Below are 57671 nucleotides of genomic sequence, written 5' to 3'. Positions count from 1 at the left end.
TGCGAGCTCAGGACCAGCCCCCAGTAGTAGGTGAGCACGAATGCCCAATGGCGTTGCGTCCACAAGGCATAGGCGGCCGCGAGCTCGGCAAGATCACACAACTGCAGGGGAATCGAGGTGTCGATGTCGGGCACGATCAGCTTGTAGGCCAACGCCACTGTGAAGGCCGCGACGAGCAGCCCGGCCAGTACGCGGCGCAGAATCCGGGCCTGGTCCTCGTTCTGCCGGCGGCCGAGCACGACCAGAAGCACTGCGCCCAGGGCGAACACCGCCAGCACGACCAGATGCGACGGGCCGTAGGCCGTGAATTCACGTTGTGCGGTCAACAGTTCGATCACCTCCCCCGTTTCGCCACACCCGGGACCCGTCATCCATGATCGCATGTTCCGGCATTCCGGCTGGGCAGGCAAACTTCGTCAACCTGCCTCAGGACCTGTTCGGATCGCCCTATACTCCTGCCGGACCTTGCGGTTGACGGGAGTAGAAGATGGTCAAGCGCGCGGCGGCAACGGCTTTGGAGCAACGCTGGAAGGGCGCAGCTTTTCGCGGGCTGCTGCTGCAATTCGCCCTGCGAATCCTGTTGGCCGCGTCCGTCTTCTTCGCGTTGTTCCTGCAACCACCCGAAACCTACCGCTGGCCCTACGCCCTGCTCTGGATCGGCTACCTGGTGGCAATCGCCATTTGGGGCGTCTGGGCGCTGCGGCCGTTCAACCGGGCCGGGACCGAGGGCCGGCGTTGGATTGCACTGCTCATGTTGTGCGCGGATGTCGCTGTGGTGTCGGCACTTTCGGTGGAATCCGGCCTCAGCTCACCCGATACCTGGACCTCCGACGTGCTCCATTACGGGCTGTTTCTGATCCCGCTGATCGCGGCGGCGCAGCTCGATCCGTTCGTCAGTGCGGTGATCGCCGTCCCCACCGTCGCGGCATACGTCGCCGTGCTCTGGGTGAACCAGGAGGCCAACGGAGATGAGCCGTGGGGGTCGATTCTCACGACCACCGGCTTGTTGTTCGGGTTGGCCGCCGGGTCGGTCACGCTGTCGTGGATTCAACAGTCGAAAGAGCGGACGATCGCCCGGTTGGCCCAGGAGCGTAGCCACCTGCTCGAAGAGATCGTCACCCTGGAAAAGCGCGAGAGACAAACCCTGTCCGAACGGCTGCACGATGGAGCGCTGCAGTATGTCCTGGCATCACGCCGGGAGATGGAAGAGGTGCGCGAAGGATCCGCCGAATCGATGGACCGCGTGGACATGGCGCTCGGTGAGTGCTCGCGACTGCTTCGCGATGTGGTCCGTGAACTGCACCCCGAAGTGCTTGCCCGAGCCGGTCTCCGCGCCGCCATCACCTCGCTGGCCGACGGCATCGCGGCACGCACCACCCTGGCCGTGCATCTGGACTTCGACAACTGGCCCGATGATCTGCGTACCGACGCCGATCATCTGCTCTACAGTGCGGCGCGCGAGTTTTCGACGAACGCGATCAAACATGCCAAGGCCGACAACCTGAGATTCAGCCTGCACCGGTCCCCCGGGCGCGCCACGCTGTGCGTCGCCGACGACGGTGTGGGCATCCAACCGGAACGCCTCGCGCTGAGCGTGGAAACCGGTCACATCGGATTCGCGTCGATCCGCGCCAAGGTGTTGGCGCTCGGTGGGGTGCTCGACGTGCACGACGCCTGCGGCACCGAGATCGCGATTTCGCTTCCCTCGCCGGCAGCGGTGTGAAAACCGCTCAGACCAAGCCGATTTCGGATGACGGTGAGGTGGGCACCGGCGTCGACGGCGCGGCCCCGGCCGGCTGCTGCCCGTACCCCGGTGTCTCGGGGCTGTACCCCGGCTGCGGGCCGTGCAGGGATGTGCTGGGGTCATAGCCAGGGGTCGGCCCGTATCCCGGCGTCGGGCCATAGCCCGGTGACGTCCGTCCATAGTCCGGAAGCGTCGGACCGTACCCGTAATCGGGCAGCGCCGGCCCGTACCCCGGCACCGACTGATTCGAGCCGGCCAGCAACTTGGCCGCGGCGAACGCCGCCGCCTGGGTGGTGTACACCGGGACGTAGCCCTCGGTGTGTCCGCTCCATTCGTTGCCCTGGCCCTCGTGACAGATCGGGTCCATCGGGTTGCACAGGTCGATCGCCTTGGCACCGTACAGCGCGCTCTGGGTTGCTATCGATTGCTTGGTGCGGGTGCCCACGTCGCCGAAGGTCGTGATCGCCGCGACGTTGTCGGCATACTCCGCCGGCAGCCCATCGCCCCATTTGATTCCGCCCAGCGGGTTGCCCGCCACGATGTTGATCACGCTCGCCCCCTGCGAATAGCCGCCGAGCACGATCTGGGTGTCCGGGCAGGAGGACAACGTGGACTTGATGTGGGAAACCGCGTCCTTGGCCCCGTCACCGCCGTGCAGCTGCAGCTTGGACGCCTTGTAGTTCACCCCGTAGGTGTTGATGGTCAGGCCCACGGCCTGCTTGCGCAGTGAGTCGACGAAGGCATCACCGACGCGGCCCATACCGGGCGGCTCATCGGTACCGCGAGCGAAGACGACCTCGGCGTCGGCGCAGTCGGCGGCAGAGGCCACCGGCAGTGCGGTGAGAGCGACGAGCGGAACGCCCGCGACGAGAAGTGCAGCAGCGCCAAGCCCGACCCAGCGACCACCTGACCGCGCACTGCCCCTACCGGGGCTGAGTATGCGGCGAGAAAACATGACTCAATCTAACGTGTGGCCCGAACGGGCGTTGCCCCATCTCGGGTGACGTGCGCCGACGCGACATCGACAAAAGAAAACAGGCCAGGGATCAGATCCCTGACCTGCTTCTTCTCGGTGGAGCTGCCGGGAATTGAACCCGGGTCCTACGGCATGTCCTCGAGGCTTCTCCGTGCGCAGTTCGCTGTGCCTCTACTCGGATCTCTCAGTCACGCGAACAAGCCGAGATGACGATCCCAGTCGCTGTTTGATGTCCCCACGGATTCCGCGACCGAACCCGTGGGTGGGTCCCTCTAGCTGATGCCAGGGTCCGGGCCGAGGGCGCTCCCGGTCTGACAGACACGCAGTCGCTTAGGCAGCGAGTGCGTAGTCGCGCTGATTGGAATCGGCGCTTAATTGGTTGCAACGACGCTTACGGTGGTCTCTTGCCTGCACCGGCACGCTTCCCTTGATTCGATGCGCGAAGTCGAAACCGATCAGCCCCTCGCATCCCCGCCGACTTTCGGCAGGACGGTCGATAGTACCGGATTCTTCAACGGCGCCCAACGCTCGAATGTTCCCCGGCGCGGCGCGGCGCATCGGCCCACCGCACGCAGATGTCGCTCAGCGTGGTCGGCCGTCCGAACAGGTGTCCCTGCGCCAGCTGACAGCCGGCGGCCAGGATGGTGCCGGCTTGGACGGTCGACTCGATGCCCTCGGCAATGACGCTGAGTCCCAGATCCGTACACAGGCCGATGACCGATCGGTACAGCGTCAAATCCCGCTCGGGCTCGGCATCGACGGCCAGGCTGCGGTCCAATTTGACGATCTGCACCGGCAAGGCATGCAGATACGTCAGTGAGTTGTATCCGGCGCCGAAGTCATCCAGGGCAACTTTCACGCCGATGGCGTTGAGCCGTTCGATCTGCGCCGCGGCGCCGGGCAGGTCGAGAATCGGTGAAGTTTCGGTGATTTCGACGACGAGGCGGCGCCCCGGCAGCCGATGGCGCGCCAGGACCCGGCGTACCTGCTCGTCAAAACCGGTGTTACCCAACCGTGCCGCCCCGATGTTGACATGAAGGTCGACATCCAGGCCCGCGGCGACCACCTCCCGACACGCCAGGTCCAGCACCATGGCGTCGAACGTCGCACCTAGTCCGGCGCCCTCGGCCATGGCGACGAACGTCTCCGGCGAAATCTGCAAGCCGTTGGGAGCAGTCCAGCGCGCCAGCGCCTCGACGGCAGTCAGCGTCCCGTCGGTGAGGTCGACCACCGGTTGATAGGCAAGCCGAAAACCGTCAGGGACCGCGTCTGCGGCCGCTCGCAACACGGTCGGGAAGTCGACCTGCGTATCCGACTCCGGCTGGTAGACGACGGCGGTGTTCTTGCCGAGTCGTTTACCCGCGTACATCGAGATGTCGGCCTGCCGCAACACGTCGTCCGAGGTTTGGGCGGGACCGCCGGTCCCCGAGGGCACCAAACCCATGCTCGCCTTGACCCGCACCGACGTCCCGTGCACCGGGAAAGGATCACGCAACGCCACCCGCAGCCGGTCTGCCACCACCTCGGGGTTCCCGCTCTCCCCCTCGATCAGGACCGCGAACTCGTCGCCTCCGATCCGGGCCAGCGTGTCGGCATCCGAGATGCAGCGCTTGAGACGTTCCCCGACGGTGCACAACAACTCGTCACCGGCCGCGTGCCCGAACCGGTCGTTGACCTCCTTGAAGTCGTCGAGGTCGACGAAGATCAGGACGAACTGCCCGCGGCGCATCGCCTCATCGAGTCGTTCCCGGAACAGCAGACGGTTGGGCAGACCCGTCAAGGCATCGTGCAACACCTGGTGGCCCAGGCGCCGTTGCGCACGATAGAGCTGCTGCGTCAACAGATGCTGGGAACGCATCGCCAGCACCTGGCGGACGGTCACGAGGAGCACCATCGCCACCGTCGCCCACACCGCGAACGCATCCAACGGCTGACCGATCATGACGTGGTAGGCGAACAGCACCGCGATGCCGAGGAACCCGAGGTAGGGCAGGACCAGCCTGGTCCAGTCGATTCCGGGGTCCGCGTCCGCATCCTCGTCGACCCCTGGCGGCCACTCCAGCATCGCGAACGCGATGATCAACGGGCCGACGATCAATCCGATCCCGCCCCACAGGTCACCGCCCTCGGCGCCCACGGACCGGAAATAAGCGACGATCCGGTCTGAGGCCGCCATCGTGATGAGGCCGCCGGCCAGCAGCAGATAGTTCATCCGGTAGGGCCGGTCGGGCTCATAGACCATCGCCACCACGACGGCCGCGGCCACCAGCAGCACTTCGGCGACAGCAAAGATGACATCGAGCGTGGGAACGCCCGACCGCGGCAGCGACGCGGTCGAATGGGTGCCGAAATCGCCCATTGCCGCCAGGATCAAAAACGACACCCCGGCGACGGTCCCGTCGAGCACGTTGGTGCCGACTGTGCGCCGTAACGGATCTTCCCGGGGCGTTGGCAGGCCACCGCTGGAATACACCAGCAGCGCCAACGAGCCGGTGGCCAGCACGGGAAGCAACAGGTAACTGACCTTCATCGTGAAGGGTGCCGGCCCCTCACCATGGGTCCACCACAGAACCTGGCCGGCCAGCCAGGTCAGCAGCGCGGCGACGTAGAGCAGTCGCCACCAGCGGGCCGCGCCCGACATCCGTGCCGCGACGACCACACCGCAGACCGCCGCCCCGAGCCCGGTGCTCAGCTGCAGTACCGCTTCACCGCGGTACGCCATCTCCGGTCCCCACAGCACCAAGGCATTGATCCCGGCCGCGACCAGGACTCCGGCCGCGAGTACCAGACGCCACGTTGGCAGGTGTGGTGCCACCCGCCACCTCCCTGTGCGCCCATACGACCAAACCGTCTCCCGGGTATAGCCCCGAACGACGGTAGCTAACCCGCCGCGGCTATTTCAGCAGAACCGCGGGGTCGGCCTCACATGCCCTTGGCGCGGCGGCCCAGTTCTCGCGTGATCTCCCGGTCGGCGTCCCGCTTGGCCATGTCCTGGCGTTTGTCGTGGGCCTGTTTACCCCGGGCCAGCGCCAGCTCCACCTTGACCTTGCCGTCGGAGAAGTACATCGACAGCGGCACCAGGGTCAGGTTGCCGTCGCGGATCTTGCCGATGAGATTGTCGATCTCGCGGCGGTGCAACAGCAGCTTGCGGTTGCGTCGCGGGGCGTGGTTTGTCCACGTGCCGTGGTGATACTCGGCGATGTGCACGTTGCGCAGCCAGATCTCACCGTCGTCGACGGTGGCGAACGCGTCGGCCAGTGAGGCCTGGCCTTCCCGCAGGCTCTTGACCTCGGTGCCCATCAGTGCGACGCCGGCCTCATAGGTGTCGAGAATGGTGTAGTTGTGCCGCGCCTTGCGGTTGCTGGCCACGATCTGCTTGTTGCCGGCGGGGCTGGACTTCTTGGTCGCCACTAGCTCACAACTACCTTCGTATGTAGAGCCGCAGTGTCACGTACGCGGTGATACCGGACATTGCCAAGCCGAGGAACAACATCCACGGCGCACTGAAGTAGAGCACGTCCGCATAGTCCACCCGGGCGATCAGGTTCGATTGATAGAACTGGTCGAGCGCTTTGTCCAGGAACACCGCGCGCACCACGATCAGTCCGACGATCGCGATCACCACACCGATCAGCGCGGCGATCATCGCCTCGACGAGGAACGGCAGCTGGGTGTACCAGCGGGTCGCACCAACCAGACGCATGATGCCGATTTCTGTGCGCCGCGTGTACGCGGCCACTTGAACCATGTTGGCGATCAACAGCACCGCGCCGATCGCCTGCACCAACGCCACCGCGAACGCGACGCTGGACAGGCCGTCGAGCACGGCGAACAACCGGTCGATCAGATCCTTCTGATTGAGCACGTTGAGTACGCCCGGTTGCCCGATCATCGCCTTGTCGAACGCCTCGTGCTGCTCCGGGTCGTTGAGCTTGACGATGAACGACGCCGGGAACGCGTCCTTACCCGCCACATCCTTGTACTGCGGGAATTTCTTGATCGCGTCGTCGTAGGCCTGCTCGCGGTTCAGGAAGCGCAGCGACCGGACGTCATCACGGTCGTCGATCTTGCGGTACAGCGCCTTGCAGGCATCGCCGTCACACGTCGGATCGTTGGCCGAGATGTCGTCGGTGAGGAACACCTGGCTCTCGACGCGGTCCAGATAGATGTCGCGGGACTGATCGGCCAACCGGACCACCAGCAGACCGCCACCGAACAACCCGATCGAGATCGCGGTGGTCAGGATCATCGCCACCGTCATCGTGACATTGCGGCGAAGCCCGGTCAGAACTTCATTGACAAGAAAGCCGAAGCGCACTTAGCGATCCATTCCGTAGACGCCGCGCTGCTCATCACGGATCAGCCGGCCGAGTTCGAGTTCGACGACCCGCTGACGCATCGAGTCGACGATGTGATGGTCGTGGGTGGCCATCAGCACCGTGGTCCCGGTGCGGTTAATCCGTTCCAGCAGATCCATGATGTCCTTGCTGGTTTCGGGATCCAGGTTTCCGGTGGGCTCGTCGGCGATCAGGACCAGCGGCCGGTTCACGAACGCCCGGGCGATGGCGACGCGCTGCTGCTCGCCGCCGGAAAGTTCGCTCGGCAGCCGGTTGGCCTTGCCGGACAGCCCGACCATCTCCAGCACATCCGGAACCACGCGGTTGATCACCTCGCCGCGTTTGCCGATCACCTCAAGAGCGAACGCCACGTTCTCGAACACCGTCTTCTGCTGCAGCAGCCGGAAGTCCTGGAAGACGCAGCCGATGACCTGACGCAGGCTGGGGACATGGCGGCCGGCGAGCTTGTTCACGTGGAACTTGGACACCCGGATGTCGCCGGCCGTCGGCGTTTCGGCGGCCAGCAGCAGCCGCATGAACGTGGACTTGCCCGAACCCGAGGGGCCGATCAGGAAGACGAACTCACCCTTGTCGATTTTCAACGAGACGTCGTCGAGCGCGGGGCGCGCCGAAGACTTGTAGTGCTTCGTCACGTGGTCGAGGGTGATCATCACGGCACGCCAGTGTAGCGGGGCGAAAGCATTCGGCAGGTCACGCTATCGCGGCAATGTCGGTGCCACCGGTTCCTGGCCCGGTAGCGGCTGCTGCGCCGGCGGGGCCGGCGCAGGCCCCGGCCCCCCCGGCAACGTGATGGGTGGCAGCAGTCCCGGGCCGTCCGGATCGAACACCGTCGTCCGTGGCGCTTCCGGCGGCGTCGTCGTCGTGGGACTTGTCGGTGACGTGGTCTCGGTCGTCTCCGACGTCTCGGTCGGCGTCGTGGTCGTCGGGGTGGTGGTCTCGGTCGTCTCCGGCGTCTCGGTCGGCGTCGTGGTGCGCGGCGGCTGCACCTTGGTCCGCGGCACCCAGGTGTACTCCGGGTCCGGCACGAACCCGGGCGGGACCACCTGGTTTCCCGGCGCTTGTGGAGCGGTCTGTGCCGGGCGGTACTCCTGCTGCACCCAGGACAGGGCGATGAACACCACGATCAGCACCACCGTCGAGGTGCGAACCCGCCCCAGCCGGCTGCGCCACAGTTTGGTGACCGCGTCGGTCACCCGCTGAACGTCGATTTTCACTTCTTGGGCTCCTGCGCCGGGGCCGGTGGCGTGGCGGCCGCCTGCGTTTCCGCGACCGCAACGGGATGGATGACGTCACCGGCCGCGGCGATCGAGGCATCCGAGGACGTCACCACCCCGGCACGGCGCAGCGCCCGCACCACCCGCACCCGCAGCCGTCGGCCCACATCGAACTGTTTGCCGGGCAGGGTGCGCGCCACCATCCGCAGGTTCACGGTGTCCAGCGCGATGCTCTCCACTCCCATCAACTGCGGCTTGTCGAGCAGCAGCTTGGACAGTTCACGGTCTTCGGCGGCCTTCTCGGCGACGTCGTTGAGCACATCGTTGACCAGGTTGAGGTCGGCGCTCACCGGCACCGGGATGTCGACCACCGCGCGCGCCCAGTCCTTGGACAGGTTCAAGGCCTTGACGATCTGCCCGTTGGGCACGGTGTACATCTCACCTTCGGAGGATCGCAGCTTGGTGACCCGCAGCGTGACGTCCTCGACCGTGCCCTCGGCTTCGTTGCTCGCGCCGATCGTCAGCCGGACCAGGTCGCCGAAGCCGTACTGCTTCTCGGTGATGATGAAGAAACCGGCGAGCAGGTCCTGCACGATGCGTTGTGCGCCGAAACCGAGGGCCGCACCGAGCACTGCGGCCGGGGCGACCAGGGAGGCGATCGGCACCGCCAACGCATCGGTGATCTCGACGAGCACGATGATGAACAGAACCGCCACCGAAACCCAGGAGATCACCGAGGCGACGGCCTGTCGGTGCTTGGCGCTCTCGGAGCGCACCAGCTGGTCGCTCTCCTGGTATTCGGCGTCGATGCGACGCACCACCCGCTGGGCCGCCCAGTTGATCAACCGCGCCGCGAGCAGACCGCCGATGATGAGCAGCGCGATCCGCAGCCCGGTCGTCAGGATCCAGACGCCGATCTCGCCTTGCCAGAAACTGTGCCAGCGATCGGCGAGAGAGAAGGCCAGCACCGTATTAGTCGTCGTCATCTCTTCTGTTGCGCCATCTGATCCCCGCTTCCAGGAATCCGTCGATGTCTCCGTCCAGCACCGTGGCCGGGTTTCCGACCTCGAATTCCGTGCGCAGATCCTTCACCATCTGATACGGGTGCAGAACATAGGACCGCATCTGGTTGCCCCACGAGCTACCACCGTCTCCCTTGAGCGCGTCCATCTCGGCACGCTCTTCCAACCGTTTGCGTTCCAGCAACCGGGCCTGCAGCACGCGCATCGCCGCGACCTTGTTCTGCAGCTGAGACTTCTCGTTCTGACACGTCACCACGATGCCGGTCGGAATGTGGGTGAGCCGGACCGCGGAGTCAGTGGTGTTCACCGACTGCCCGCCGGGACCGCTGGAGCGGTACACGTCGACGCGCAGGTCCCCTTCGGGAATCTCGATGTGATCGGTGGTTTCGACGACGGGAAGGACCTCGACGTCGGCGAATGACGTCTGACGGCGGCTCTGGTTGTCGAACGGGCTGATGCGCACCAACCGGTGCGTGCCCTGCTCCACCGAGAGCGTGCCGTAGGCGAACGGGGCGTGCACGGCGAACGTCGCGCTCTTGATGCCGGCTTCCTCGGCGTAGGAGGTGTCGAACACCTCGACCGGATAGTCGTGCTTCTCGGCCCACCGGATGTACATCCGCATCAGCATCTCGGCCCAGTCCGCGGCGTCGACGCCACCGGCGCCGGACCGGATGGTCACGACGGCCTCACGCTCGTCGTACTCACCCGAGAGCAGCGTCCGGACCTCCAGGGCCTCGATGTCCTCGCGCAGCTTGGCCAGTTCGGCGTCGGCCTCGGCGAAAACTTCGGACCCCTCGGCCCCGTCTTCTTCGGAGGCGAGCTCGAACAGCACCGGCAGGTCCTCCACCCGCTGACGGAGCTCCTGCACGCGGCGCAGTTCGTTCTGCGCATGCGAGAGCTCACTGGTGACTTTCTGCGCCCGCGACTGGTCGTCCCAGAGCTTCGGATCGGAGGCCTGCTGCTCGAGCATGTCGATCCGCTGGCGCAGCCCATCGATGTCGAGCACCCGCTCCACGGTCGTCAGGGTGGTGTCGAGTGCGGCTACGGCGGCTTGGCGGTCTGGATCCACGGATGTCCAGGGTACCTGCCTGCATTTCCGCAACAGTTCTTCCCGACTCTCGGCAGCGCCGCCGAAGTGTGTTTAGCATCGGGTGGTACCCGGCCGAACCGTGCACGGCAGCCCTTTGTGCACGGCGAGACGGGTCTGTAACGGCTTTTCAGGCTCGTAAGAAGGCACCGTATGCGCCCATATCACGTAGCGATCGTCGGTTCTGGCCCCTCTGGATTCTTTGCTGCCGCATCGCTACTGAAGTTCGCCGATCCGCCCGACTCCACGCGTGATGTACGCGTCGACATGCTCGAGATGTTGCCGACCCCCTGGGGGTTGGTGCGCTCCGGTGTCGCGCCCGACCATCCGAAGATCAAGTCGATCAGCGCCCAGTTCGACAAGACCGCGGCCGATCCGCGGTTCCGGTTCTTCGGCAACATCAAAATCGGTGAACACGTCAGTCCGGCCGAACTGGCGCAGCGCTACGACTCCGTGATCTACGCCATCGGTGCGCAATCCGACCGATCGCTGCGCATCCCCGGGGAAGAGTTGCCGGGCAGCGTGGCGGCGGTGGATTTCGTCGGCTGGTACAACGCCCATCCCCATTTCGACGGCATGGCGCCGAACCTGTCCGGGGGGCGCGCGGTGGTGGTGGGCAACGGCAACGTGGCCCTCGACGTGGCGCGCATCCTGGTCAGTGATCCCGAGGCGCTGGCCAACACCGACATCGCCGACCACGCACTGACCTCACTGGACACCCGCGGGGTGGAAGAGGTGGTGGTGATCGGCCGCCGGGGTCCGCTGCAGGCCACATTCACCACGCTGGAGCTGCGTGAGCTCGCTGATCTGGAAGCGATGGCCGATGTCGACGTCATCCTCGACCCGGCTGATTTCGCCGATATCACCGACGACGATCTGGAAGCTGCCGGCAAGACCGTCAAACAGAACATCAAGGTGTTACGCAAATACATCGATCAACCCCCGCGAGAAGCCAAGCGGCGCATCGTGTTCCGCTTCTGCACCTCCCCGATCGAGCTACACGGCGAAGATCGGGTGGAGTCGATTGTGCTGGGGCGCAACGAACTTGTCCGCGATGCCGATGGTCGCGTGGTGGCCAAGGACACCGGTCAGCGCGAGGAGTTGCCTGCCCAGTTGGTGGTGCGGGCGGTCGGATACCGCGGGGTGGCCACCCCCGGGCTGCCGTTCGACGAACGCTCGGGCACCATTCCGCACACCGACGGCCGCATCGACGGCAGCCGCAACGAATACGTGGTGGGCTGGATCAAACGGGGCCCCTCGGGCGTCATCGGCAGCAACAAGAAGGATTCGCAGGACACCGTCGACACGCTGCTCGAGGATCTACAGACCGGTGGGGTCGACGATCGGGGCCCTGACTACGGCGAGGAACTGGCCGAATGGCTGCTGGCGCAGCAACCCAAGCTCGTCACCGGCGAGCACTGGAAGTTGATCGACGCCCATGAGCGCGCGGCCGGCGAGCCGACCGGCCGGCCCCGGGTGAAGTTGGCGAGTGTGGCGGAGTTGCTCCGCGTGGGGCACGCCTGAGCGGTCAGACCGTGGGCGATTCCGGCATCGGCGGCGGTTCCGGCGGGGCGAACGCCCACTTGTCCGGGTTACCCGGCGAATAGACCACCGGGATGAGCGCTCCCATGGTCGGCCAGCTCTCGACGTCGACGGCCATCCGCTGATAGACGACGTGCTCGCTGACCGTCGGGCCGGTGATGACGCCGGTGATGGTGACGAACTGCTCCCCCGTCGCATCCGGACGCGGACTCACCCCCGTCACCAGCAAAGTGCCGTGCGCCAGTTCGCCGCGAATCCCCCGGCGCCGCATGATCCGTGGCGCCAGCAGCAGCACGATTGCTCCCACGAGCAGGAGGAGTATGCCGAATTCCCACACCAGGCCATGGTAGGACTTTCGGCATGAGCACCATCGCAGATGACCTCACCCTGGCCCTCGAATTGGCCGATCAGGCCGACGCGTTGACCATGGACCGCTTCGGCGCCCTCGATCTGCACATCGAGACCAAACCTGACCTGACCCCGGTCACCGATGCTGACCGGGGGGCTGAGGAAGCACTGCGCGCCTCGCTGGCCGCGGCCCGCCCGGATGACACGGTGTTCGGCGAAGAGTTCGGCGGCACAACGACTTTGACCGGACGTCAATGGGTCATCGATCCGATCGACGGGACCAAGAACTTCGTCCGCGGCGTCCCGGTGTGGTGCACGTTGATCGCCTTGCTCGCCGACGGCGTGCCGGTGATCGGGGTCGTCAGTGCGCCGGCGCTGGCGCGACGCTGGTGGGCCGGCCAAGGTCAGGGCGCATTCGGCTCGTTCGCCGGGGCAACCCGCAAACTCTCGGTGTCCGGCGTCGGCGATCTGGCCTCGGCCAGCCTGTCCTACTCGGACCTCACCACCGGATGGGAGGATCGCAGGGCGAGCTTCGTCGCACTGACCGACGAGGTGTGGCGCGTGCGCGCCTACGGCGACTTCTGGTCGTACTGCATGGTCGCCGAGGGTGCGGTCGACATCGCCTGCGAGCCCGAGGTGAAGCTCTGGGACATCGCTCCACTGGACATCCTGATCCGCGAGGCCGGCGGCACGTTCACCGGCGTCGACGGCTCGCCCGGCCCGCACGGCGGCAGCGCGCTGGCCACCAATGGATTGCTGCACGAAGCGGTGCTGACCAGGCTTTCTGCCGGCTGAGCCGGCACCCCCCGCGGGGTGTGAGGTTGGTAACAGATGCCATACCTTACTCCGGAGTAAGATACGGTCAGATGCGTCGCCACGACCAGTCGCCACGACCAACAGAGGCAGCCAATGACCAACACCCTGCCGTCCAAGAACGGCACCACTCCCCGTCCCTCACACCCCGGCCGGCAAAGCGCGGTCGGCCTGCACAAGCACAAGCGGACCGCGACCGACATCGGGTTGGCGCTGATCACTCCCATCGTCGGCCAGGAGTTCCTGGACCGCTACGGCCTGCGTGACCCGCTCAACCGCGGCCTGAAATACGGTGTGAAGCAGGTGTTTTCGACCGCAGGGGCGGCCACCCGGCAGTTCCAGCGGATCCAGGGCCTCGGCAAGGCGCCCACCCGGCTCAAGGCCAGCGGGTCGGACTACTTCGATCTGACCCCCGACGACGACCAGCAGATGATCGTCGAGACGGTCAAGGAGTTCGCCGAGGAGATCCTGCGTCCGGCCGCCCACGACGCCGACGAGGCCGCCGCCTATCCCGCCGATCTCATCGACAAGGCCGCCGAGTTGGGCATCACCGCGGTCAACGTGCCCGAGGACTTCGACGGTATCGCCGAGCACCGCAGCACGGTGACCAATGCGCTGGTCGCCGAGGCACTGGCCTACGGCGACATGGGCCTGGCCCTGCCGATCCTGGCCCCCGGCGGCGTCGCGTCGGCCCTGACCCACTGGGGCAGCGCCGATCAGCAGGCCACCTACCTCAAGGAATTCGCCGGTGAGAACGTGCCACAGGCGTGCGTGGCCATCGCCGAACCGCACGCCCTGTTCGACCCGACCGCACTCAAGACCACCGCGGTCCGCACCCCCAGCGGCTACCGCCTGTCCGGCGTCAAGTCGTTGGTGCCGGCCGCCGCTGAGGCCGAATTGTTCATCGTGGCAGCGCAATTGAACGGCAAGCCGGCGTTGTTCATCGTCGAGGCCTCCTCACCGGGGCTCACGGTCAAGGCCGATCCGAGCATGGGCATCCGCGCGGCCGCCCTCGGCCAGGTCGAGCTCGACAACGTGGCAGTGCCGCTAAGCAACCGCCTCGGTGGCGAAGAGATCACAGCCGAGGCCTCCGCTGAGAATTACAGCGAGGCAATCGCGCTGTCCCGGCTGGGCTGGGCCGCGCTGGCCGTCGGCACCTCGCACGCGGTGCTCGACTACGTCATCCCCTACATCAAGGAGCGCACCGCCTTCGGCGAGCCGATCGCGCACCGCCAGTCGGTGGCGTTCATGACCGCCAACATCGCCATCGAACTCGACGGCCTGCGGCTGATCACCTGGCGTGGCGCCGCGCGCGCCGAGCAGGGTCTGCCGTTCGCCCGCGAGGCGGCACTGGCCCGCAAGCTCGGCACCGACAAGGGCATGCAGATCGGCCTGGACGGCGTGCAGCTGCTGGGCGGCCACGGTTACACCAAGGAACACCCGGTCGAGCGCTGGTACCGCGACCTGCGGGCCATCGGCGTCGCCGAGGGCGTCGTGGTTATCTAGCCAGCAGCCATTCCCGATATCTGAACCGAAAGACCAATCATGGCAATCAATCTGGAAATGCCCCGCAAGCTCCAGGCGGTCATCGAGAAGGGCCACCAGGGCGCCGCCGAGATGCTCCGGCCCATCTCCCGCAAGTACGACCTCGCCGAGCACGCCTACCCCGTCGAACTGGACACCCTGGCCACGCTCTTCGAAGGCATCTCGAGCGCCAAGACCATCTCGTTCGCGGGCGCCGAGGCGTTCCGCGACGACGCCAACACCAAGGGCGAAAAGGTCACCGTCAACGGCGCCAACATGTCCGCGCTCCTCAACGCACTGGAGATCAGCTGGGGCGATGTCGCCCTGCTGCTCTCGGTGCCGCGTCAGGGCCTGGGCAACGCCGCCATCTCGTCGGTGGCCACGCCCGAACAGCTCGAGCGCCTGGGCAAGGACGTGTGGGCCGCGATGGCCATCACCGAGCCCGGCTTCGGCTCGGACTCCGCGGCCGTCACCACCACCGCGGTGCTCGACGGCGACGAGTACGTGATCAACGGCGAGAAGATCTTCGTCACCGCCGGTTCCCGCGCCACTCACATCGTGGTGTGGGCGACGTTGGACAAGTCGTTGGGCCGCGCGGCGATCAAGTCGTTCATCGTGCCCCGCGAGCATCCCGGCGTCACCGTCGAGCGCCTGGAGCACAAGCTCGGCATCAAGGCATCCGACACCGCGGTGATCCGCTTCGAGAACGCCCGCATCCCCAAGGACAACCTCCTGGGTGACCCGGAGATCCACGTGGAAAAGGGTTTTGCCGGGGTCATGGAGACCTTCGACAACACCCGGCCGATCGTGGCGGCCATGGCCGTCGGTATCGCCCGCGCCGCCCTGGAGGATCTGCGCGCCATCCTCACCGACGCCGGTATCGAGATCTCCTACGACAAGCCCGCGCATGCCCAGAGCGCCGCCGCGGCGGAGTTCCTGCGCATGGAGGCTGACTGGGAGGCCGGATATCTGTTGACGGTGCGGTCGGCATGGCAGGCCGACAACAGCATTCCGAACTCCAAGGAAGCCTCGATGGGTAAGGCCAAGGCCGCCCGGGTGGCCAGCGACATCACGCTCAAGGCCGTCGAAATGGCCGGTACCACCGGATATTCCGAGCAGACCCTGCTGGAGAAGTGGGCCCGCGACTCGAAGATCCTCGACATCTTCGAGGGCACGCAGCAGATCCAGCAGTTGGTGGTGGCCCGCCGCCTGCTTGGCCTGTCCTCGGCCGAGCTGAAGTAGTCCCCTCTTCTGCGCGAGCAGACGCAAAGACCCCCGAAATCGGCACATTTCGGGGGTCTTTGCGTCTGCTCGGCCAATAAGGTGAGCGTCATGGACACGTTTCAGGCGCTCATCGCGCGGCAAGACGGGGACCGGATCGCCGCGGCGGTCGAAACACTGCAGGCATCAGATCTGCCGGCCGGTGAGGTCACCATCCGGGTGCACTATTCCAGCGTCAACTTCAAGGATGCGCTGGCCCTGACCGCCAAAGGCGGTGTGGTGCGCGACTATCCGATCGTCCCGGGCATCGACCTCACCGGTGAAGTGGTCAGCTCGGATTCCCCGGACTTCACCCCGGGCGATCTCGTGCTGGCCCACGGCTATCAGATCGGCACCGGACATCACGGCGGCTACGCCGAGTACGCCCGATTGCCCGCCGATCAGGTGGTGGCGCTCGGACCGCTGACCCCGCGCGAGGGCGCGGCGATCGGCACGGCCGGCTTCACCGCGGCGTTGAGCGTACTGACTCTTGTCAGCCGCGGAATCCGCCCGCCGCACGGTCCCATCGTGGTCACCGGCGCGACCGGCGGAGTAGGAACGGTGAGCGTCGATCTCCTCGCCGGCGCCGGCTATCACGTGGTGGCCTCCACCGGAAAGGCTGATCGGGCCGACCAGCTACGCGCGCTGGGCGCCGCCGAGGTGATCGGCCGCCTGCCGGCCGACGCCGATGCCAAACCGCGGCCCCTGGGCAGATCCAAGTGGGCAGCCGCGGTGGACTGTGTCGGCGGGGCGACCCTGGCCGATGTGCTCAGCACTCTGGAGTACGGCGGCGTGGTCGCCGCCAGCGGGCTCACCGGCGGTGCGGCGCTGAACACCACCGTGATGCCGTTCATCCTGCGCGGAGTGTCGCTGGTCGGCATCGACTCGGTGCAGATGCCGATCGGACCGCGGCGAGAAGTCTGGCGCCAGCTGGGTGAGCAGCTCAAACCGCGTCACCTCGCCGATGTCACGACCGAGGTCGACGTCAGAGATGTCGTCGGTGTGATCGACGAAGTGCGGGCGGGCCGGCATGCCGGGCGCGCGGTGGTGAAGGTCGCCGGCGGGTTCTAGGCTCGTCGCCCAACAGGCACAAAATTGCCCCAGATCCGAAGATCTGGGGCAATTTTGTGTGTTCGCGGAGGCTGGTTAGCCGAGCACCCGCTGCAGGTCGGGAACCATGGCCTGCAGTTCGCGAGCCCAGTAGGCCCAGTTGTGCGTGCCGTTGTCCGGGAAGTTGAACACCGCGTTGTTACCGCCGGCCGCGATGTAGTTGTCGCGGAACGTCTCGTTGGTGCGGATGGTCAGCCCCTCCAGGAAGGTGGCCGGCAGATCGCCGCCGCCGAGCTCGTTCGGCTTGCCGTTACCGCAGTAGATCCACAGGCGGGTGTTGTTGCCCACCAGCGTCGGGATCTGCACCATCGGGTCGTTGCGCTTCCAGGCACTGTTCGGATCCTCCGTCGGACCCCACATGTCGTTGGCCTTGTAGCCACCGGCGTCGCCCATGGAGATGTTGATCAAGAACGGCCACCAGCCCTCGGAGGGGTTCAGGAAGCCCGACATCGAGCCGGCGTAGATGAACCGGTCCGGGTGGTAGGTCGCCAGGATCAGCGCGGCCGAGCCGGCCATCGACAGACCGATCGCGGCGTTGCCGTTGGCTGCGACGTCGCGGTTGGCGGCCAGCCACTGCGGCAGCTCGCTGGTCAGGAACGTCTCCCACTTGTAGGTGACGCAACCGGCCTTGCCACATGCCGGGGAGTACCAGTCGCTGTAGAAGCTGGACTGGCCACCGACGGGCATGACCACCGACAGGCCGCTGTCGAGGAACATCTCGAACGCGTTGGTGTTGATGTCCCAGCCGTTGAAGTCGTCCTGAGCACGCAGGCCGTCGAGCAGGTAGACCGCGTGCGAACCCGGGCCACCGCTCTGGAACTGAATCTTGATGTCGCGGCCCATCGACGGCGACGGGACCATCAGGTACTCGACAGGCAGACCTGGCCGGGAGAAGGCTCCCGCGGTCGCCGATCCGCCGACGACGCCGATCAAGCCAGGCAGCAGAAGTGCCGCCATGGCCGCCACCGTCATCCGGCGGGCCCAATGGCCACGAATCTTGTCAATGAAGGTCATACTGCGAATCCATCCGTCTTCCGGTCAATTACGCGCTGCGCGCGATCAGCGATGAGTGTCGCCAAGCGACACCGCAGCTATGATCCGCTGCGCTGTCGCGCCCGCTCTCCGTCGCCGGACGCCTGTAGAAGGCGCAAGCGGAGCGGACCGAAGAATTCAGTTGTTGCGCCTTGAGTAAATCACGGTGCTGCGACAGGGGAAAACTCGCCGCGCGTCGGCGAGCTGCGGATCTGCCGCTTTCGAAAAGTGAATTCGTCTTTATTTCCAACCCGCGAGCACCGCGCCTACCTCGGAAAACACTCGAATAGGCCCGCCGGCGCCGACGGCCACCGAGGACCGTCGATACCTATCCGTTCACAACCGGTGTCCGGACGGTTATCCGATCGTCGTCAACCAGTTCTCAAAATGCCGGGCACCGTCGACGGTGCGCTTCACCGCCACAGACCATACAAAAAAGTATGGTAACTTTCCGGCCATGCCTTTGCCGCCCATCGCCGACTGCGTGATCACCCCGGAATTCGTCGCACGCCTCGCCGACCGTGCCGCCGAGGCCGAAGAGTTACGCCGCCTTCCGGACGCGACCGTCACCGATCTCGTCGACTCCGGATTCACCGAACTGCTGGTGCCGGCCCGATTCGGCGGACGCCAGGCGGCATTCCCGGCGATCCTGGATCCGGTGCGGCAGATGGCGCACGGTTGCACGTCGAGCGCCTGGACCATCGGCTTTCTGGCGTTACACAACTGGATGCTGGCGCTGTTCGGCGAACAGGCCCAGCAGGAGGCCTTCGCCGATCGCCCCTTCCTGGCCCCGGCTCCCCTGGCCCCGACCGGACGGGGTCTGCCCGTCGAGGGCGGCATCCGGCTGACCGGCCGGTGGTCGTGGGCCACCGGCGTCATGCACGGGAATTGGATCATCGTGGCGGCCCTGTGCGGTCCCGACGATGCGCTGTACCCGGCGCTGGCGTTGCTGCCGATCGGTGACGTGTCTGTCGCCGACGTGTGGCACACCGACGGCATGCGCGCCACCGGATCGAACGACGCCATCGCCTCCGACGTCTTCGTCCCCGAACACCGACTGGTCAAGGTCCTCGACATCTACTCCGGAACCGCTCCGGGCGCCGGATTGCACGGTTCCGGATTGGAGAGCACCGCGTACCGCTGGCCGATGGTGCCCGCACTGGCGTTACTCGCGGCGATGCCGGCGCTGGGCAGCGCCGAGCGGGTGATCGAGATCTACGCCGAGCGCCTCGGTGAACGCGTCCTGCCCTACGAAGGCGTCATGCAGAAGGACAAACCGATCGCCCAGGCACACCTGGCCGAGGCACAGGTGCGGATGCGCGCCGTGCGCGCCCTGCTGGCCGATACCGTCGGTGAGATCGAAGGCATCGTGGCGGCCGGTGATTCGGTGGAGAAACCGGTACGGGCGCAGGCCCGGCTGGCCGCGGCGCACATCGTCAGCGAATCACGATCGGTGATCTCGGCGTTGATGGGCGCCGGCGGCGCCAGCATCCACTTTCTGTCCAACCCGTTGCAGCGCTTCAAGCGCGACGTCGACGTGCTCTCGGGGCATGTGGTGTTCGACTACGACACCAGCCGCGAGCTCGCCGGCGCGCTCGCGTTGGGCATGAAGATTCCTCGCACGTCGATGATCTGAGGCAGTCGATCAGACCGCTGCTCAGGTCTGGGCCGGACTACTGGCCAGTGCTTCGGTGACCGCTTCGCAAAACGCCGGGAGATCGTCCGGGGAGCGACTGGTGATCAGATTGCCGTCGACACAGACCTGCTGGTCGACCACGGTGGCACCGGCGTTGCGCAGGTCGGTACGGATACTCGGATAGCTCGTCAGCGTGCGGTCGCCGACGACGCCGGCCTCCACCAGCGTCCACGGACCGTGGCAGATCGCCGCGACGGGCTTGCCGGACCGCACGAAGTCGCCGACGAAGGCCACGGCCTTCTCGTCCAGTCTCAATTTGTCCGGGTTCACGGTGCCACCGGGCAGGATCAACGCATCGAATTCGTCGACCCGGACGTCGCCGACCTTGCGGTCCACCCCGAAGGTGCCCGCCGGTTCGAGATCGTGATCGCGCGCCTGGATCTCGCCGTCCGCCAGGGACAACAGTTCAACGCGACCGCCCGCGTTCTCCACCGCGGTGCGTGGCTGTTCGAGTTCGACGCGCTCCACCCCGTCTGCGGCGAGAATCGCGACCCGACGGCCTTCCAATTCCTTGAGCATCTTGAAGATCCTTTCGTTCACGCCCGTCCAACAGCGGCCAGATGGCCTGCGCCCCGGAGGGATTCGACGTGCCGGCGCGGGGAATTCGTGACCGGTGGCTACCCCGGGATGCCGAACCCGAAACGCCGAGATCGATCGCCGCAGACCCTTGCCAACCGACCTGAACAAAAAGTAAAGTCACTTTCAGTTTTATTGCGACCTTCCGGGGAGTTGAGCATGGAATCCTTCGTTCACCTGCGTAAAGGCAAGACCCCCAAGCGGGTGCACGCCGACCTCGACGGACTCAAAGACGATGAACTCGGCCGGGGCGGCTTCGTCGGCCGCACCGCCAACATGTACCGGCGCAACGACCCCACCGCCTACCGCAGCGTCGGTCCCCTGCGCCCCACCGACGTGCTCTCCAGCGAGCTCAAGCCCAGCGACGCCACCGACGCCCAGGGCGGTCCGCTGTTGATGTTCTCCAATGCCGACTGCCAGGTCCTGTTCTCGCGGCGGACCGAGGAGATGCCGTTCTTCGTCCGCTATGTCGACGGCGACCTGTTGATCTTCGTCCACAAGGGTGCGGGTCTGCTGGAGACCGAGTTCGGTCCGTTGCGCTACCGCGAGGGCGACTGGGTGTACATCCCGAAGGCCTGCACGTTCCGTCAGGTGCCCGATGAGGAATCGACCTGGCTGATGATCCAGGCCACCGACGATTTCCGGGTACCCCCGGCCGGCACCCTGGGTCGGCACTTCCCGTTCGATCCGGCGCAGGTCACCATCCCCGAGCCGGCGCCCATCGAAACCGGCGACGGCCCGCAAAAAGATGGAGAGTACGAGGTCCGCCTGATTCATGACAGCGGCCCCACTTCCCTGTTCTACCAACACAATCCTCTTGACGTGGAAGGCTGGCGGGGCGACAACTTCCCGTTCACCTTCAACATCGAGGACTACACCGTCATCACCTCCGAGAGCGTGCACCTGCCGCCGACAGTGCATCTGTTCATGCAGGCCACCGGGGTGTACGTGATGAACTTCCTGCCCAAGCCCGCCGAGAGCGTGCCGGGCACCGAGCGCACGCCGTGGTATCACCGCAACGTCGACTATGACGAGATCGCGTTCTTCCACGGCGGTTCGCTGTACGGAATCCCGATGCCGCCCGGGCTGGTTTCCCATGCGCCGCAGGGTGTCCACCACGGTGCACCGGAGAAGGCGCGGGAACGCGCGCGCCGCAAGTTCGACGACTACGACCGGGTGGACTGGTCGGTGATCGCGATCGACACCCGTCGTCGTCTCATCCCGTCCGCCGAAATCCTCGCCAACGATCTGGGGCAGCACTAGAGATGTCAACCGTAGAAGCACCTGTGAAGCACGAGTACAACCGCATCCCGTATCTGGTTGCCTACCAGAACAACTCGTCGGTGCGCGACGTGTACGGCGGAGTGGCCGAACTGGTCGTGCTGGAGAGCTATCTGCTCAAGCCGAAGGCCAAGCCGAGCGACACGGTGCTGGTGTTCATGCACCCGATCGGCGGCGGCGCGTACCTGCCGATGATCAATGCGCTGGCCCGGGCCGGCCACCACGTCATCTACTGCAACAGCCGGTTCCGCGGCACCGACTCGGCCCTGCTGATGGAGAAGGTGGTCGAGGACCTCGGCGAGTGCATCAAGGACGCCAAGAACCGACTGGGTTACGACAAGGTGGTGCTGGCCGGTTGGAGCGGCGGCGGCTCGCTGTCGGTGTTCTACCAGCAGCAGGCGCAGAACCCGACCGTCACGGCCAGCCCGTCCGGCGACGGACCCGATCTGACCAAGCTCGGTCTCATCCCCGCCGACGGCATCATGCTGCTGGCCGCACACATCAGCCGGCACGGCACCATGACCGAATGGATGGACGCCTCCATCCTCGACGAGAACGACCCGACCAAGCGGGACCCGGAGCTGGACCTCTACAACCCGGACAATCCGAACCAGCCGCCGTACACGCCCGAGTTCCTGGAGCGCTATCACGCCGCGCAGATCGCGCGGAACCGGCGAATCACCAAGTGGGTCAAGGAAAAACTGGCCGAACTCAAGGCTGCCGGGCGCCCCGATGATGAGTTCGCCTTCGTGGTGCACGGCACCATGGCCGATCCGCGCTGGCTTGATCCCACCGTCGACCCCAACGACCGCGAGCCGGGCACCTGCTACCTGGGTGACCCCCAGGTGGTCAACATGAGCCCGGTCGGGCTGGCCCGGTTCTGCACCCTGCGCAGCTGGCTGTCGCAGTGGAGTTACGACGATGCCAACGGTGACGCCGTCAAGGCCGGCCCGGATATCGCGGTGCCCGCATTGGTGATCGGCAACCTGGCCGACGACGCCTGCACTCCCAGCCATACCCGTCGGCTGTTCGAGGCGATCGGCCACGAAGACAAGGAGATGCACGAGATCCCGGGCGCCAACCACTACTACTCGGGGCCGGACCAGCGTGGCACGCTGCGCGAGGCGGTCGGTATCTGCACGGACTGGCTGCACCGGCACGGGTTTTCGGCGGAAGGCAGGAGCGCAGCGACCGGGGATCGTGCACAGTGACGACCGGACCTCTGGACGGTATCAGGGTGATCGAGCTCGGCACCCTGATCTCCGGCCCGTTCGCCGGCCGGCTGCTGGGTGACATGGGTGCCGAGGTCATCAAGATCGAGCTCCCCACCACTCCGGACCCGTTGCGCACCTGGGGGCAGGCCGAGCTCGACGGACACCACTTCTTCTGGACCGTGCACGCCCGCAACAAGAAGGCCGTCACCCTGGACCTACGCGCCGCCAAGGGGCGAGAGCTGTTCCTCGAGCTGGTCGCGCAGTCCGACATCATCGTCGAGAACTTCCGCCCCGGCACCCTCGAAAAATGGGATCTGGGTTACGACGTTCTGCGCGAGCGCAATAAGGGCATCATCCTGGTGCGGGTCTCGGGTTACGGACAGACCGGGCCCGACGCCGGTAAGGCCGGGTACGCCTCGGTGGCCGAGGCCTCCAGCGGGCTGCGTCACATGAACGGATTTCCCGGCGGACCCCCACCGCGGCTGGCCCTTTCGTTGGGTGACAGCCTGGCGGGCATGTTCGCCGCCCAGGGCGCCCTGGCCGCGCTGTACCGGCGGACCGTCACCGGCGAGGGCCAGATCGTGGACACCGCACTGACCGAAAGTTGCCTGGCCATCCAGGAATCCACGATCCCTGACTACGACGTCGGTGGCGTGGTGCGCGGACCGTCGGGCACCCGGCTGGAGGGCATTGCGCCGTCGAACATCTACCAGAGCGCCAACGGCAGCTGGGTGGTGATCGCGGCCAACCAGGACACGGTGTTCCGTCGGCTCTGCCAGGCGATGGAGCGGCCTGAACTGGCCACCGACGATCGCTTCGTCAATCACGTTGCCCGGGGCCGTAATCAAGACGAGCTGGACAAGATCATCGGAGACTGGGCAGCCCAGCGTCAGCCGGCCGAGATCATCGGGACGCTGTCGCAGGCCGGGGTGATCAGCGGTCCGATCAACACCGTGGCCGAGGTGGTGACCGATCCGCAACTGCAAGCCCGCGGCATGATCGCCGACCACTGGGACGAACGCGTGCAGCGCAACGTCAAAGGCCCGGGCATCGTGCCGGTGCTGTCGGAGTCCCCCGGCACCATCCGCAACGCCGGTTCCGCTCGGCCCGGCCAGCACAACGACGAGGTGTACGCCGGGTTACTCGGCCGCAGTGCCGAAGAACTGGAATTGCTTCGCACCGAGGGGGTCCTGTGAACCTGCCGGACAAGGTCGACATCCGCGAAGTGTGCCTGCGCGACGGCCTGCAGATCGAAGACCCGATCCCGTTGTCGGCAAAGGTGGCGATCCTCGAAGCCATCGTCGCCACCGGGGCGCGCGAGGTCGAGGCGACGGCATTCGTCTCCCCCTCGAAAGTGCCGGCGCTTTCCGACGCAGCGGAACTCGCCGAGGAACTGCACCGATTTCCCGACGTGGAGTTCTCCGCACTCGTAGCCAGCCCCAACGGTGCCAAACGCGCCATCGCTGCCGGCCTGCGCTCGATCGAATACGTGGTGTCGGCCTCGGACGCCCACTCCCAGGCCAACGTCGGCCGCAGCTCCGCCGAGGCCACCGCGCAGATCGGCGAGATCACGGCCATCGCCGCCGACAGCAACACCTCGGTCGAGGTCATCGTCGCCACCGCCTGGGACTGTCCTTTCGACGGCCCGACCGATCCGCAGCGCGTGCTCGACATCGTCTCGGCCGCCGCGGGTTTCGGCGCCAACCGGATCGCCATCGCCGACACCATCGGCACCACCACCCCGCGCCGGGTGAGCTCGCTGATCGCTCAGGTCCGGCCGCTGATCGGGGACCTGCCACTCGGTGCGCACTTTCACAACACCCGCGGCGCGGGCCTGGCCAGTGCGTACGCAGCCGTGCAGGCCGGAGTCACCCGCCTGGACGCGTCGGTCGGCGGGTTGGGCGGCTGCCCGTTCGCCCCGGGGGCCAGCGGCAACATCGCCACCGAGGACCTCGTCTACATGCTGCGCGACAGCGACATCGCCGTCGACGTCGAACTGCCCGCCGCCATCGCGGCCGCCCGCGTCGCACAGGAAGCGGTCGGCCATGAGCTGCCCAGCGCGTTATTGCGGGCCGGCGACCGGATCTTGAGCTGAGGCGTCGATGACCGCCGCCGAGTTGAGCAGCAAGGGCCGCCAGACCCGGTCCGCCCTCGAGCTGGCGGCCCGAAAACTGTTCGCCGAACGCGGCTTTCACGGCACCACTCTGGCTGACATCACCTCCGCAGCAGGCAAGAGTCCGGCAGTGTTCTATCGCTATTTCAGCGACAAGGAGGACCTGCTGGCCGCACTGGCCGAATCCTTCCTGCACGATGTCGTCGAGCCGTCCGGTCTGAACCTGCACCTGCCCGACTCACCGGAGGACACCGAGTTCTTCACCACCGTCGTCACCGGTTACTGGAACATCTTCAAACAGAACATCGGCATCATGATCGCGGTTGCCCAACTGGCCGCGACCCAGCAGCGTTTTGCCGACGTGCAGAACAAGTTCCGCCGGTTCGGCATCGACATCGTCATCGCTTCGGTGCGCCGCGCCCAGGAGCAGGGACATGCTCAGGGGTTGCACCCCGAACAGGTGGCAGCGGCCATCGCCCTGCTGTTCGAGAACTTCACCTCGGTGTTCGTCGGCAACTCCGGACTGGGCATCGAGATCGACGACGCCGACGCCATCGCCACCCTGTCCACCATCTGGAAGAAAACCTTGTACGGCTTCTGACCCGAGAAAGAGGAATCATCGTGGATTTCGCCTTACCCGAACGTCTCACCGATGTCCTCGCCGAGATGGACGAGTTCATCGAGGCCGAGATCAAACCGCTTGAGCGCGAGCATATCCAGTACTTCGACCAACGCCGGGAATATGCCCGCACCGACTGGGACAACGGTGGCGTGCCCGCCCGGGCCTGGGAGGACCTCCTCGATGAGATGCGTCGGCGTGCCGACGCCGCCGGTTGGTTGCGCTATGGGCTTCCCGCCCGCTTCGGCGGCCGCGACGGCAGTAACCTCGACATGGCGGTGATCCGAGAACATCTCGCGCACAAGGGTCTCGGTCTGCACAACGACCTGCAGGACGAGTCCTCGATCGTCGGAAACTTTCCGCAGGTGATCATGATGGACCGGTTCGGCACCGAAGCCCAGAAAAGCGAATGGGTCGAGGCGATGCTGACCGGGAAGCGGTCGATGGCGTTCGGGTTGACCGAACCCGACCACGGCTCGGACGCCACCTGGCTGGAAACCACCGCCGTGCCCGACGGGGATGGATGGATCATCAACGGCACCAAACGGTGGAACACCGGGGTGCACCGGGCCACCCACGATCTCATCTTCGCCAGAACGTCGGGCAGGACTGGGCAAGCTCAAGGGATCACCGCGTTCCTGGTGCCCACCGACTCACCGGGCTTCACAGTCCCGTTCTACTGGTGGACGTTCAACATGCCGACCGATCACGGCGAGGTGGAACTGAAGGACGTGCGGGTGCCGGCCGACGCGGTGCTCGGCGAGGTCGACCGCGGCTTGGAAGTCGGCCAGACCTTCCTGCACGAGAATCGGATCCGCCAGGCCGCCAGCAGTCTCGGTGCCGCGCAGTTCTGTATCGACCGCGCCGTGGAATACGCCAACCGCCGCATGGTGTTCGGTAAGCCGCTGGCGGTCAACCAGGCGGTCCAGTGGCCATTGGTGGAGCTGCAGACCGAGGCGCAGATGGTACGACTGCTCGTTCGTTACGCCGCAACCCAACTCGATCAGAACCACCACATGGAAGTGTCCGACAAGGTGTCGATGGCCAACTACCGGGCCAACCGGCTGGTGTGTGAGGCCGCCGACCGGGCGATGCAGGTGCACGGCGGGGTCGGCTACAGCCGACACGAACCGTTCGAGCACATCTATCGTCACCACCGGCGTTATCGCATCACCGAGGGCGCCGAGGAGATCCAGATGCGCCGAGTGGCGCAGCGGCTGTTCGGATTCGGCAAGGCCAAGCGGTGACCGATACCGGCGCGCTGACCGCCGGCCTGGTCGATGTCCTGGGCCCGGTGTTGGGGACCGGCGTCGCGGTGGAGAACCTGCGTGAGTTGACCGGCGGAGCCAGCCGCACCACCTGGTCGTTCGACGCCGTCACCGAGCCGGCCCGACGACCGCTGATCCTGCGCACCGGGTCGCCCGATGAGGTGCACGCCGGGATGGAACTGGAGGCCGGCGCGCAGCGAGCCGCTGCCCAGGCCGGGGCGCCGGTCCCCCATGTCCTGGTGGCCGACGATTCCGGTGCGGCCGTGGGTGAACCATTCCTCATCTGCGACTTCATCGGCGGTGAGACGATCGTGCGGCGCATTCAGCGCCGGCTCGACGACGCCCGGCGTGAACGCCTGCTGGCGCAGTGCGCGCAGGCGTTGGCTGCCATTCACCGGGCCGAGCCGCCCACCCTTCCGGGCCTGGCCGAGCAGGACCAGATCGCACAGTGGCGCCGGCAGCTCGACGAGATGGGCGACACCACCGCCACTTTCGAGTGGGTGTTTCGTTGGCTGGCCGCCAATCGGCCACCGGCCTCGCCGCCGCGGTTGGTGCACGGGGACTTTCGGATGGGCAACCTGATCGTCGACGATTCCGGTCTGGCCGCGGTGCTGGACTGGGAGTTGGTGCACATCGGTGAGGTCTACGAAGATCTGGCCTGGTTCTGCATCCGGGCGTGGCGATTCGGGGCGCCGGCCGACCGTGGCGCGGGCAGCCTGGGCAGCATCGAGAGCTTCCTGGACGCCTATGAGCAGGCCGGCGGAATCAGCCTCGACCGCTCCGCGATCCGCTGGTGGCTCGTGGTGGCCACGCTGCGCTGGGGCATCATCTGCCGCTATCAGGCCGAGCGGCACCTGAGCGGACAGACCCGGTCGGTGGAGTTGGCCACGATCGGTCGTCGGGTCTGCGAAACCGAGTGGGACCTGTTGGGTCTGCTGGACGGGAGCACCTGGTGAGCAACCTGCATGGACGACCGAGCGCGGCCGAACTCGTCGCCGCGGTCGCAGAGTTCCTCGATACGGAGGTGCGGGACAGTGAGACGGTCGCCGCGCCGGTCAGATTCCAGGCCCGCGTCGCCGCCAATGCGCTGCGCATGGTCGAACGCGAACTCCTGGCCGTCGATGCACCCGAGGCAGCCGCGGCGGCGTTGGGCGCTCTCGGGTTCACCGACGAGGCCGCGTTGGCCGCGGCCATCCGTACCGGTGACCTCGATGACCGAGGCGAGCAGGTGGCCGCGTGCCTGCGCGTTCTGGTCGGGCAACGACTTGCCGCCGCGCATCCCGGATACGAACAGCCATGACCTTGACTTTGACCATGACCATCACCATGACGGTGCCGACCCCTGTCCGAGGAGGCCGATGATGTCCCCTACCGACGACACGCTGATCGCCGACGTCGCCGACCAGCTGTTCGACGCGATCGAGCGGGGCGACAAACCCGGCGTGGCCCGATTGTGGGCCGACGACGTCACGGTATGGCACTCCGGCGATACCCGGGACAACGATCGGACCCGCGCCTTGAAGGTGATCGACTGGTTCATCGATGCGACCACCGAGCGCCGCTATCAGGTGCTGGACCGGCAATTCTTCGACGGCGGATTCGTGCAACAGCACGTGCTGTATGCCGCCGGGCGCGGTGGGGCGTCGATCGTGCTGCGGGTATGCATCGTGATCAAAGTGGGTACCGACGGACTGATCCGGCGAATCGACGAGTACTTCGATCCGAAGGACACTGCACCGCTGCTCACCTGAAGCAGTTCGACACAGGGAGGTTTCATGCCCACGCTCGGCGACATCGTGGCCGCGAGCGCCGGAAGCTGGACGCTGGTCCCCGGCCGCTCCCGGGTGACATTCCGGAACAAGACGCTGTGGGGCCTGGCCACCGTCACGGGACGCTTCACCGAATTCACCGGTGAAGGTTCCGCCGGGGCCGACGTGACCGGCCGGGTGGTGATCGCGGCCGCATCCCTGCGCACCGGGATCGGCAAACGCGACGACCACCTGCGGTCCGCCGACTTCTTCGACGTCCAAGCCCATCCCGACATCACCGTTGAGGTGACAGGTTTGCGCCCCGCCGGCGGCGCAGTGCCGCGATTGGCTGCGGTGGTGACGGTGCGGGACGTCTCGAAAACCATCGAAGTACCAGTGGATGTACAGGTGCTCGACGACGGTGCGCTGCAACTCGACGGCCAGGTCTCGGTCGAACGCGCCGAGTTCGGCGTGTCGGGTGACCTGCTCGGCATGATGGGGCCGACCACCACGGTGTCGGCCCAGTTGGTGTTCACCCGGGACTGATGCGCGGCAACAGAATTCAGTCAAGTCCCGCGGCTTGAGGCGTCGTCGGCAGTAGCATCGGCACCATGGCCGGCACCGCGCCGCTGCGCATCCTGGTGTACAGCGACAACCCGCGCACCCGCGAACAGGTACGACTCGCCCTTGGCAAACGTGTGCGGCCGGACCTGCCCGAGCTCGACTATCTCGAGATCGCCACCGCTCCGGCGGTGGTCTCCCAGATGGACGCCGGGGGCATCGACCTGGCGATTCTCGACGGCGAGGCCACCCCGGCCGGCGGCATGGGCGTGGCCAAGCAACTCAAGGACGAGGTCAGCGACTGTCCACCCATCCTGGTGCTGACCGGCCGGCCCGACGACGCCTGGCTGGCCAGCTGGTCACAAGCCGAGGCTGCGGTACCGCACCCTATCGATCCGATCCGCCTGGGCGACGCGGTGGTGTCGATACTGCGCGCGTCGGTGCGGTGAGTTTCAGCGAATTACCCTGTAGCCGTTGACTGTTCACGGCACGGCTGTGGCCGCAGCGACACGCTGCCCCGATATGAAACGATACTAACCAAAATGAGTGGCGTAGGCCGCAAAGCTCGCTAGGCTGTGTGTTAGCTCACATCGACAGGCAGGCGAGGGAGCGATAAGTGGCATGAATTTGTACACGCCCATCCTGGTTCTCGGAGCGATTGCGGCCGCCTTCGCGGTGGTGTCCGTGGGAATCGCGCTCGTCATCGGCCCGCGTCGCTACAACCGGTCCAAGCTCGAGGCCTACGAGTGCGGTATCGAACCGATGCAGCCGGGAGCCGCCGGGGTGACCGGCCAGCGCATGCCGATCCGGTATTACCTGACCGCGATGTTGTTCATCGTCTTCGACATCGAAATCGTCTTTCTCTACCCGTGGGCCGTGGCGTTCGACAGTCTCGGGTTGTTCGCGCTGGTGGAGATGTTGCTGTTCATGCTCACGGTGTTCGTGGCGTACGCCTATGTCTGGCGACGAGGGGGCCTGAATTGGGACTAGAAGAACGGCTGCCCGGTGGAATCCTGTTGTCGACGGTGGAGGCCGTCGCGGGTTACGTCCGCAAAGGGTCGTTGTGGCCGGCAACGTTCGGACTGGCGTGTTGCGCAATCGAGATGATGTCGACGGCCGGGCCGCGCTTCGATATCGCCCGGTTCGGTATGGAGCGGTTCTCGGCTACCCCGCGACAGGCGGACCTGATGATCGTCGCCGGCCGGGTGAGCCAGAAGATGGCGCCGGTGCTGCGGCAGATCTACGACCAGATGGCGGAACCGAAATGGGTGCTGGCCATGGGGGTTTGCGCCTCGTCGGGGGGCATGTTCAACAACTACGCGGTGGTACAGGGCGTCGACCATGTGGTCCCCGTGGACATCTATCTGCCCGGTTGCCCGCCGCGCCCAGAAATGCTGCTGCACGCAATCCTGAAGCTGCACGACAAGATTCAGCAGATGCCGCTCGGGGTGAACCGTGCGGAGGCCATCCGCGAGGCCGAACAGGCGGCGCTGGCCGTGCCGCCGACCATCGAGCTCAAGGGGTTGTTGCGGTGAGCACACCCAACGGGAACGGCACCGACACCGGTGGCGGAGAGGTGATCGGGACCCGTCGCGGCATGTTCGGAGCGGCGGGCACCGGGGACACCTCCGGTTACGGCCGGTTGGTGCGCCCGGTGGCATTGCCCGGCAGTTCCCCACGCCCCTACGGCGGATATTTCGACGAAGTGGTCGACCGGCTCGCCGAAGTGCTGGGCGAGGAGCGCTACGCGGTGTCGATCGAACGCGTCGTGGTCTATCGCGACGAACTCACCTTGGAGGTCAGCCGGGTGCAACTGCCCGCGGTCGCCAGTGTGCTGCGTGACGATCCGCACCTGCGGTTCGAGATGTGCCTTGGAGTGAGCGGTGTGCACTACCCCGACGACACCGGCCGCGAACTGCATGCCGTGTACCCGCTGATCTCGATCACCCACAATCGCAGGATCCGGTTGGAAGTTGCGGCGCCCGACGGTGATCCGCACATCCCGTCGCTGTATGCGGTGTACCCGACCACCGATTGGCACGAGCGTGAGACCTACGACTTCTTCGGCATCGTATTCGACGGGCATCCCGCACTGACCCGGATCGAGATGCCGGACGACTGGGTGGGCCACCCGCAGCGCAAGGACTATCCGCTGGGCGGCATTCCGGTCGAGTATCACGGCGCACAGATTCCGCCACCCGATCAGCGGAGGTCCTACAACTGATGAGCACCGAATCCCCCGTCGTGGTGGTCGGCGGACAGGACTGGGACGACGTGGTGTCCGCGGCTCGTGAGCACGCAGGCGAACGCATCGTGGTCAACATGGGACCGCAACACCCTTCGACGCACGGGGTGCTGAGGCTGATCCTCGAGATCGAGGGCGAGATCATCACCGAAGCCCGTTGCGGGATCGGCTACCTGCACACCGGTATCGAGAAGAACCTGGAGTACCGGAACTGGACGCAGGGCGTCACCTTCGTCACCCGGATGGACTACCTCTCGCCATTCTTCAACGAGACCGCGTACTGCCTCGGCGTGGAGAAACTGCTCGGCATCACCGACGATATTCCGCCGCGCGCCAGCGTGATCCGGGTGATGCTGATGGAGCTCAACCGCATCTCCTCGCATCTGGTGGCGTTGGCCACCGGCGGGATGGAACTCGGTGCGATGAGTGCGATGTTCTACGGTTTCCGGGAACGTGAGGAGATCCTGCGGGTCTTCGAGTCGATCACCGGGCTGCGGATGAACCACGCCTACATCCGGCCGGGCGGACTGGCCGCCGATCTTCCCGACGACGCGGTCAGCCAGGTGCGGGCGCTGCTCGACCTGCTACCGAAACGCTTGCAGGACTTGGAGGATCTGCTCAACGAGAACTACATCTGGAAGGCCCGTACCGTCGGCGTCGGCTACCTCGACCTGACCGGTTGCATCGCGTTGGGCATCACCGGCCCGGTGTTGCGCTCGACCGGGCTGCCCCACGACCTCCGGCGGGCGCAACCGTACTGCGGTTATGAGGACTACGAATTCGACATCATCACCGATGACCGATGTGACTCCTACGGTCGGTACCTCATCCGGGTCAAGGAGATGCGGGAGTCGCTCAAGATCGTCGAGCAGTGTGTCGATCGGCTCGAGAAACTCGGCGACGGCCCCGTGATGATCACGGACAAGAAACTGGCCTGGCCGGCCGATCTCAAGCTCGGGCCCGACGGGCTCGGCAACTCTCCCGAGCACATCGCCAAGATCATGGGCCACTCGATGGAAGGCCTGATCCACCACTTCAAACTCGTCACCGAGGGGATCCGGGTACCAGCCGGGCAGGTGTACGTCGCCGTCGAGTCGCCGCGCGGTGAACTCGGCGTACACATGGTTTCCGACGGCGGCACCCGACCCTACCGGGTGCACTACCGCGACCCGTCGTTCACGAATCTGCAAGCGGTGGCGGCGATGTGTGAGGGCGGCATGGTCGCCGATGCGATCGCCGCGGTGGCGTCGATTGATCCGGTGATGGGCGGGGTGGATCGCTGATGAGCGCTTGCGCGAAGAAGAAACGGCTGATGAGCGCTTGCGCGAAGAAGAAACGGCCTATGAGCGCTTGCGCGAAGAGGAGACGGTACAGGTGACGGAAGTGTTCCTGGAGCTGGGGCAACGCCCCGATGAAGCGGGCCCGCCGATCAACGGGCCCGCCGCATATCCGGACGACGTGGCGGCGCGGTTGTCCGTCGACGCCGAGCAGATCATCGGCCGCTATCCGCACGCTCGCTCCGCCTTGCTGCCGCTGCTGCATCTGGTCCAGTCCGAGGACGGTTGCCTGACACCGGCCGGAATCCGTTTCTGCGCAGCGATGTTGGGCCTGACCGACGCCGAGGTCACTGCCGTGGCCACGTTCTATTCGATGTACCGGCGCACTCCGACGGGCGATTACCTCGTCGGAGTGTGCACCAACACGCTGTGCGCCATCATGGGCGGGGACGCGATCCTGGAGGCGCTGCAAGATCATCTGGACATCCACGCCGGGGAGACCACCGCGGACGGCCGGGTCACGTTGGAGCACATCGAGTGCAATGCAGCCTGTGATTACGCCCCGGTGGTGATGGTCAACTGGGAGTTCTTCGACAACCAGACTCCGTCGTCGGCGCGGGATCTCGTCGACGGCTTATGCGGCGGGGAACCGCCGGCGCCGACGCGCGGCGCGCCCTTGTGCACCTTCAGGGAAACCGCGCGCACGTTGGCCGGGTTGAGCAACCCACACGTCCCCGGCGGCGCCCCGGGGGCGGCCTCGTTGGCCGGACTACGCGAGGCCGGCCACCGCGGAATGTCCACTCCGGAGGCAGGACCGACCGCATGACACCACTGACCCCGGTACTCAGCCGATTCTGGGACGAACCAGAACCGTGGACGTTGGACACCTATCGTCGCCACGGCGGTTACCGGGGATTGGAGCGGGCGCTGGCGATGGGCCCGGACGACGTGATCGCGCTGGTGAAAGATTCCGGGCTGCGTGGTCGGGGCGGCGCAGGGTTTCCGACCGGAACCAAGTGGTCGTTCATTCCTCAAGGCGACGAAGGCGCGGGCGCCAAGCCGCATTACCTGGTGGTCAACGCCGACGAGTCGGAACCCGGCACGTGCAAAGACATTCCGTTGATGCTGACCACCCCGCACTTCCTGGTCGAGGGGGTGATCATCGCGGCATACGCGATCCGGGCCGGCCACGCCTTCATCTACGTCCGCGGGGAGGTGGTGCCGGTGCTGCGGCGCCTGCAGGCCGCGGTCGCCGAAGCGTACGCGGCCGGATACCTGGGCGCCGACATCCTCGGCTCGGGCTTCGACCTGGAACTGACCGTGCACGCCGGTGCCGGTGCTTACATCTGTGGCGAGGAGACCGCACTCCTCGATTCTCTGGAGGGTCGACGGGGCCAACCACGTTTGCGTCCACCATTTCCCGCCGTCGCCGGCCTGTACGCCTGCCCCACCGTGGTCAACAATGTCGAGTCGATCGCCAGCGTGCCCCCGATCATGGCCAACGGGGTGGACTGGTTCCGGTCGATGGGGTCGGAGAAATCGCCAGGCTTCACGTTGTATTCGTTGTCAGGTCACATCAACCGGCCAGGCCAGTACGAGGCACCGCTCGGCATCACGTTGCGCGAACTGCTCGACTACGCCGGCGGCGTGCGCGACGGGCACACCTTGAAATTCTGGACCCCGGGCGGTTCGTCGACGCCGTTGCTGACCGCCGAACACATCGACGTCCCACTGGATTACGAGGGTATGGCCTCGGTCGGATCCATGCTCGGCACGAAGGCTCTGCAGATCTTCGACGAGACCACCTGCGTGGTGCGCGCCGTGCGGCGCTGGACCCAGTTCTACGCCCACGAGTCATGCGGCAAGTGCACACCATGCCGTGAGGGCACTTACTGGCTGGACCAGATCTACGCGCGACTCGAGACCGGTGCGGGCAGCCAGGAAGACATCGACAAGCTGCTCGATATCGCCGACATCGTCTTCGGAAAGTCGTTCTGCGCGTTGGGGGACGGTGCCGCCACACCGGTGATGTCCTCGATCAAGCACTTCCGCGACGAGTACGTGGCACACCTGGACGGGGGCTGTCCGTTCGATCCGCACGCCTCGACGTTGATGGCCACCGAAGGGGCGGGTGCCTGATGTTTTACACCGCGAAAAGGGGGCTTGCATGACGCTGGCCGAGCCGACCAAGGACTCCCCACCGGTGGAGATGGTGTCGCTGACCATCGACGATGAGCAGGTCAGTGTGCCCAAGGGCACGCTGGTGATCCGCGCCGCCGAGTTGATGGGTGTCCAGATCCCCCGGTTCTGCGATCACCCACTGCTCGATCCGGTCGGTGCCTGCCGCCAGTGTCTGGTGGAAGTCGAGGGCCAACGCAAACCGATGGCTTCGTGCACCACCACGGTCAGCCCGGACATGGTGGTACGCACCCAGTTCAGCTCCGAGGCGGCCGACAAGGCCCAGCGCGGGGTGATGGAGCTGCTGCTGATCAATCATCCGCTGGACTGCCCGATCTGCGACAAAGGCGGCGAGTGCCCGTTACAGAACCAGGCGATGTCCAACGGGCGTCCGGAAACCCGGTTCGACGACGTCAAGCGGACGTTCCCGAAACCGATCAGCATCTCCGCGCAGGTACTGCTGGACCGCGAACGCTGCGTGCTGTGTGCACGGTGCACCCGGTTCTCCGCCCAGATCGCCGGCGATCCGTTCATCGACCTGCTGGAACGTGGCGCGCTGCAACAGGTCGGCATCGCTCCCGACGAGCCGTTCCAGTCGTACTTCTCCGGCAACACCGTCCAGATCTGTCCGGTGGGAGCACTCACCGGGACGGCCTACCGATTCCGGGCTCGGCCGTTCGACCTGGTGTCCAGCCCCAGTGTCTGTGAGCACTGCGCGTCGGGGTGCGCTCAACGTACCGACCACCGTCGCGGAAAAGTCTTGCGCCGCTTGGCCGGTGACGATCCCGAAGTCAACGAGGAATGGAATTGCGACAAGGGCCGGTGGGCCTTCACGTACGCCAGAGTCGGTGACCGGATCGCCACGCCGTTGATCCGTGACGACGGTGTGCTGCGTCCGGCCTCGTGGTCGGAGGCGCTGGCCGTGGCCGGGGCGGGTCTTCTGGCGGCCGGCTCGAACACCGGCGTGCTGGTGGGCGGTCGGTGCACTGTGCAGGATGCCTACGCGTACTCGAAGTTCGCCCGAATGGTCCTGAACACCAATGACATCGACTTCCGCGCCCGCCCACACTCCGGTGAGGAGGCCGAATTCCTCGCGGCCCGCGTAGCCGGCCAACCGATGACGCTGCGGTACGCCGAACTCGAATCGGCGCCGACGGTGCTGCTGGCCGGATTCGAACCCGAAGAGGAATCACCGATTGTCTTTCTCCGGCTGCGCAAGGCCGCCCGCAAGAACGGCCTCCAGATACTCGCGGTCGCTCCGTTCGCCAGTCGGGGGCTGACCAAGTTGGCCGGCACGCTGATCCCCACGGTTCCCGGCGCCGAAGCCGCCGCGCTGGACGCACTCGGCGACGATGCCCGGCTGCAGCAACCCGGTGCGGTGATCCTGGTCGGTGAACGGTTGGCCACCTCACCCGGTGCGTTGTCGGCCGCATCGCGGCTGGCCGCGGCCACCGGCGCCCGGATCGCCTGGATTCCCCGCCGCGCCGGTGAACGCGGGGCTCTGGAAGCCGGAGCACTGCCGAACCTGCTGCCCGGCGGGCGGCCCGTCGACAACGCCGACGCCCGGAATCAGGCGGCGGCGGTGTGGAACACCGACAATCTGCCCGCCACCGCCGGCCGCGACACCAATGCCATCGTGGCTGCCGCAGCCGGCGGTCAACTCTCGGCACTCCTGGTCGGCGGCGTGGAGGTCACCGACCTGCCCGACCCGGCCGCCGCGCTGGAGGCGCTGCGAGCCACCCCGTTCGTGGTGAGCCTGGAGTTGCGCGAAAGCGAGGTCACCGCGCTGGCCGATGTGGTGTTCCCGGTGGCCCCGGTGGTGGAGAAAGGCGGCGCCTACCTCAACTGGGAAGGCCGGTTTCGCCCGTTCACGCCGGCACTGCAAACCAACGCCATCCCCGACCTGCGGGTACTGAATTACCTGGCCGATGAGATCGGCATCGACCTGGGGCTGGCCGGTCCAGAGGCCGCCGACCGTGAGCTGGCGCAGCTCGGTGTGTGGACCGGAGCCCGGCCCGCCGGGCCCTCGGTGCGACCAGAGCCGCTTGCCACGCCCCGTGCCGGACAGGCCGTTCTGGCCAGTTGGCGGCTACTGCTGGACGCCGGTCGGCTGCAGGACGGCGAACCGCATCTGGCCGGCACGGCGGTCAGCCCGGTGGTCCGGCTCTCGGCACACACAGCATCCGAAATCGGTGTGGGCCCTGATGATTCGGTGACCGTCAGTACCGATCGCGGATCGGTCACCTTACCCGTCGTGATGACCGAGATGCCCGACCGGGTGGTGTGGCTACCCACCAACTCCCCCGGATCGGCGATCCATCGCCAGCTCGGGGTAACCCCGGGGGCCGTGGTTTCGATCGGTCCGGTTTCGATCGGTCCGGTTTCGATCGGTCCGGTTTCGATCGGCCCGGCATCGATCGGGCAGGGCGCGTCATGACCTACCCCGACCCCACCCTGTTCGGCCACGACCCGTGGTGGCTGATCCTGGGCAAGGCGCTCGGGGTCTTCGTCTTCCTGCTGCTGACCGTGCTCGCCGCGATCCTGATCGAACGGAAAATCCTGGGTCGCATGCAGAGGCGGCCGGGGCCCAACCGGGTCGGACCGTGGGGTCTGCTGCAGTCGCTGGCCGACGGTGTGAAACTCGCCCTCAAAGAAGGCCTCACCCCGGCCGGCATCGACAAGCCCATCTACCTGCTGGCACCGGTAATCGCGGTGATCCCGGCGTTCATGGCCTTCGCGGTGATCCCCATGGGCGGCGAGGTATCGGTGTTCGGCCACCGCACCGCACTGCAATTGACCGACCTTCCGGTCGCGGTGCTCTACATCCTGGCCGTCACCTCGATCGGGGTGTACGGGATCGTGTTGGCCGGCTGGGCCTCCGGGTCGACGTACCCGCTGCTGGGCGGACTTCGGTCCAGCGCGCAGGTGATCTCCTACGAGATCGCGATGGCCTTGTCGTTCGCAGCGGTGTTCCTCTACGCCGGCACCATGTCCACCTCGGGCATCGTCGCGGCCCAGGACCGAACCTGGTATGTGTTCCTGCTGTTGCCGTCCTTCCTGGTGTACGTGACCTCGATGGTTGGCGAAACCAACCGGGCGCCTTTCGATCTGCCCGAGGCCGAAGGTGAGTTGGTCGGTGGCTTCCACACCGAGTACTCGTCGTTGAAGTTCGCGATGTTCATGCTTGCCGAGTACGTCAACATGACCACGGTGTCCGCTCTGGCCACCACCATGTTCCTCGGTGGCTGGCATGCCCCCTTCCCGTTCAACCTGATCGACGGGGCCAACAGCGGTTGGTGGCCGTTGCTGTGGTTCGTCGCCAAGGTGTGGACGTTCATGTTCGGATACTTCTGGCTGCGCGCCACACTGCCGCGGCTGCGCTACGACCAGTTCATGGCGCTGGGCTGGAAGGTGCTGATCCCGGTATCGCTGGTCTGGATCATGGTTGTCGCGGTCACCCACAGCCTGCGCGAACACGGCTACCACAACTGGGCCACCGGTCTGGTGACCACCGCGGTCGTGGTGGTGGCCGTCCTGGCCGCCGGGCTGTGGAAAACGCTGCGGGGCAGGACCACAGAGCCGATACCCGAGCCGAGCGCCGGCGCCTATCCGGTGCCGCCGCTGCCCGACGCTGCAAAGGAGGCTGTCGATGCCTAAGTTCCTCGACGCCCTGGCCGGATTCGCCGTCACCTTCGGCTCGATGTTCAAAAAGCCGCTGACCGAAGAGTATCCAGAGAAACCGGGACCCGTCGCACCGCGCTACCACGGACGACATCAACTCAACCGCTACCCCGACGGCCTCGAAAAATGCATCGGCTGCGAATTGTGCGCCTGGGCCTGCCCGGCCGATGCCATCTACGTCGAAGGCGCCGACAACACCGACGACGAACGCTTCTCACCGGGCGAGCGCTACGGCCAGGTGTATCAGATCAACTACCTGCGCTGCATCGGCTGCGGGCTGTGCATCGAAGCCTGTCCGACGCGCGCGCTGACCATGACCAACCAATACGAGATGGCTGACGACAACCGCTCAGATCTGATCTGGGGGAAGGACAAACTGCTGGCGCCACTGCAACCCGGGATGCAACCGCCGCCCCACGACATGGCCCCGGGCAGCACCGACGACGACTACTACCTCGGCCGGATCAAACCGCTCACCCAGGACGCTCCGTGACCCCGGACGTCCTACTGGCCGCGGAGCACATCACGCGGCTCGTCGAGGGCGGCGCGGCCCGGACGTCGACGTCGGAGGCCGTGCTGTTCTGGATCCTCGGCACCGTCGCCGTACTCGGCGCCATCGGCGTGGTGGCCGCGCCGAAAGCGGTGTACTCGGCGGTGTTTCTGGCCTGCACCATGATCTCACTGGCCGTCCTCTACATCGCCCAGGACGCCCTGTTCCTCGGGGTGGTGCAGGTGGTGGTCTACACCGGCGCGGTGATGATGCTGTTCCTGTTCGTGCTGATGCTCATCGGCGTCGACCTGACCGAATCGTTCACGGAAACCATACGGGGGCAACGCCTTGCGGCCTTGGCGGTGGGTGTCGGCTTCGGCATCCTGTTGATCGCCGGGATAGGCAACGTGTCGGTCGCCGGTTTCACCGGTCTGGCCGAGGCCAACAGCGGCGGCAACGTGGAAGGTCTCGCCGCGCTGATCTTCACCCGCTACCTGTGGGCCTTCGAATTGACGAGCACCCTGCTGATCACCGCAGCGTTGGGCGCGATGGTGCTGGCCCACCGGGAACGCTTCGAGCGCCGCAAGACCCAGCGGGAACTGGCCGTGGAACGGTTCCAGGATGGTGGGCACCCGACACCGTTGCCCAATCCCGGTGTATACGCCCGGCACAACGCCGTCGATGTTCCGGCCCGACTGCCCGACGGCTCCGATGCGGTGTTGTCGGTCAGCGCCATACTTCCACAGCGCACGATCGGCAAGTCGAGGAACGGGGAGGGGTGATGTAGTGAATCCGGACAACTATCTGTATCTGTCGGCCCTGTTGTTCACGATCGGGGCGGCCGGAGTGCTGTTGCGGCGCAACGCGATCGTCATGTTCATGTGCGTCGAGCTCATGCTCAACGCCGCCAACCTGGCCTTCGTGGCGTTCTCCCGCATGCACGGTCAACTCGACGGTCAGGTGGTGGCGTTTTTCACGATGGTGGTCGCCGCCTGTGAGGTGGTGGTGGGTCTGGCCATCATCATGACCATCTTCCGTACCCGCCGCTCGGCCTCGGTCGACGATGCCAGCCTGCTGAAGCACTAAGGGCACTATGACGCTGACTGAATGGCTCCCGGTGTGGCTCGTGATCGTCCTGCCCGCCGCCGGCGCAGCGATACTGCTGCTCAGTGGCAGGCGTTCCGACCGGTGGGGACATCTGCTCGGTTGCGCCACGGCACTCGCCGCATTCGCCGTCGGAGCCGTGTTGTTCGTCGAGATGTTGGGCCGCGACAGTGAGCACCGTGTGATCTCCGAGGATTTGTTCTCCTGGGTTCCCGTCGCCGGTCTGCAGGTGGATTTCGGCCTGCAATTGGACCAGTTGTCGGTGTGCTTCGTGCTGCTGATCACCGGGGTCGGCTCGCTGATCCACATCTACTCGATCGGCTATATGGCGCACGACGTTGACCGCAGACGGTTTTTCGCCTATCTCAACCTGTTTCTCGCCGCCATGCTGCTTCTGGTCCTCGCCGACAACTATCTGGGCCTGTACGCCGGCTGGGAAGGCGTAGGCCTGGCGTCGTACCTGCTGATCGGATTCTGGTCCCACAAGCCGTCGGCGGCCACCGCCGCCAAGAAGGCATTCGTCGTCAACCGCGTCGGCGACATGGGCCTGGCCATCGCGCTGATGATCATGTTCGCCACCGTCGGGTCGATCTCGTTCGACGGAGTGTTCAGCGCGGCACCGGTATTGAGCGAAGGCTCGCTCACCGCGATCGGTCTACTGCTGCTGTTGGGGGCATGCGGCAAGTCGGCCCAGGTGCCGTTGCAGTCCTGGTTGGGCGACGCGATGGAGGGCCCGACGCCGGTGTCCGCGCTGATTCACGCTGCCACCATGGTCACCGCCGGCGTCTATCTGATCGTGCGGTCCGGGCCGATCTTCGATCTCGCCCCGGCCGCGCAGACCGGCGTGGTGATCGTCGGCGCGGTGACGTTGCTGTTCGGTGCGATCATCGGCTGCGCCAAAGACGACATCAAGAAAGCCCTTGCCGCCTCGACCATGTCGCAGATCGGCTACATGGTCCTCGCGGCGGGTCTGGGCCCCGCCGGCTACGCGTTCGCGATCATGCATCTGCTGACCCACGGCTTCTTCAAGGCCGGCCTGTTCCTCGGCGCCGGATCGGTGATGCACGCCATGGACGACGAGGTGAACATGCGTCGCTACGGCGGGTTGCGCAAGGTCCTGCCGATCACGTTCGCCACGTTCGGGCTCGGCTACCTGGCGATCATCGGGGTGCCGCCGCTGGCCGGCTTCTTCTCGAAAGACAGCATCATCGAGGCGGCGCTGGGAGCCGGCGGAGCGCGCGGGGTGATCCTGGGCGGGGCGGCGATCCTGGGCGCGGGAATCACCGCGTTCTACATGACCCGGGTGATGCTGATGACGTTCTTCGGCGAAAAGCGTTGGGCTGAAAGCACTCATCCGCATGAGGCGCCGGCCGTGATGACCTGGCCGATGATCCTGCTCGCCGTGGGCTCGGTGGTCTCCGGCGGTGCGCTGGCGATCGGCGGCACGTTGTCGCACTGGCTCGAGCCGGTGGTCGGCGTCCACGAGGCACACCACGCGATCCCGGCGTGGGTGGTCACCGTGGTGGTGCTGGCGGTCGTCGCCGTCGGGATCGCGGTGGCCTACCGCATGTATGCGCGGCGGCCGGTCCCGGCTGACGTGCCCGAGGGGTCGACACTCACAGTGGCGGCCCGACGGGACCTCTACGGTGACGCGTTCAACGAGGCGGTGTTCATGCGAGGTGGCCAGACCCTCACCGCAACCCTGGTCGCCGTCGACGACAAGGTTGTCGACGGTACCGCCGGCGGACTCGCCGCCCTGGTGAGCCGAATCTCCGTCGGCCTGCGTCAGGTCCAGTCCGGCTTCGCCCGGTCCTACGCCCTGTCGATGCTGGGTGGGGCGGCCCTGGTGGTGGCGGCGATCCTGGCGGTGGGACTGTGGTGAACACATTCCCGTGGCTGACGGCGTTGTGGGTGGTTCCGGTGGTCGGGGCCGCCGTCGTGATGCTGCTGCCGGCCGGGCAGCGGACAGCGGCGAAATGGCTGGCGTTGGTGGTCTCACTGGCAGCGCTGGGCTTGGCCGGGATGATCGCCGTCGGGTTCGATCCCGGCGGGGAGCAGTACCAGTTTGTCGAATCCCACCGCTGGATACCATCTTTCGGAACCGGCTATATTCTCGGGGTCGACGGGATCGCGTTGGCCCTGGTTGTCCTCACCGCGGTCCTGCTGCCGCTGCTGATCATCGCCGGCTGGAACGATGGTGAACACCAGACCGGTCTCGGTGGGCGTGGCGTGCAGGCGTATCTCGCGCTCATACTGGCTGTCGAGGGCATGGTGTTCATGTCGCTGGTGGCGCTCGACATTCTGCTGTTCTACGTATTCTTCGAGGCCATGCTCATCCCGATGTACTTCTTGATCGGGGGATTTGGAGGACACCGCGCTCTCGCCTCCAAAGCGGCGGTGAAGTTTTTGCTGTACAACCTGTTCGGCGGTTTGATCATGCTCGCCGCGGTGATCGGGTTGTACGTGGTCACCGCGGGCAGCGATGCCTTCACTTCCGGAACCTTCGACTTCCGCGCGATCGTCGCAGCGGTGTCGTCCGGTGAGCTGTCGATCAACCCTGCGGTGGCGAACTGTCTGTTCCTCGGGTTCATGTTCGCGTTCGCGGTCAAGGCCCCGCTGTGGCCGTTTCACCGGTGGCTACCCGACGCTGCGGTGCAGGCCACTCCGGCCAGTGCCGTGCTGATGATGGCTGTCATGGACAAGGTCGGCACGTTCGGCATGCTGCGCTACTGCCTTCCCCTGTTCCCTGACGCGTCCACGTACTTCCGTCCGCTGGTGGTCACCCTCGCGGTGATCGGGATCGTCTACGGCGCCGTCCTGGCCATCGGGCAGACCGACGTGATGCGCTTGATCGCCTACACCTCGATATCGCACTTCGGCTTCATCATCCTGGGCATCTTCGTGATGACCAGCCAAGGGCAGTCCGGCTCGACGCTGTATATGGTCAACCACGGCCTCTCCACCGCCGCGCTGTTCCTCGTCGCCGGGTTCCTGGTGTCACGACGTGGTTCCCGACTGATCGACGCCTACGGCGGGGTGCAGAAGATTGCCCCGGTGCTGGCGGGCACCTTCCTGGTGGCCGGGCTGGCGACATTGTCGCTGCCGGGCCTGGCGCCGTTCATCAGTGAATTCCTGGTCCTCATCGGCACATTCACGCGGTACCCGGTGATCGCGGTCTTCGCAGCCACCGCCTTGGTGTTGTCCGCGGTGTACATCCTGTGGATGTACCAACGGATGATGACCGGCCCGGTACCCGACGGCCTTGCCGGCGGTGAGCACAAGGTGCGCGATCTGATGCCACGGGAATTGGTCGTCGTCGCACCACTGATCGTGCTACTGCTCGTGCTGGGGATCTATCCCAAGCCGGCCTTGGACGTGATCAACCCAGCGGTCCAGCACACCCTGGTGACCATCGGTCAGACCGATCCGCCACCGACGGTGATGCCGAAGCTGGCAGAGGGGGTCCGCTGAGATGGTCACGCCCAGCATCGAGTACAGCCTGCTCTCCCCCATGTTGATCGTGTTCGGGGTGGCGGTCGCGGGAGTGTTGATCGAAGCGTTTCTCCCGCGGTCCGCGCGTTACCGCGTACAGGTGACGCTGGCACTGGGCGGGTTGGTTGCCGCCGTGGTGGCGGTCGTGCTGCTGGCCCGCGACCTTCACGGCACCCCGGGAAGACCCGCAGTGCTCGGCGCGGTGGTTCTCGACGCCCCGACCCTGTTCCTGCAGGGCACCATCGCCCTGATCGGCATATTGGGCATCCTGCTCATCGCTGAACGTCAAACACACCCCGAAACCGATGGCGAGGCACGCGGTTTGGACGGTTTCACCGCGCAGGCCTCGGCGGTGCCCGGAAGTGTCGCCGAAAAGGTGGCCACCACGACCGGTGCGATGCAGACCGAGGTCTTCCCGCTGACCATGTTCGCCATCGGCGGCATGCTGTTGTTCGGTGCAGCCGATGATCTGCTGACCATGTTCGTCGCGCTCGAGGTGCTCTCGCTGCCGCTGTATCTGCTGTGCGGGTTGGCCCGTCGCCGACGGCTGCTGTCCCAGGAGGCGTCGCTCAAATACTTTCTGTTGGGCGCATTCTCGTCAGGTTTCTTCATCTACGGTGCGGCCATGCTGTACGGCTATGCCGGCACCCTGAACCTGAACGGAATTGCCGGCGCCGTGGCGACCCGCGCGCCCAACACTCCGCTGGCTCTGATCGGAATCGCCCTGCTCCTCGTCGGGGTACTGTTCAAAGTCGGTGCGGTGCCCTTCCATTCGTGGATCCCCGACGTATACCAGGGCGCGCCGACCTCGATCACCGCGTTCATGGCCGCCGGCACCAAGATCGCCGCATTCGGTGCCATGCTGCGCCTGTTCTACGTCGCGGTGCCGCAGCTGCGCGACGACTGGCGGCCGGTGCTGTGGGCGATCGCGATCCTGACCATGGTGGTCGGAACCATCACCGCCGTCACCCAGACCGATGTCAAACGGATGCTGGCCTATTCTGCGGTCGCCCACACCGGGTTCATCCTGACCGGCGTGATCGCCGCCAACTCCGCCGGGGTGTCCTCGACACTGTTCTATCTGTTCGCCTACGGATTCAGCACCGTCGGCGCGTTCGCGGTCGTCGGGCTGGTGCGCGACGCTGCCGGTGACGAGGCGACGTCGATGGCCCAGTGGGCCGGCCTCGGCCGCCGGTATCCGCTTGTCGGCGTGGTGTTTTCGCTGTTCCTGTTGGCCTTCGCGGGAATTCCGCTGACCAGTGGCTTCGTCGGCAAGTTCGCGGTGTTCAAAGCCGCGGGTGAGGGCGGCGCGATCCCGCTGGTCATCGTGGGTGTCATCGCCAGCGCCGTGGCGGCCTACTTCTATGTGCGGGTAATCGTGCTGATGTTCTTCACCGATTCCCCCGCCGATCCGCCCGAGGTCGTCATCCCCAGCGGGCTCACGACCGCCGTCGTGACGGTCACCGCCGCGGTCACGTTCCTCCTCGGCGCCCTGCCCCAGCCGCTGCTGGATCTGGCCAACCACGCGGAAGCGTTCCTGCGCTGACCGCTCCATCTCCGGGCGTAGCGCTAGATTCGAACCATGACGACCGTCCGCACCGACGACCATGGCCCCACCCGGGTCATCACCCTCGATCGCCCGCAATCACGGAACGCGCTGGGCCGAGAGCTGATCGAAGACCTCCACGGTGCACTGGTGGCTGCGGACGTCGACGACACGGTGCGGGCCATCGTGTTGACCGGGACCGACCCCGCATTCTGCGCCGGCGTCGACCTCAAGGAAGCCCAAACTCTGGGCATGGACTATTTCGAGAAGTTCCGGTCGCACAACTGCATCACCAAGACCGGCGAGCTGAAGACGCCGATCATCGGGGCGATCAACGGTCCCACGTTCACCGGTGGCCTCGAAATGGCGCTGGGTTGTGACTTTTTGATCGCCTCGGAGCGGGCGGTGTTCGCCGACACCCACGCTCGGGTGGGCATCCTGCCCGGTGGCGGCATGACTGCGCGGCTGCCCCAGGTGGTCGGCGCCGCCATGGCGCGTCGGCTCTCGATGACCGGGGAGGTTGTCGACGCGGCACGCGCCGAACGGCTGGGACTGGTCACCGAGGTGGTGGCCCACGAGCAACTGCTGGAGCGCGCACTGGAGTTGGCCGGGCAGATCGTCGAGGTGCCGGGGCCGATCATGGCCGGACTCAAGGAGATCTACACGCGGGGCACCGAGCCTCTGATCGGTCCGGCATTGGCCGCCGAACAAGCCATCGCCGGGGCGCAGGGACGTGATTTCGACGGTCTGGGCGATCGCTATCGGGCCGTGGCTCAACGCAACCGAGGCCAGCTCGACGGGTAGCCCAGGTGGTGTCACCGGGGCGGTCGCGCGGTGGAGATAAACAGGTAGTCGACTACTCACAGCAACAGGTGGTCGGGGCCGTAGCGTCGAGCGCATGGCTGACTGGTCCCCCACGCAACCACTTCCAGCGCACTGGTCGACGCCCATTGTCGGTTTCGACAGTTCGGGCCGGGTCCGCGTGGCCTATGCTCAGCTGCTGTCGCTCAATCCGGTGTCGACCCGGGTGGCCATCGCCGAGCGGAAGAACGGTACGTGGGTAGACGTCTTCGAGAAAAAGTCTGTCCCAGGAGACATTCCGGTCGACATCACGTTCGGTGCGGGCGCAGACGGCAGCGCAGCCGCCTGCTTCACAACGGTTACCAGCACCGACCCCGCAACCTACCAATGGCGTCACTACGCCACCTACGCGCCGGCCGCGACCCGGAAATGGGAGGCGCCCAAAGAGATCGTGCCGGCCAGCGCGCCGAGCCAATTCGTCCGCCAGCGTCGGGTGAAGGTGGCCGACAACGGTATCGCCGTGGTGATCGCAGACCAGTTCGACGGCCAGGCAGGATCGCTCGTCATCACCGTCCACCCGGCCAACGCCGGATGGACCACACCCCAAAAGCTCACGCCGAGCGCGGGTCTCAACGGTGGCGCGGTCCTCGATGTCGACGGGCTCGGAAACCCCACCGTCGCATGGATACATCGCTACCAGGCGTCACCGCAGCGGTCATCGATCCGCGTCTGCACAGCGAGCGCCACGGGGACGGCACCACCGGCCGTCGCCCTGACACCCGAGAACGGAACCGATGCCGGCGGCGTGCGCCTGGATGTGAACTACCTCGGTGCCGCCGTCCTCGGGGTGTACATCGGCGGGCAAGCGCACGTCACCACGCGCGACACCAGTAGCGGAGCTTGGCAACCGTTCACCCCGCTGTTCAATTCGTCGACCGCAGCGACGAGTTCATGCCTCGACGTCGGCATCACCTTCAGCGGTATGAACTACGCACTGGTGCGCCGACAAGGCCCGAATACCTCAGGAAACAGCGCCGTGTGCGCAACACGCAGCGGCTATCCGGGTGTCTGGCCGACGCCGACACCGATATCCCCGCTTGGCACCGAATCTTTCGAAGGCCATATCGCCATCCGCAAAGGACCGGCCGGCAGCGAGGAAGCCGTGTTGGTTTACACCGGTGCCGTCGGATTCGGCGGCGGCGATCCGGGCCTCGGTCTCTTCCAGGCCAGCCACTGGCCGGTCTATTCCAGCCGTCCCTGGCCCGCCGTGGACCTGGCCCCCCAGGGGCCGGCCCACAGCATTGACCAGGTGGGTGCCGCCCGCGAGGGCACCGTCGTGGTCATCGAGACGATCCGCGACGAATTGACCGCGCGCAGCTATGTCACCGCGTTCGATGCCGGCGCACCCGAGATCATCGAGGCGGCGGTACCGGGGACCGTGACGACGAATCAGGTTGTCCAGCTTCGCAGCAAGATCACCGACACCTGGTCGCCGATGGCCGAAGTCGCGTGGGATTTCGGGGACGGGACACCTGTCGGCACGGGTCCGACCGTGACCCATGGCTGGGCGGCCCCCGGTCCCTACACCGTGACCCTGACCGGTGCAGACCGCCAGAACAACACGGTGACCAAGACTTTCGCCGTCACCGTGACGGCCGGGCCGTGACTCCGATCATCGAGCGGGTTCGATGATCGTCATCCCGGCTGCGGTAGGTGCGTCCATGGCCGCCATCGCAGCGCCCGCCTCCTCCAGGCTCACCCGCTGAGCCACCAACAGCTCTGGTTGCAGCGTGCCGGATGCCAGCAGGGCCAGCATCGCCGGGTAGTCGACGGCGGGCATACCGTGTGATCCGAAAATGGTGAGCTCCCAGGCGATGACGCGATCCATCGGGAACGCGGTCTGCGCCGCGCCGCCGAGCAGCAGACCGACCTGAATGTGTCGCCCGCGGCGGCGCAGCGCAGTGACCGACGCGGCCGCCACCGCCGGATGACCGAGCGCGTCGATGCCGATATGCGCGCCACCGTCGGTACGCTCCACGATTTCGCGTGCCACGTCGGCTTTTTCGCTGTTGACCAGTTCGTCGGCGCCCAGACGACGGGCAGATTCCAACGCCTGGTCGTTGACGTCGACGGCGACGACCTTGGCGCCGAACGCTTTCGCGATCATCACGGCCGACAGACCCACCCCGCCACATCCCTGCACGGCGACCCACTGGCCGGGCTGCACCCCGCCATGTGTCACCACGGCACGAAACGACGTGGCAAACCGGCAGCCCAGCGACGCCGCCGCGACGAAGGAGACGGCGTCGGGCAACCGCACCAGGTTCGTCTGGGCCCGCGGCACCGCCACCAATTGTGCGAACGACCCGGGCAGGGTGAAACCCGGCTGCAATTGGTCGGGGCACACCTTCGCGTCGCCGGCCCGACAGAATTCGCACCGCCCACAACCGAGAACGAAGGGCGCGGTCACCCGATCGCCCACCTGCCAACCGGTGATCGCGGAACCGACCGCGGCGATGGTCCCGGCGAATTCGTGTCCGGGGATGATCGGCAACTCCACGGGGTCATGCCCGCGCCAGGCATGCCAATCCGACCGGCACAGGCCGCTGGCCGCGACCGCGACCACCACACCGTCGTCCGGGCATTCCGGAGTGTCCACATCGACCACTTCGGGAAGGGCACCGACCTCCGAATACATCACCGCACGCACAGGTGCGATGGTAGGCGTACTCCGAGGAACTCAGCGATGCCGCTGCAGACGAAACGCCACCGTTCGCGCGCCGAATCCCGCCAGAGCCGGCGTCGACATCTGCACCTGCCGGCGGGCCTGCTCGAGGACGGGGGTGTCCGGATCGAGCACCGAGAGGTAAACCTCGTGCGCAGAAAGAGATTTCACCGCCAGGTCGGTGTAATCGTCGACCACCTCGCAATGCGTCGGGTCTGGACCGTTTTCGAACAGCCAAGCCGGCGGCTCGGAAACGCTGTCGTAGGCCGCGGCCACGGCGTGCGCGAACTCGATGTGATCGCGTTGGTTGGGCGCTCCGGGCGCCCATTGGGGACCGCTGTAGAGCGTGACGACGACGTCGGGGCGCAGCTTGGTGAGGGTTTCGGCGATCTTGGCCTGCAGTTCGGCGGTATTGCGAATATCGCTGTCCGGGAAGTCCCAGAACTCCACGTCATCGACGCCGACGATGGCCGCTGACCGTCGCTGCTCACCTTCTCGCAGCGGTCCGGCCTCTTCAGGCGGCATCCCGGCGATACCGGCCTCCCCCCGGGAGGCGAGCGCGTAATGGACGGACTTGCCGGCCGCGGTCCACTTCGCGACGGCCGCGCCCACCCCGTACTCGGGGTCGTCGGGGTGCGCGACGAGAACCAGCGCTTTATGCCAGTCCGTGGGGAACGGTTGCACGTCTTCCGCAGTCATCTCACCAGTGTCGAACCCCGACTACGGTTCGTGTCAACTGTTCGAGCGAGTCGAATCCCAGGCCGGGCGGTGGGCGGCACCCGGATGGTCGGGGGCCAGGAACGGTCCCGCGCCGCCGAGCCGCTCGCGCAGCGTCACCGGTGCGCGATGGTCAGGCACCCGGCCACGTCGACGCAACTCGGGCACGACGTGGCGAGCGAAGTCGACGAAGGTACCCGGCGTGGTGACATAGGCCAGATTGAACCCGTCCACGCCGGCCTCCTCGACCCAACGTTCGAGTTCGTCGGCGACCTCGGTCGGCGAGCCCACCACCACCGGGCCACGACCGCCGAGACCAACCTCGTCGGCCAGCTCTCCCGGCGTCCAGTCCCGGCCCGAGGTGGTAAACGATGCCAGCGCGGAGCGATTGGCCTCGGTCTGGACGTATCGCAACGGCTCGTCGGGCCCGAGCTCGGCCAGGTCCACGCCCGTCCATCCGCCGAACAACGCCAGGGCACCCTCCGCGCTGACATACCGGCGGTAGTCGTGCAGTTTCGCCACAGCCAGGTCATGAGTTTCGGCGACGATCGGGGTGAGCATCGTAAACACCTTGATGGCCTGCGGATCTCGCCCGAGTGCGGCGGCCGCGGTGCGCAGCGCCTTGACCGGTTTGGCGACGATCTCCGGCGTCGGCCCGGACACGAACACCGCCTCGGCATGAGCGGCCGCGAACCGGACCCCGCGAGGTGAGGCACCCGCCTGGAACAGCACCGGGGTGCGCTGCGGCGACGGTTCGCACAGGAAGGGCCCCGGGACGCTGAAATAGCGGCCCTTGTGTTCGATGTCGTGAACTTTCGCCGGATCGGTGAACACGCCACGCTCGCGGTCGCGGACCACGGCATCGGCTTCCCACGAGGCTTCCCAGAGTTTGTAGCAGACTTCGAGGTATTCCTCGGCGATCTCGTAGCGTTCGTCGTGTGGGATCTGCGCATCCAATCCCAGATTTCGGGCCGCACTGTCGAGATAGGACGTGACGATGTTCCACGCGACCCGGCCGCCGGTCAGATGATCGAGCGTGGAGAACCGGCGCGCCAGCGCATACGGCTGCTCGTAGGTCAACGACACCGTGACACCGAAGCCGAGGTGCTCGGTGACCGCGGCCATGGCCGACACCGCCAGCGTCGGATCGTTGACGGGTACCTGCGCGGCATCGGCCACCGCGGCGTCACGCGAACCGCCGTACACGTCGTAGACCCCGAGCACGTCGGCGAGGAACAGCGCGTCGAAACCGCCGGCCTCAAGGGTGCGGGCCAGATCGGTCCAGTACGCGAGTTCGCGATAGCGGTAGCCCTGATCCTCGGGATGGCGCCACAGACCAGCCGACTGATGTCCGACGCAGGCCATATCGAAGGCGTTGAGGTAGATCCTGGTCATCGCCGGTCCCCGAGTTCGTCCAGATGTGTTTCTCGGGCGAAATAGGCCGCCGCAGCGGTGATTGCGGTCAGCACCACGAAGTATCCGACGATCCACCACGGACTGCCCCCACCGGCCACCAGCAGCGCCGCCGCGATCAACGGTGCGAAACCTCCCGACAGCACGGCACCGATCTGATAGCCCAGGGAAGCCCCGCTGTAGCGCACCCGGGTGTCGAACAGTTCGCCGAACCAGGCTGCCTGGGGTCCATACATGGCGTCGTGAGCGATGTTGATGCCGAACACGATCGACAGCACGATGGCGATGTGTGATCCGGTACCGGCTGCCACGAAGAACAGGATCAGGGCCAGTACTCCGGCAATCGCACCGAACAAATACGGTGGCCGTCTACCGATCCGATCGGACAGCATCGCCCACGCCGGAGTGCTGATCAGTCCCAGCGCCGAGGCGATCAGGACCGCGGTCAAGCCGACCTGTCCACCGGCATCTGACGAATCCTGCAGGTACGTCAACGAATACGTGGTGAGCAGAACGAACAATGCGATCTGCGAGAACCGCAGTCCGGTGGTGATCACCACATTGCGCGGCTGGGAACGCAGTACCTCCAGCACCGGCAGCCGCGCCGTTTCACCGCGCTCTCGGACCTGAGTGAACACTGCGGCGTCGGAGAGCCTGAGCCGGATCACCAGGCCGACTACGACGAGAACAGCACTGAGCAGAAACGGGATTCGCCAGCCGTAGGCCAAGAAGGCTTCCGGTCCCGTGACGGTTCTCGTCACGTAGAAGACGCCCGTGGACAGCAACATGCCTGCCGGTGAACCTAACTGGGTGAAGCTGCCGAACAGGCCGCGTCGCCCCACCGGAGCGTGCTCCACCGACAGCAATGCGGCACCGCCCCATTCGGCACCGACCGCCAGACCCTGCAGTAATCGCAAGGTGACCAGCAGTACGGGCGCAAGCAGGCCCAGCTGGGCGTAGGTGGGCAGGAGCCCGATCGCGAACGTGCTCAGACCCATTCCCACCAGCGCGGCGACCAAGACCGTCTTGCGGCCCAGTCGATCTCCGTAATGGCCGGAGATCAGTGCCCCCAACGGCCGGGCGCCGAAGCCTGCGGCGTAGGTGGCGAAGGAGGCCAGCGTGCCCGCCGTCGACGAGATGTTCGGGAAGAACAGCGGTTTGAACACCAGGGCCGCGGCCGTGGCATACAGATAGAAGTCATACCACTCGATCGTGGTACCGACCGCACTGCCGAGCGCGACGGTGCGCGCAGACGGGGTGGTTGCTGAACGTGGGGCGGTGACAGTCACGTGGCGACAGGCTATGCACACCCCTGATCACGCGAAAGATTTCTCTTCACGCTGACGCAAACACGCGTCGGGTCAACGAGTGACGGTGACCCCGTGCACCACGATCGCGGCGGTCTGTGCCACCCACTCGTCGTCGAGTTCACTGTCCGGCCACAACAACATTCGCAGCATCGTCGAGCCGCCGATGAGCTCGACCAACCGGTCCGGGTCGACGTCGGCCTGGACTTCACCGCGTTCGATGCCGTCGACGATGCGGGAACGGACGGTCACGAACATCTCGGCGAAACGCGACATCACCCGGGCGTTGAGTTCGGCATCGGCGGCGACATCGGCGACCAGCCCCGGAAGCGCCGCGCGCACCACCGGGCTGGTGAAGACGTCTCGCGCCGCACCGATCATCGCCCGGACGTCGGCGGCGATGTCGCCGGCCGGCGCGGTCAACGCCGTCGCAGCGGCGGGAAACACCGCCTCGTGCACCAGTTCAGCTTTGCTGGACCACCGGCGGTACAACGCGGTTTTGGTGGTCTCCGCGCGTTCGGCGACCGCTGCCATGGTCAGATTCGCGTAACCGATTTCAACGAGCAGCTCCGCGGTGGCCTGCAATATGGCAGCGTCGATACGCGGGTCGCGGGGACGTCCGGCTCCGGCGGTCTTGCCAACCGGTGATGGCTCTGCTTTCATAACGCTACTAACAGTATCGTAATTGTGGCGATGAGGAACAGTTCCATGGCAAACGAGTCGGCCGTAGAGGCGTCCGTCGAGAACGTCGATCACCTGCAACGCTCCAGCCGTGATGTCACGGCTCTGCCGGCGGTGCTGTCGACGTGGCTGTCCACCCTGCTGCCGGGTGGCGTCAACCCCGAGATCACGGTGGAAAGCGGGGTCGATTCCAACGGCATGTCCTCGGAGACAATCATGCTCACCGGCCGCTGGGAACAACACGGTGAACCGCAGGAGCAGAAGTGGGTGGCCCGCGTCGCACCCACCGCCGACGACGTTCCGGTGTTCTCCTCCTACCGGCTGGATCACCAGTTCGAGGTGATGCGCCAGGTCGGCGAACTCACCGACGTACCCGTGCCCCGCGTGCGCTGGATCGACACTGCGGGTGAGGTGCTCGGCACGCCGTTCTTCCTGATGGATCGCGTCGACGGCCAGGTCCCACCGGACGTCATGCCGTACACGTTCGGCGGCAACTGGTTCGCCGACGCCCCGGCCGAACGCCGGCGCGAGTTGCAGGACAGCACCGTGGCCGTGCTGGCCAAGCTGCACGCGATTCCCGATGCCGCAGAACGTTTCGCCTTCCTGGCCGAGGCCGATCCCCCGGGTGACAGCCCTCTGCGCCGTCACTTCGGCTGGCTCAAGGACTGGTACGAGTTCTCGGTGCCCGACATCGGACGCTCACCTCTGGTGGAGCGGGCGTTGCAATGGCTCGAGGATCACTTCCCCGAAGAGGTCGCGGCCTCGGACACCGTGCTGTCGTGGGGCGATTCCCGCATCGGCAACGTGCTGTACGACGACTTCCGCCCGGCTGCCGTACTCGACTGGGAGATGGCCACTCTCGGCCCCCGCGAACTCGATGTCGCGTGGATGATTTTTGCGCACATGGTGTTCGAGGAACTGTCGGGATTGGCCGGCTTGCCCGGGCTGCCCGACGTGATGCGCGAAGAGGATGTCCGCGCCACCTATACCGAACTGACCGGTGCGCAACTGGGTGATCTGCGGTGGTTCTACATCTACTCCGGGGTGATCTGGTGTTGCGTGTTCATGCGCACCGGCGCGCGGCGCGTGCATTTCGGCGAGATCGAAAAACCCGAGGACGTCGAGACGATGTTCTACCACGCGTCGTTGCTGCGACGCCTTCTTGAGGAGGCATGATGCTCGGACCGATGGACGAATATCCGGTACATCAAGTCCCCCAGCCGATCGCCTGGCCGGGGTCATCGGACCGGAATTTCTATGACCGCTCGTATTTCAACGCTCACGATCGCACCGGCGACATCTTCGTCATCACCGGCCTGGGTTACTACCCGAACCTGGGCGTGAAGGACGCGTTCTTCCTGGTCCGCCGCGGCGATGAGCAGACCGCCGTGCACCTGTCCGACGCGATCGACCAGGACCGCCTCAACCAACATGTGCTGGGCTACCGCGTCGAGGTCGTCGAACCGCTGCACACGATCCGTATCGTGCTCGACGAAACCGACGGTGTCGCTGCCGATCTGACCTGGAACGGGCTGTTCGAGGTCGTGCAGGAGCAGCCGCATCTGATGCGTCAGGGCAACCGCGTCACCCTCGATGCGCAGCGCTTTGCCCAACTCGGCTCCTGGAGCGGCCATCTGGAGATCGACGGCCAACGCATCGACGTCGACCCGCAAACCTGGATCGGCTCCCGCGACCGGTCCTGGGGCATCCGTCCGATCGGCGAGGCCGAACCGGCCGGACGCCCGGCAGATCCACCGTTCGAGGGGATGTGGTGGCTGTACGTGCCGATGGCATTCGACGACTTCGCGGTCGTGCTGATCATCCAGGAGGACCCCAGCGGCTTCCGTTCGCTCAACGACTGCACGCGCATCTTCAAGGACGGCCGCGTCGAGCAGCTCGGCTGGCCCCGGGTCAAGATCCACTACCGATCGGGCACCCGCATCCCGACCGGGGCCACCATCGAAGCCACTGCATTGGATGGCACGCCCCTGCGGTTCGACGTGGAGTCCAAACTGCCCGTACCGATTCACGTCGGTGGCGGCTACGGCGGTGACATCGACTGGATCCACGGAGTGTGGAGGGGCGAGAAGTTCACCGAACGACGCACCTATGACATGACCGATCCGGCGGTCATCGGCCGGGCGGGATTCGGCGTGATCGATCACGTCGGCCGGGCGGTGTGCACGGAAGGCAATGCCGCGCCCGTCGAAGGCTGGGGCCTGTTCGAGCATGGCGCGCTCGGCCGACACGACCCGTCGGGTTTCGCCGACTGGCTCACCGTCGCGCCCTGAGCGTCACCTGGCCCTCGTACGTCACGCCCCGTCTCCCCCGGGCCGAGCCCGCCACGCCACCTGGCCCTCCATTGTCACGCCAGAGTGGCTGTCAACGGCGACAGCCACTCTGGTGTGACAATGCGGCGTCAGCCCGGGCCGGCCGGCCACTCTGGCGTGACGCTCGGGCTTGAGCGCCACTCTGGCGTGACAAAGGCGCCACAAGGAAGGCAAGCGAAATCACGCCGCCCATAACAATGCCGCCGCGCCGGCCACCTCGACCAGGCAGTAGAACCAGTTGGGATAGAACGACGTTCGTTCGTCGAACACTGCCGAGACGCCGCGACCGAACGCCATTCCGACCAACGCGGCGCCGACGGTGAGCAGGATTCCGGTGCGCACCTCCCCTGGCGTCACGGCGGCGTAGGCCAGCACCGCAGCGATGGCCAGACCGAAACCGCCGTACACGCCACGGACTTCCGCGCGGGCGGCAGCAGTTCTCACGTCGTAGTCGAAGGGACGCAGTATCGCCCGCGGAGCGGCCAGCGCATAGACACCCATGCCGAGGAAGAACACCCCGACCACGACGATTACTGCGATGACCACGGTAGCCTCCTGCTCAATTGGTGAGGAGGTCAGCATGCACACTGAAACCATGCCCGCGCTTCCACAAACCTGCTGCCCGACGGTGTGGCTGTGGCCCGGGCAGGCGCTCTATGCCGGTCCAGGCTTGGGCCTGGAGCCGCACTCCGGCTCGGTGTGGTGCCTGGTCGTCGCCGTCGACGAACCGCTGAGGGTGACGCTGCCGGACGCCGTCGTCGTTGCGCGCAGTGTGCTGATTCCACCGCGACTCACCCACCATCTGTCGGTGAAGGGTGCCATGGTCTCGGTCTATCTCGACCCGAGTTCGCAGCGCAGTGCATCATGCCGGCAGCAGTTCACCGACTTCCGACACGCCATCGGCATCAGCCACGCTGCCGAGGCCGCGCTGAACACGATGCCGGCCGATGACGAGGCTGCCCGGCATTGGCTGGATGTGGCTGCTCCGGACACCCCTCATCGGATCGATGCCCGGATAGCTCTGGCGGCCAAGCAGATTCGCGAAGATCCGACGACGGCGGTACCGGCACGCGAGCTGGCCGCCGCGGCCGGACTGTCTGAATCACGGTTTCTGCATCTGTTCCGCCGCGAGGCCGGTACCAGCCTGCGCCGCTACCGGATCTGGAGCCGGCTCATTTCGGCGGGCAGCGCCGTGGCGGCCGGTCAGAACTTGACCACGGCCGCCGTCGATTCCGGGTTCGCCAGCCCCTCACATCTGGCCGACTGCTTCAAGACCACATTCGGATTGTCGGCCACACAGTTGTTGACGACGGGGCTGCGCATCCGCATACCGTGACGAGCGTGCGCAAAGTGTTGGCGAAATGCGGCGCGGCGGGCAGCAGACACGCACGCTCGCGAGGCGAGTGGTCTCAGACCACGTAGGAGACCACCAGTACGAAAGTTGAAAACAGCAGCATGCCCATGCAATTGATCCAGAATTCCTGTTTGAGAAACCGGGCGCGGTAGTGCGCATAGCAGGCGCACAGGAAATACACGACAATTCCCACATTGGCCGAGAACGCCACTCCCGGATATTTGAGACCGGCAATCAATCCCACGCCGGCAAGAAGTTTGACCACGATCAGCGCCCACCACCAGTCGCGCGGGAGTCCCACACCATCGAGGCAGCCTTGGATGAACCGCGGCGGTTTGAGCGAGATCAGCGCGTCACCGAGGATCACAATCGCCAGAATCGCGGTGAGCCACCACCAGTGCGGTGTGTCGATCACGATCATTCTCCTTGTCGGGTTGGTGCGAGGACGCACTCGATGACATCGCGCAGTTGGTCGGGCACCGATCGGTTTTCCAATGCCTGGTTGTTGCCGCTGAGCACAATGCCCAGGTACGCGAAATAGATCGTGCGAGCGCTCCGTGCGGCACCGGGTTCGCCGAGGCCGACCTGCAGGAGAGCCGATTCGATTTCGCCCACCAGAATTTCTGCCAGATCGCCGAAGATGCTCGAAGTGTGACCTCCGCGCACAATGATCGACGCATACCGGCGCGAGAGCGCTGGATCTTCTGCGAAGTAGGCCAGGAAGGGGTCGAACAGTTTTGCAATCGCCCTCGGCGCATTCGCGTGAGAGGGCTTTCGCGCGAGACCTTTTCGGTTGGCATGCACCGCCGCGATCCGGTCGTCGAACACCGCCACCAACAAGCCGTCTTTGTCCCCGACGCTCATCACGGTCCCGCTGCTCACCCCGGCATCGGCTGCGATCTGGCGAACGGTCGTCGACTCGAAGCCTTGCTCGCGGAACAGCTTTTCAGCCGTCGCCAATACCTTGCGCTGGGTTGCGCCTCGCTGTTCAGCCCTTGACTGAACATGTTCAGTGAACATGTTCAGTGAACATGTTCAGGAGACTGCCACCTCGTCGGCCGCGGTGTCAAGGCTGAGCTCGGCCGAACGGCGGCGCGGCGAGCGTGCGCAAAGTGTTGGCGAAATGCGGCGTGGCGGGCAGCAGACACGCACGCTAATGATTCCTATCAGCGTTTTGTTGTTGGGTTCGTGGGACTTGCTGCGAGATGCTGGTCGATGAGCCGC

General features: G+C 66.0%; 57 protein-coding genes and 1 other RNA gene (1 of these 58 running past the window's edge). 37 read left to right on the top strand and 21 right to left on the bottom strand.

Translation table 11 applies throughout. The features are described from left to right. On the bottom strand, positions 1-371 hold the 5' portion of the coding sequence (locus A5740_RS01470; RefSeq protein ID WP_076191216.1) for a TIGR02206 family membrane protein. Its footprint begins 409 nt before the window's first position; the window shows 371 of its 780 coding nt (coding positions 1-371); it begins with the start codon at positions 369-371; its stop codon lies beyond the left edge, outside the window. Between the two features lie 116 nt (positions 372-487). Here A5740_RS01470 and A5740_RS01465 point away from each other — a divergent pair, with 116 nt between their 5' ends. Then, the gene (locus tag A5740_RS01465) at positions 488-1723 is read left to right on the top strand and encodes a sensor histidine kinase (RefSeq protein ID WP_076190888.1); all 1236 of its coding nucleotides are present in this window, start codon (positions 488-490) and stop codon (positions 1721-1723) included. Between the two features lie 7 nt (positions 1724-1730). Here the strand turns inward: A5740_RS01465 and A5740_RS01460 are convergent, their stop codons facing one another. From A5740_RS01460 to prfB, 9 genes are all read right to left on the bottom strand, one after another. Further along, positions 1731-2699, bottom strand: coding sequence for a cutinase family protein (locus A5740_RS01460; protein ID WP_076190886.1), 969 nt, complete (start codon positions 2697-2699; stop codon positions 1731-1733). Between the two features lie 115 nt (positions 2700-2814). Then, positions 2815-3183, bottom strand: a transfer-messenger RNA (tmRNA) gene (gene ssrA, locus A5740_RS01455). Between the two features lie 48 nt (positions 3184-3231). After that, the gene (locus A5740_RS01450) at positions 3232-5535 is read right to left on the bottom strand and encodes a bifunctional diguanylate cyclase/phosphodiesterase (protein WP_076190885.1); all 2304 of its coding nucleotides are present in this window, start codon (positions 5533-5535) and stop codon (positions 3232-3234) included. Between the two features lie 107 nt (positions 5536-5642). Continuing rightward, the gene (gene smpB, locus A5740_RS01445; protein WP_076190883.1) at positions 5643-6131 is read right to left on the bottom strand and encodes an SsrA-binding protein SmpB; all 489 of its coding nucleotides are present in this window, start codon (positions 6129-6131) and stop codon (positions 5643-5645) included. 10 nt (positions 6132-6141) lie between these two features. Next, the gene (gene ftsX, locus A5740_RS01440; RefSeq protein WP_067769328.1) at positions 6142-7038 is read right to left on the bottom strand and encodes a permease-like cell division protein FtsX; all 897 of its coding nucleotides are present in this window, start codon (positions 7036-7038) and stop codon (positions 6142-6144) included. Next, entirely contained in the window at positions 7039-7728 is a 690-nt protein-coding gene (gene ftsE, locus A5740_RS01435; RefSeq protein ID WP_076190882.1) for a cell division ATP-binding protein FtsE, read from the bottom strand. It lies immediately after the preceding gene. A 45-nt stretch (positions 7729-7773) separates the two neighbouring features. Further along, positions 7774-8292, bottom strand: coding sequence for a hypothetical protein (locus tag A5740_RS01430; protein ID WP_076190880.1), 519 nt, complete (start codon positions 8290-8292; stop codon positions 7774-7776). After that, positions 8289-9278: a mechanosensitive ion channel family protein gene (locus A5740_RS01425; protein ID WP_076190879.1), complete on the bottom strand. Its 990-nt coding sequence runs from the start codon at positions 9276-9278 to the stop codon at positions 8289-8291. The genes A5740_RS01430 and A5740_RS01425 overlap by 4 nt, the downstream gene beginning before the upstream one ends. Then, positions 9265-10383 (bottom strand): peptide chain release factor 2, encoded by a 1119-nt coding sequence (gene prfB, locus A5740_RS01420; protein WP_076190877.1) that lies wholly within the window; start codon positions 10381-10383, stop codon positions 9265-9267. Before prfB ends, A5740_RS01425 begins: the two co-directional genes overlap by 14 nt. 171 nt (positions 10384-10554) lie before the next feature. Between prfB and A5740_RS01415 the strand changes: the two genes are divergently transcribed. Next, positions 10555-11925, top strand: coding sequence for an FAD-dependent oxidoreductase (locus A5740_RS01415; protein ID WP_076190876.1), 1371 nt, complete (start codon positions 10555-10557; stop codon positions 11923-11925). A 4-nt stretch (positions 11926-11929) separates the two neighbouring features. On the opposite strand, the gene A5740_RS01410 is transcribed toward A5740_RS01415, so the two are convergent. Beyond that, on the bottom strand, positions 11930-12280 hold the full coding sequence (locus A5740_RS01410) for a hypothetical protein (protein ID WP_076190874.1): 351 nt from the start codon (positions 12278-12280) through the stop codon (positions 11930-11932). A 23-nt stretch (positions 12281-12303) separates the two neighbouring features. Between A5740_RS01410 and hisN the strand changes: the two genes are divergently transcribed. The 4 genes from hisN (at position 12304) to A5740_RS01390 (ending at position 16959) form a co-directional block, all read left to right on the top strand. After that, entirely contained in the window at positions 12304-13086 is a 783-nt protein-coding gene (gene hisN / locus A5740_RS01405) for a histidinol-phosphatase (RefSeq protein ID WP_076190873.1), read from the top strand. Between the two features lie 114 nt (positions 13087-13200). Beyond that, positions 13201-14610 (top strand): acyl-CoA dehydrogenase family protein, encoded by a 1410-nt coding sequence (locus tag A5740_RS01400; RefSeq protein ID WP_076190871.1) that lies wholly within the window; start codon positions 13201-13203, stop codon positions 14608-14610. A 39-nt stretch (positions 14611-14649) separates the two neighbouring features. After that, the gene (locus A5740_RS01395) at positions 14650-15870 is read left to right on the top strand and encodes an acyl-CoA dehydrogenase family protein (RefSeq protein WP_076190869.1); all 1221 of its coding nucleotides are present in this window, start codon (positions 14650-14652) and stop codon (positions 15868-15870) included. A gap of 90 nt (positions 15871-15960) precedes the next feature. Further along, the gene (locus A5740_RS01390) at positions 15961-16959 is read left to right on the top strand and encodes an oxidoreductase (RefSeq protein WP_076190867.1); all 999 of its coding nucleotides are present in this window, start codon (positions 15961-15963) and stop codon (positions 16957-16959) included. Positions 16960-17034: 75 nt separating this feature from the next. Here the strand turns inward: A5740_RS01390 and A5740_RS01385 are convergent, their stop codons facing one another. After that, positions 17035-18012, bottom strand: coding sequence for an esterase family protein (locus tag A5740_RS01385; RefSeq protein ID WP_076190866.1), 978 nt, complete (start codon positions 18010-18012; stop codon positions 17035-17037). 475 nt (positions 18013-18487) lie between these two features. On the opposite strand from A5740_RS01385, the gene A5740_RS01380 reads away from it, so the two are divergent. Beyond that, on the top strand, positions 18488-19666 hold the full coding sequence (locus A5740_RS01380; protein WP_076190864.1) for an acyl-CoA dehydrogenase family protein: 1179 nt from the start codon (positions 18488-18490) through the stop codon (positions 19664-19666). A 21-nt stretch (positions 19667-19687) separates the two neighbouring features. Here the strand turns inward: A5740_RS01380 and A5740_RS01375 are convergent, their stop codons facing one another. Beyond that, positions 19688-20245, bottom strand: coding sequence for a type 1 glutamine amidotransferase domain-containing protein (locus A5740_RS01375; RefSeq protein ID WP_076191214.1), 558 nt, complete (start codon positions 20243-20245; stop codon positions 19688-19690). A gap of 216 nt (positions 20246-20461) precedes the next feature. Between A5740_RS01375 and A5740_RS01370 the strand changes: the two genes are divergently transcribed. The 27 genes from A5740_RS01370 (at position 20462) to A5740_RS01240 (ending at position 47586) form a co-directional block, all read left to right on the top strand. Continuing rightward, a complete protein-coding gene (locus A5740_RS01370; RefSeq protein WP_076190863.1) occupies positions 20462-21565 on the top strand; it encodes a homogentisate 1,2-dioxygenase in 1104 nt (367 codons plus the stop codon). Positions 21566-21567: 2 nt separating this feature from the next. Continuing rightward, a complete protein-coding gene (locus tag A5740_RS01365; RefSeq protein ID WP_076190861.1) occupies positions 21568-22794 on the top strand; it encodes a S9 family peptidase in 1227 nt (408 codons plus the stop codon). Continuing rightward, on the top strand, positions 22791-23993 hold the full coding sequence (locus tag A5740_RS01360) for a CaiB/BaiF CoA-transferase family protein (RefSeq protein ID WP_076190859.1): 1203 nt from the start codon (positions 22791-22793) through the stop codon (positions 23991-23993). Before A5740_RS01365 ends, A5740_RS01360 begins: the two co-directional genes overlap by 4 nt. After that, positions 23990-24892: a hydroxymethylglutaryl-CoA lyase gene (locus A5740_RS01355; RefSeq protein WP_076190858.1), complete on the top strand. Its 903-nt coding sequence runs from the start codon at positions 23990-23992 to the stop codon at positions 24890-24892. Before A5740_RS01360 ends, A5740_RS01355 begins: the two co-directional genes overlap by 4 nt. A gap of 7 nt (positions 24893-24899) precedes the next feature. Next, positions 24900-25511 carry a TetR/AcrR family transcriptional regulator gene (locus A5740_RS01350; RefSeq protein WP_076190856.1) on the top strand — a complete coding sequence of 204 codons (612 nt, stop codon included), beginning with the start codon at positions 24900-24902 and terminating at the stop codon, positions 25509-25511. Positions 25512-25531: 20 nt separating this feature from the next. Next, complete coding sequence (locus A5740_RS01345; RefSeq protein ID WP_076190854.1) at positions 25532-26776, top strand: acyl-CoA dehydrogenase family protein; 1245 nt, start codon at positions 25532-25534, stop codon at positions 26774-26776. Continuing rightward, a complete protein-coding gene (locus tag A5740_RS01340; RefSeq protein ID WP_076190852.1) occupies positions 26773-27753 on the top strand; it encodes a phosphotransferase family protein in 981 nt (326 codons plus the stop codon). The genes A5740_RS01345 and A5740_RS01340 overlap by 4 nt, the downstream gene beginning before the upstream one ends. Then, on the top strand, positions 27750-28097 hold the full coding sequence (locus A5740_RS01335) for a DUF6285 domain-containing protein (RefSeq protein WP_083653898.1): 348 nt from the start codon (positions 27750-27752) through the stop codon (positions 28095-28097). Before A5740_RS01340 ends, A5740_RS01335 begins: the two co-directional genes overlap by 4 nt. 61 nt (positions 28098-28158) lie before the next feature. Next, a complete protein-coding gene (locus tag A5740_RS01330; RefSeq protein WP_076191211.1) occupies positions 28159-28548 on the top strand; it encodes a nuclear transport factor 2 family protein in 390 nt (129 codons plus the stop codon). 24 nt (positions 28549-28572) lie between these two features. After that, positions 28573-29091: a YceI family protein gene (locus tag A5740_RS01325; RefSeq protein WP_076190850.1), complete on the top strand. Its 519-nt coding sequence runs from the start codon at positions 28573-28575 to the stop codon at positions 29089-29091. Positions 29092-29156: 65 nt separating this feature from the next. Beyond that, positions 29157-29555: a response regulator transcription factor gene (locus A5740_RS01320; RefSeq protein WP_076190849.1), complete on the top strand. Its 399-nt coding sequence runs from the start codon at positions 29157-29159 to the stop codon at positions 29553-29555. A 172-nt stretch (positions 29556-29727) separates the two neighbouring features. Then, on the top strand, positions 29728-30096 hold the full coding sequence (locus A5740_RS01315; protein ID WP_003881436.1) for an NADH-quinone oxidoreductase subunit A: 369 nt from the start codon (positions 29728-29730) through the stop codon (positions 30094-30096). Further along, complete coding sequence (locus A5740_RS01310; RefSeq protein WP_067769371.1) at positions 30087-30641, top strand: NADH-quinone oxidoreductase subunit B family protein; 555 nt, start codon at positions 30087-30089, stop codon at positions 30639-30641. Before A5740_RS01315 ends, A5740_RS01310 begins: the two co-directional genes overlap by 10 nt. Continuing rightward, on the top strand, positions 30638-31330 hold the full coding sequence (locus A5740_RS01305) for an NADH-quinone oxidoreductase subunit C (RefSeq protein ID WP_076190847.1): 693 nt from the start codon (positions 30638-30640) through the stop codon (positions 31328-31330). Before A5740_RS01310 ends, A5740_RS01305 begins: the two co-directional genes overlap by 4 nt. After that, complete coding sequence (gene nuoD, locus A5740_RS01300; protein WP_076190845.1) at positions 31330-32634, top strand: NADH dehydrogenase (quinone) subunit D; 1305 nt, start codon at positions 31330-31332, stop codon at positions 32632-32634. Before A5740_RS01305 ends, nuoD begins: the two co-directional genes overlap by 1 nt. 91 nt (positions 32635-32725) lie before the next feature. Next, complete coding sequence (nuoE, locus tag A5740_RS01295) at positions 32726-33454, top strand: NADH-quinone oxidoreductase subunit NuoE (RefSeq protein WP_076191210.1); 729 nt, start codon at positions 32726-32728, stop codon at positions 33452-33454. Next, entirely contained in the window at positions 33451-34767 is a 1317-nt protein-coding gene (gene nuoF / locus A5740_RS01290) for an NADH-quinone oxidoreductase subunit NuoF (RefSeq protein ID WP_076190843.1), read from the top strand. Before nuoE ends, nuoF begins: the two co-directional genes overlap by 4 nt. Positions 34768-34795: 28 nt before the next feature. Next, positions 34796-37243, top strand: a complete 2448-nt coding sequence (locus A5740_RS01285) for an NADH-quinone oxidoreductase subunit G (RefSeq protein WP_083653897.1) — start codon at positions 34796-34798, stop codon at positions 37241-37243. Further along, complete coding sequence (nuoH, locus tag A5740_RS01280; protein WP_076190841.1) at positions 37240-38463, top strand: NADH-quinone oxidoreductase subunit NuoH; 1224 nt, start codon at positions 37240-37242, stop codon at positions 38461-38463. Before A5740_RS01285 ends, nuoH begins: the two co-directional genes overlap by 4 nt. Next, positions 38456-38980: an NADH-quinone oxidoreductase subunit NuoI gene (nuoI, locus tag A5740_RS01275; protein WP_076190839.1), complete on the top strand. Its 525-nt coding sequence runs from the start codon at positions 38456-38458 to the stop codon at positions 38978-38980. Before nuoH ends, nuoI begins: the two co-directional genes overlap by 8 nt. 29 nt (positions 38981-39009) lie before the next feature. Next, positions 39010-39759: an NADH-quinone oxidoreductase subunit J gene (locus tag A5740_RS01270; RefSeq protein WP_076191208.1), complete on the top strand. Its 750-nt coding sequence runs from the start codon at positions 39010-39012 to the stop codon at positions 39757-39759. Positions 39760-39763: 4 nt separating this feature from the next. Then, positions 39764-40063 (top strand): NADH-quinone oxidoreductase subunit NuoK, encoded by a 300-nt coding sequence (nuoK, locus tag A5740_RS01265; protein ID WP_067769387.1) that lies wholly within the window; start codon positions 39764-39766, stop codon positions 40061-40063. A gap of 7 nt (positions 40064-40070) precedes the next feature. Further along, positions 40071-41963: an NADH-quinone oxidoreductase subunit L gene (nuoL, locus tag A5740_RS01260; RefSeq protein ID WP_076190837.1), complete on the top strand. Its 1893-nt coding sequence runs from the start codon at positions 40071-40073 to the stop codon at positions 41961-41963. Continuing rightward, positions 41957-43552: an NADH-quinone oxidoreductase subunit M gene (locus A5740_RS01255; RefSeq protein ID WP_076190835.1), complete on the top strand. Its 1596-nt coding sequence runs from the start codon at positions 41957-41959 to the stop codon at positions 43550-43552. Before nuoL ends, A5740_RS01255 begins: the two co-directional genes overlap by 7 nt. A 1-nt stretch (position 43553) precedes the next feature. Further along, positions 43554-45119 (top strand): NADH-quinone oxidoreductase subunit NuoN, encoded by a 1566-nt coding sequence (gene nuoN, locus A5740_RS01250; RefSeq protein ID WP_076190833.1) that lies wholly within the window; start codon positions 43554-43556, stop codon positions 45117-45119. 36 nt (positions 45120-45155) lie between these two features. Then, complete coding sequence (locus tag A5740_RS01245) at positions 45156-45923, top strand: enoyl-CoA hydratase (RefSeq protein ID WP_076190831.1); 768 nt, start codon at positions 45156-45158, stop codon at positions 45921-45923. Between the two features lie 94 nt (positions 45924-46017). Then, positions 46018-47586: a PKD domain-containing protein gene (locus A5740_RS01240; protein ID WP_083653896.1), complete on the top strand. Its 1569-nt coding sequence runs from the start codon at positions 46018-46020 to the stop codon at positions 47584-47586. A gap of 6 nt (positions 47587-47592) precedes the next feature. On the opposite strand, the gene A5740_RS01235 is transcribed toward A5740_RS01240, so the two are convergent. The 5 genes from A5740_RS01235 to A5740_RS01215 all read right to left on the bottom strand — a co-directional run bounded on the left by A5740_RS01235 (position 47593) and on the right by A5740_RS01215 (position 52745). Continuing rightward, positions 47593-48630 carry a zinc-dependent alcohol dehydrogenase family protein gene (locus tag A5740_RS01235; protein ID WP_076190828.1) on the bottom strand — a complete coding sequence of 346 codons (1038 nt, stop codon included), beginning with the start codon at positions 48628-48630 and terminating at the stop codon, positions 47593-47595. Between the two features lie 30 nt (positions 48631-48660). Continuing rightward, positions 48661-49344, bottom strand: coding sequence for a PIG-L deacetylase family protein (locus A5740_RS01230; RefSeq protein WP_067776799.1), 684 nt, complete (start codon positions 49342-49344; stop codon positions 48661-48663). Positions 49345-49377: 33 nt separating this feature from the next. Then, on the bottom strand, positions 49378-50757 hold the full coding sequence (locus A5740_RS01225) for an LLM class flavin-dependent oxidoreductase (RefSeq protein WP_076190826.1): 1380 nt from the start codon (positions 50755-50757) through the stop codon (positions 49378-49380). Continuing rightward, positions 50754-52064, bottom strand: a complete 1311-nt coding sequence (locus A5740_RS01220; RefSeq protein WP_067776804.1) for an MFS transporter — start codon at positions 52062-52064, stop codon at positions 50754-50756. Before A5740_RS01220 ends, A5740_RS01225 begins: the two co-directional genes overlap by 4 nt. 72 nt (positions 52065-52136) lie before the next feature. Continuing rightward, on the bottom strand, positions 52137-52745 hold the full coding sequence (locus A5740_RS01215; protein WP_076190824.1) for a TetR/AcrR family transcriptional regulator: 609 nt from the start codon (positions 52743-52745) through the stop codon (positions 52137-52139). Between the two features lie 45 nt (positions 52746-52790). Here A5740_RS01215 and A5740_RS01210 point away from each other — a divergent pair, with 45 nt between their 5' ends. Both A5740_RS01210 and A5740_RS01205 read left to right on the top strand, forming a co-directional pair. Then, on the top strand, positions 52791-53939 hold the full coding sequence (locus A5740_RS01210) for a phosphotransferase family protein (RefSeq protein ID WP_067776810.1): 1149 nt from the start codon (positions 52791-52793) through the stop codon (positions 53937-53939). Then, entirely contained in the window at positions 53939-55054 is a 1116-nt protein-coding gene (locus tag A5740_RS01205; RefSeq protein WP_076191207.1) for a hypothetical protein, read from the top strand. Before A5740_RS01210 ends, A5740_RS01205 begins: the two co-directional genes overlap by 1 nt. Positions 55055-55273: 219 nt before the next feature. Here A5740_RS01205 and A5740_RS01200 read toward each other — a convergent pair whose 3' ends face one another. Beyond that, positions 55274-55675, bottom strand: a complete 402-nt coding sequence (locus A5740_RS01200; protein ID WP_083653895.1) for a DUF4345 family protein — start codon at positions 55673-55675, stop codon at positions 55274-55276. Between A5740_RS01200 and A5740_RS01195 the strand changes: the two genes are divergently transcribed. Further along, positions 55674-56429, top strand: coding sequence for an AraC family transcriptional regulator (locus tag A5740_RS01195; RefSeq protein ID WP_076190822.1), 756 nt, complete (start codon positions 55674-55676; stop codon positions 56427-56429). The genes A5740_RS01200 and A5740_RS01195 overlap by 2 nt on opposite strands. A gap of 73 nt (positions 56430-56502) precedes the next feature. Here A5740_RS01195 and A5740_RS01190 read toward each other — a convergent pair whose 3' ends face one another. Together A5740_RS01190 and A5740_RS01185 are read right to left on the bottom strand one after the other, a co-directional pair. Continuing rightward, positions 56503-56868: a DoxX family protein gene (locus tag A5740_RS01190; RefSeq protein WP_076190820.1), complete on the bottom strand. Its 366-nt coding sequence runs from the start codon at positions 56866-56868 to the stop codon at positions 56503-56505. Next, positions 56865-57467, bottom strand: coding sequence for a TetR/AcrR family transcriptional regulator (locus tag A5740_RS01185; protein ID WP_076190818.1), 603 nt, complete (start codon positions 57465-57467; stop codon positions 56865-56867). The genes A5740_RS01190 and A5740_RS01185 overlap by 4 nt, the downstream gene beginning before the upstream one ends. Positions 57468-57671 lie beyond the last annotated feature (204 nt).

The organism is Mycobacterium sp. GA-1841 (assembly GCF_001954135.1).
In the GTDB taxonomy this organism is placed as follows: Bacteria; Actinomycetota; Actinomycetes; order Mycobacteriales; family Mycobacteriaceae; genus Mycobacterium.
Note: the sequence above shows the minus strand (reverse complement) of the source record. Positions and strands in the feature narration are given on the sequence as shown.

Bases quoted from the DNA above. Each gene is read 5' to 3' on its own strand.
- A5740_RS01390 (WP_076190867.1), top strand. From the start codon at position 15,961: ATGGACACGTTTCAGGCGCTCATCGCGCGGCAAGACGGGGACCGGATC.
- A5740_RS01215 (WP_076190824.1), bottom strand. From the start codon at position 52,745: ATGAAAGCAGAGCCATCACCGGTTGGCAAGACCGCCGGAGCCGGACGT.
- A5740_RS01350 (WP_076190856.1), top strand. From the start codon at position 24,900: ATGACCGCCGCCGAGTTGAGCAGCAAGGGCCGCCAGACCCGGTCCGCC.
- A5740_RS01185 (WP_076190818.1), bottom strand. From the start codon at position 57,467: ATGTTCACTGAACATGTTCAGTCAAGGGCTGAACAGCGAGGCGCAACC.
- nuoH (WP_076190841.1), top strand. From the start codon at position 37,240: ATGACCTACCCCGACCCCACCCTGTTCGGCCACGACCCGTGGTGGCTG.
- nuoF (WP_076190843.1), top strand. From the start codon at position 33,451: ATGACACCACTGACCCCGGTACTCAGCCGATTCTGGGACGAACCAGAA.
- A5740_RS01370 (WP_076190863.1), top strand. From the start codon at position 20,462: ATGGAATCCTTCGTTCACCTGCGTAAAGGCAAGACCCCCAAGCGGGTG.
- A5740_RS01365 (WP_076190861.1), top strand. From the start codon at position 21,568: ATGTCAACCGTAGAAGCACCTGTGAAGCACGAGTACAACCGCATCCCG.
- A5740_RS01465 (WP_076190888.1), top strand. From the start codon at position 488: ATGGTCAAGCGCGCGGCGGCAACGGCTTTGGAGCAACGCTGGAAGGGC.
- A5740_RS01225 (WP_076190826.1), bottom strand. From the start codon at position 50,757: ATGACCAGGATCTACCTCAACGCCTTCGATATGGCCTGCGTCGGACAT.
- A5740_RS01415 (WP_076190876.1), top strand. From the start codon at position 10,555: ATGCGCCCATATCACGTAGCGATCGTCGGTTCTGGCCCCTCTGGATTC.
- A5740_RS01240 (WP_083653896.1), top strand. From the start codon at position 46,018: ATGGCTGACTGGTCCCCCACGCAACCACTTCCAGCGCACTGGTCGACG.
- A5740_RS01205 (WP_076191207.1), top strand. From the start codon at position 53,939: ATGCTCGGACCGATGGACGAATATCCGGTACATCAAGTCCCCCAGCCG.
- A5740_RS01230 (WP_067776799.1), bottom strand. From the start codon at position 49,344: ATGACTGCGGAAGACGTGCAACCGTTCCCCACGGACTGGCATAAAGCG.
- A5740_RS01285 (WP_083653897.1), top strand. From the start codon at position 34,796: ATGACGCTGGCCGAGCCGACCAAGGACTCCCCACCGGTGGAGATGGTG.
- A5740_RS01200 (WP_083653895.1), bottom strand. From the start codon at position 55,675: ATGCTGACCTCCTCACCAATTGAGCAGGAGGCTACCGTGGTCATCGCA.
- A5740_RS01395 (WP_076190869.1), top strand. From the start codon at position 14,650: ATGGCAATCAATCTGGAAATGCCCCGCAAGCTCCAGGCGGTCATCGAG.
- ftsE (WP_076190882.1), bottom strand. From the start codon at position 7,728: ATGATCACCCTCGACCACGTGACGAAGCACTACAAGTCTTCGGCGCGC.
- A5740_RS01375 (WP_076191214.1), bottom strand. From the start codon at position 20,245: ATGCTCAAGGAATTGGAAGGCCGTCGGGTCGCGATTCTCGCCGCAGAC.
- A5740_RS01195 (WP_076190822.1), top strand. From the start codon at position 55,674: ATGCACACTGAAACCATGCCCGCGCTTCCACAAACCTGCTGCCCGACG.
- A5740_RS01460 (WP_076190886.1), bottom strand. From the start codon at position 2,699: ATGTTTTCTCGCCGCATACTCAGCCCCGGTAGGGGCAGTGCGCGGTCA.
- A5740_RS01210 (WP_067776810.1), top strand. From the start codon at position 52,791: ATGGCAAACGAGTCGGCCGTAGAGGCGTCCGTCGAGAACGTCGATCAC.
- A5740_RS01315 (WP_003881436.1), top strand. From the start codon at position 29,728: ATGAATTTGTACACGCCCATCCTGGTTCTCGGAGCGATTGCGGCCGCC.
- A5740_RS01400 (WP_076190871.1), top strand. From the start codon at position 13,201: ATGACCAACACCCTGCCGTCCAAGAACGGCACCACTCCCCGTCCCTCA.
- A5740_RS01325 (WP_076190850.1), top strand. From the start codon at position 28,573: ATGCCCACGCTCGGCGACATCGTGGCCGCGAGCGCCGGAAGCTGGACG.
- nuoN (WP_076190833.1), top strand. From the start codon at position 43,554: ATGGTCACGCCCAGCATCGAGTACAGCCTGCTCTCCCCCATGTTGATC.
- A5740_RS01380 (WP_076190864.1), top strand. From the start codon at position 18,488: ATGCCTTTGCCGCCCATCGCCGACTGCGTGATCACCCCGGAATTCGTC.
- A5740_RS01190 (WP_076190820.1), bottom strand. From the start codon at position 56,868: ATGATCGTGATCGACACACCGCACTGGTGGTGGCTCACCGCGATTCTG.
- A5740_RS01330 (WP_076191211.1), top strand. From the start codon at position 28,159: ATGTCCCCTACCGACGACACGCTGATCGCCGACGTCGCCGACCAGCTG.
- nuoD (WP_076190845.1), top strand. From the start codon at position 31,330: ATGAGCACCGAATCCCCCGTCGTGGTGGTCGGCGGACAGGACTGGGAC.
- A5740_RS01425 (WP_076190879.1), bottom strand. From the start codon at position 9,278: ATGACGACGACTAATACGGTGCTGGCCTTCTCTCTCGCCGATCGCTGG.
- nuoL (WP_076190837.1), top strand. From the start codon at position 40,071: ATGACGCTGACTGAATGGCTCCCGGTGTGGCTCGTGATCGTCCTGCCC.
- A5740_RS01245 (WP_076190831.1), top strand. From the start codon at position 45,156: ATGACGACCGTCCGCACCGACGACCATGGCCCCACCCGGGTCATCACC.
- hisN (WP_076190873.1), top strand. From the start codon at position 12,304: ATGAGCACCATCGCAGATGACCTCACCCTGGCCCTCGAATTGGCCGAT.
- nuoI (WP_076190839.1), top strand. From the start codon at position 38,456: ATGCCTAAGTTCCTCGACGCCCTGGCCGGATTCGCCGTCACCTTCGGC.
- A5740_RS01385 (WP_076190866.1), bottom strand. From the start codon at position 18,012: ATGACCTTCATTGACAAGATTCGTGGCCATTGGGCCCGCCGGATGACG.
- A5740_RS01320 (WP_076190849.1), top strand. From the start codon at position 29,157: ATGGCCGGCACCGCGCCGCTGCGCATCCTGGTGTACAGCGACAACCCG.